Source organism: Algoriphagus aquaeductus, assembly GCF_003253485.1.
Taxonomy (GTDB): domain Bacteria; phylum Bacteroidota; class Bacteroidia; order Cytophagales; family Cyclobacteriaceae; genus Algoriphagus; species Algoriphagus aquaeductus.
The window spans coordinates 57,672-115,342 of sequence record NZ_QKTX01000012.1 but is presented as its reverse complement, the minus strand read 5'-3'; the positions used below and the strand labels follow the sequence as shown (position 1 = coordinate 115,342).

Below are 57,671 nucleotides of genomic sequence, written 5' to 3'. Positions count from 1 at the left end.
AGATTGGGGTGATAAATACTTTGCATGGTGTCCGGGTTGACCTCCTCCAGAGAAATTCCTCCGGCGGTGACAAACTCTTCCTTGAAGGTAGTCTTCCCTTTGACTTCCAAAATATAGCAAAAAAGGTTTTGTACTAAGCGGTTTAGGCTCTTTTTTGGAAGATTTCCGAAGAGCTGCCCCTCTTCAATCCCGGATTTTCCGCAAAAATGCTCCCACAATCTTGACGGAACTTCAAAAAGTGGATGATTGTATATTTTTCGATTTGGATGGGATTGGGAATAATTCAGGATTTGATTCAGGTAATTACCCTCTCCCAATTCGGCATTCCAATTGATTTGCGCTTTGGCCTGGTACTGATGATCAAAAAGCCATTGAGCACCGAAAGCAGACAATTTTAAAACGGCGGGACCACTGATTCCCCAATGGGTAATCAATACTGGTCCTTGATAGGTCAGTTTGGTCCCTTCAATTTTTACCTGAGCATTGGGCATCGAAATCCCCATCAGTTCACGGATTGATTCATTTGGAGCATTGAAAGTAAAAAGCGAAGGAATAGGCTTTACTATTTTATGATTCAGGGACTTGAGAAATCCGTAAGAATCCAAATTGGGATGACCTCCTGCCGCTACGATTACCTTGTCAAAGAAAAAATGACCCTTTTCACTGATCAAGTCAAATCCATCTCCATGTTGCTTGATATCTTTAATTCCTGTAGAACGGATCTGCTTTACATCTAGCTTATCCGCTTCACTTACAAGCGCATGGATGATGGTTTGGGAGTCATCGGTAATCGGAAAAACCCTTCCATCTGATTCGATTTTTAAGGATACGCCCCGGGATTCAAACCATTTGAAAGTATCCGAAATGGAAAAATGACGGAAAGCTTTTTTAAGGAACTTTTCTCCTCGGGGATAATTTTTTATCAACTTGGAAATTTCCATTGGCTGATGCGTGACATTGCATCTCCCCCCACCTGAAATTCGGACTTTTGAAAGGATTTTGGGTGACTTTTCAAAAATCGTTACTTCATTGCCCGGACCACTGGCATGGATTGCGGCAAAAAAGCCTGCCGCTCCCCCACCTATTATTGCGATTTTCAAAGACGTATTTTCAATTGGTTTAATACAAGCTACGATTACCTTTTTCTACCTGAAAAAGATCCCAAAATTCCTCTTGCCAACTCTCGGAACAAAGTCCTGCCCAATTGACGGACCATGGTATTTTTGCTCAATTCCTCAATCAATGATTCATCCTGTTTGGTACGGGTTGTCGTTTTTGGAGGAGAGCTTGGAGTTGGGGTATTTTCCTGTTGCCGTTGGATATCCATCATTTTTCGCTCCAGGATTTCAAATGCGCTATCGTGATCTAAATCCATATTATACTTTTTGGCCAGATCAGAGGTGGCAACCAAACGGTCGATTTCTCCCTCTGTAAGAATATCCATGCGGGTAATCGGAGCTCTCACCAAGGTATGGGCAAGAGGAGTAGGAATCCCCTTTTCATTCAAGGCAGTGACTAAAGCCTCTCCAATCCCCATGGAAGTTAGGACTTCTGATGTTTTGTAAAAAGGCGAATCCGGATAGTTTTCCGCGGTTTTGGTGATTGCTTTTCGGTCTTTGGCTGTAAAAGCTCTTAGTGCATGCTGGACTTTCAGACCAAGCTGACCAAGAACACTGTCCGGGACATCCGTCGGTGTCTGGGTACAGAAATATACGCCAACCCCTTTGGACCTAATGAGTTTGATAATCGCCTCAATCTTTTCCAGAAGGTCTTTGGAAGCATTGGAGAAGACCAAATGTGCCTCATCAATAAACAAGCAGAGTTTGGGCTGATCTGCATCTCCCTGCTCAGGAAAAGTTTCATAAATCTCTGATAGCAAACTTAACATAAACGTGGAAAACATCTTGGGCTTGCTTTGAATGTCGGTAAGCCGAATCACCGAGATCACCCCTTTGCCTTCCTTGGTCCGGACGAAATCATCCACATCAAACGATAACTCTCCAAAAAAACGATCTGCCCCCTGTTGTTCCAATTCAATGATTTTACGCATGATTGTATTGACAGAAGCCGAAGAGACTTGGCCAAATTCTTTTTCAATAGCAGATTTGCCTTCATTGGTAATGTATTGAAGGACCCGTTTGAAATCTTTCAAATCAATCAGTGGCAAGTGATGCAAATCACAATACCTAAAAATCAATGCCACAACCCCTCTTTGGGTATCATTCAACTCCAAAATCTGAGAAATCAACACCGGGCCAAATTCAGAAACGGTCGCCTTTAGCCTAACTCCTTTTTCGTTGGAAATGGACATCAACTCTACCGGAAGCCCCTGAGGATTGAAATCAACCCCAATAGTTGCTGATCTTTTGAGTATAAAGTCTGAAGCTTCGCCTGACATCGCCAATCCAGAAAGATCTCCCTTCAGATCCATCAATACGGAAGGGATTCCCTTCAAAGAAAGCTGTTCGGCAATCACCTGTAAAGTTTTGGTTTTTCCGGTTCCGGTAGCACCGGCTATCAAGCCATGCCGATTTAGGGTTTTCAGGGGAATTTTGATCTGAGCGCCTTCTAAGGGTGCTCCGTCCAAAATTCCGGTTCCCAAGATGATGTAGTCTTTTTTAAACTGTTGGCCTAGAGCCAAATGGTTTTTGAAATCTTCGATTTTGTTCATTTTGAAAAAGCTTTGAGGCTCAAACTACAAAAAAACCTTGAGTTGCCTCAAGGTTTATAAATTTTAGCAATAGCCTGAAATCAATACGTTACCATGGGTTCCAGAGCCTTTGCTTGGGCAATAAAGTCTTCCACTTTGGACAGGGGGGGCACCACTCGGGTCAGTCCTTTTTCTTCTTGGGTTTTGGTCAGAGCAGCATGAAGGTTTTCTGGATTTCTGGTTCTCAATTCCTTGACTGTATCTACTCCAGCGGCCTTGAGTAACTCGGCAAACTGGCTGGCTACTCCGTTAATTCTGAACAAATCAGCCATATTGACCCAATCTAAAATTCGACCTTCATCGATACCTGATGCCTCAGCGATTGCTTTTCGACCCGAACGGGTCGCACCCTTTTCCAATAGCCCTTCTACGGTGCTGATACCGGCATTTGCAAGTTTACCTTGATACACTTCACCGATTCCTTCGATCATTGTGATTGATTTTCCCATAATTCGTTTTTTAAGTTAAGTTGTTTAGTGTGAGTAAAAATCGAGATAGGTTAATTTTTGAAAGCGGTATAAATTTACTGAAAAGGAAGGAAATAAATGGGTGCGTTTTCATTTTTTTGAATCCGCATACAATATTTAACTTGAAGGAATCAAAACTTGTAAGTTAATTGCTGAACAAAAGTGTTTTCCAGTGCACGCACATTTCTTAGCCAAACCCACCTTCGCCCTTCTCTTTCTTCTCTTTTCATTCCAAGCCTTCTCACAGGTAAACTTGGGTCAAACCGACCGTTGGATGAAAGGTGCTCTTGCTGCCATGGAGCGAAAAGATTACCAGACTGCAAATTCGATTTTTCGTAACCTGATAGATTCTGGTCTTCCGCTTCCGGATGAAATGCCTTATTACTTTTCAGAAACCCTGTTTGAGCTTGGGCAATTTGACAATAGCAATAATTTCCTCAACAAATACCTGGAGCTGACCGGCTTTAATGGACAGAATTATCAGGGAGCTTCACAACTCAAAGAGAAACTCAAAGAACCACTTGCAAAGATTCAATCTTGTCAACTTTGCGACAGAAGAGGCTACAGATTTCATTCCTGCTTTACATGTGAAGGGAAAAAGCAAATCGAACAAACCTGCTCGTATTGCAAATCTAAAGGAATCGTAGGATGCAGTAGATGTGGTGCCACCGGAATGATAAAAAAAGTCAATGTCTTCAACATTGTGGAATTTTTCGAATGTGAGCGATGTGCTGGAAAGGGAAGACTAACCTGCCCGGAATGCGAAGGAAGCGGAAAGGAAATCAGCGAATGTAAAACGTGCAATGGTTCGGGAAAGCTCCCCTCTGATGCTCTCTGTGATCACCTTCCTCACGAACATGATTCAAATCCCAAAAATTAAAACCATCCCTTACCAATAAAAACTGCCTCAACACAGAAGTAATTTTCTGAATTGAGGCAGATTTTATTTTCAGATTCAGGAAGCGTAGATCCCTACACTTTGAATTATCATTTACAATATTTTGCCAAGGACTCAGCCGCTCCAGGATAGTCAAGTACCGAAGCAAGCTTGAAATCTTCGCAAGCCTGTTTCTTTCTTTCCAATGCCACTTTTAGCATTCCCCTGTTGTAATAAGCCTGTCCGAAATCTTTATCAATCTGTATGGCGCGTCCATAAGCCTTGAGCGCATCCTCAGGCATACCCAACTGATGCAGCGCTCTTCCTTTCAAAAAGGACGCCATAGCGGGAGCCCCTGAAATTTCCTCAGCTTTGGTGGCATAGAGCAAGGCACTCGCATAATTTTTCTGCTCCAGTTGAATCGCCGATAAACTCAACAATACCTGAAAGTTGTTTGGATCTTGAGAAAGTGCAGCTTCAAAGTCCGATTGAGCTTCAGCCAACATCCCAAGCTCCTGATATGATCTGCCCCTGCCAAAAAGCAGCTTGACATCTGAGGGTTTATTTTTCAGGTTATCAGAATACTTCTGGGCAGCCAATTCGTATTGGCCCTTCTCAAAATATCGATCGGCTGGATTTGACTTCTGTTCAGAACAGGCGAATAAAGTACCTGCGATAACAGGTACTAGAATCACTTTACTTAAGATTTTCATTGTTTAATTGTTTTACAACAGTCACCTGAAATCTTGATCGATTCTGAAGTTTTCATTTTCCAGCGATTCGAAAGCTTTTGGTGAGCTGAATTAGACTGCTACATTGTTTTCTCTGAGCGCGTCATTGAGGGATGTTTTAAGATCCGTGGAAGCCTTTCGCTGACCGATGATCAAGGCACAGGGAACTTGGAAAGTCCCTGAAGGAAAGTTTTTGGAAATGGACCCTGGTATGACCACGGAGCGAGGTGGCACGTATCCTTTATATTCTACAGGTTCAGAACCTGTCACGTCGATAATTTTTGAACTCGCAGTGAGCGTAACTCCCGCTCCGATTACGGCTTCCTTTCCTATTCTAACTCCCTCTACGATGATGGCGCGGCTGCCGATAAAGGCTCCGTCTTCTACAATCACCGGGGCAGCCTGAACAGGTTCCAATACTCCTCCTATTCCTACACCTCCACTCAAATGAACGTTTTTGCCGATCTGCGCACAAGATCCGACGGTAGCCCAGGTATCAACCATCGTGCCACTGTCCACATAGGCTCCGATATTAACATAACTTGGCATCATCACCACTCCGCTTGCCAGATAGGCTCCATAGCGGGCCACTGCATGAGGAACTACTCTCACGCCTTGCTTGGCATAGTTGGTTTTCAGAGCCATCTTATCGTGAAATTCAAACGGTCCAACTTCTATGGTCTGCATCTTCTGGATGGGGAAATAAAGGATCACCGCCTTCTTCACCCAATCGTTGACTTTCCAATTTCCATCTTCGGTAGGTTCAGCCACTCTCAACCGACCGGCATCCAAATCTGCGATAATGGTCTTGATGGCGATTTCGGTTTCTTTTTCTTTGAGCAATTCCCTGTTTTCCCAGGCGTTCTCAATGATCGTTTTGAGTTCCATTAGATTTATTTAGTTTCGTTTATGAGTCTTGATGGGGCCAATTTGATTCCTGTGGTAATCGCTTCAACGTTGAAGCCCATTAAGGATGTTCGTGTCTTTCAAAAGCTGGCCCTTTCGCTGGGCGAAACAAATAAATACAGCCTAAACATCATAGGTTTTTCTTCGGAAAAGCCCGAATTCGACTCCAAAATCCGATTCTTTTCTTCTATGAGCCATTTCAGAGCCAAGTGGGACCGGATATGGGCCCAGTTTAGGTTTGTCTGGAGATTGATTCAAATCAAGCCCAAACTTTTGATATGCTGCACCTATGAATACCTTCCCCTAGCCTCCCTCTTAAAGCCCTTAATTGGTTACAGGTTCGTGTTTGATGTCCAGGAAAATTATCAGCGAAACCTGGATTTAAACCCGAGTCTTTCGGTTAGAAAAAAAAAGCTGATCGGTTGGCTAATCCGAAAAGCTGAACAGGTTCCGGGCATTGATTTATTCCTTCTTGCGGAAAAGTGCTACCAAACCGAAATGCCGATGAAACGTCCCTTTCTGATATTGGAAAACAAGTATCAAGGGAATATTCGAGCGGTCAGGAATATTAGACTTGACCCAAGTTTACCGATTCATTTCTGCATTACAGGCACTCTTTCCCCTTCCTTTGGCACATGGGAAGGTTTGACTTGGTTTCAAAAACTTCTCGAAGCCTATCCTCATTTCCAGCTGACCATAATCGGGCATTGTCCCATCCCAGCTTATCAAAGGCAACTCCATCAGGAAGCCGCTAAATATGACCAAATCCATTTGGTGATTTCGGATCTGCCGATCCCGCACGATCAAATCCAAGAAGTCTTGAGAAGCGCTCAAGCGGCAATCCTACCCTATCAAATCCAGCCCGCAATCCGGGAAAAAATGCCCACCAAGCTCTTTGAATGTGCCGCTTTGGGCATTCCTGTGCTGATGACTCCCAACCCGAAATGGGAAAAATTTTACCATAATTTCACCGGAGGCTTCTCGGTCGATTTCCAGCAGACTGATCAAGCTTTAGCCACTTTTCAACAGTTTTTGAGCCTAACCTACTTTTCCACACCGGTACCTGAATCGGTATTGTGGAAAACTGAAAAGCTTCATTTTCAAGAAGCTATCCAAAATCTCCTGTCTTAAAACCTTTTGATTTTTCCTTCCCAAGTGGAAAAGTGTGAAAACTTATCCACCACTCCCCTATTTTTTACACTCAAATCCGGAAAATGGAAACTCGGGTTTCTCATCTCTTGGTGATCATTTTAACCAAAGATCAATTTTATATTCTACTGAAATAGTGATAGTTAATCCATTTTATGATGTAGTCTAAATTTATTTTTAGCCAAACCTAAATTTGAAAACACAGTTATTTTTGGGTTTTCCACAGGTGATTTAGCTTTTATGAAATTTATTTTTAGATATATCTAATTTAATTTTTATATTTGACTCATAATTTTGAGCTAGCTATGGATTTGACAGTTGCAGAAGAGAATTACCTGAAAGCGATCTATCACCTCTCCGATGGAGGAAAAAAAAGTGTATCCACCAATGACATCGCGGCGGAGATCAACACCAAGCCTGCTTCGGTAAGTGACATGCTCCGAAAACTGGGAGAAAAAGAAGTGATCGAATACCGAAAATATTATGGTCTCCAAATCACAGAAACGGGAAAGCGCTATGCCTTACAGACGATCCGAAAGCACCGACTATGGGAAGTCTTTTTGGTGGAAAAACTCAACTTTGCCTGGGACGAAGTACACGAAGTAGCGGAGCAGCTCGAGCACATCCAATCTCCTTTATTAATCCAGCGTCTGGATGCCTATCTCAACTTTCCGAAGTTTGATCCCCACGGCGATCCCATTCCCGATGAATTTGGGGATGTAAGGTCTAGACCCAGGGTCCAGCTCAATGAAATGGATGTGGACCAAACTGGGCAAATTGTAGCGGTTAAGGACAGTTCTGCTGCTTTTCTCCGCTATTTGGATAAAGTGGGTGCCTACATCGGTGCTCGGATCAAAGTGTTGGACAAAGTCGAATTTGACGGTTCACTGGAAATCCTGGTCGATCAGAAAAAGACACTTTTCATGTCCAAAGATGTAGCAAGCAATATTCTGGTACTCCAGTCATGAGCAGAGCATTGACATTTTTTCTATTCGTTTTACTTCTCTTCGGAGCCTGTAAACCTGCATCGGATACCCAGAGAGAAAAACCCCTAATCGTCGCCACTACCAGTATTTTGGCTGATGGCATCCAAAATCTGGTGGGTGAAAAAGCAGAAGTCATCGCGCTGATGCCCGCAGGAGTTGACCCACATTTATACAAGGCTTCCGTCCGGGATCTTGATCTTTTGACCAGTGCGGACTTGGTGGTTTACCACGGATTGTACCTCGAAGGCAAGATGACGGAGATTTTTGAAAAGTTGACTCTCAGACAAAATCTGATCGATGCCTCCGATGGAATTCCCCAAACTGACCTGATTCGATCAGGACCCGAAGCTCATAGTGTGGATCCCCACATCTGGTTTGATATTAACCTTTGGTCAAAAGCCTTAACCCATGCGAGCAAAGAACTTATCCAATGGAAACCTGAATGGAAGTCAATCATTGAATCCAATTCAGAAGTGTACTTTCAGAAATTGAAAAACCTTGAACAAGAGACCAGAACCAAAGTCAATGAATTGAAGTCAAAAAATCAGGTGTTGGTTACCGCACACGATGCCTTCGCTTATTTTGGAAAAGCTTATGGTCTAGAAGTGTACTCACTTCAGGGACTCTCCACCTTGAGCGAACCCGGACTTCGGGATTTGACCGAGTTGATCCAGATTATCCAGGAGCATCAGGTTAAGGCCATTTTCGCCGAACAGACCATTTCTCCCAAGGCACTCAAGGCTGTGGCTAACGGAGCTGCTGAAAAAAATCAACTTGTTCAGTTGGCCGGTCCGCTCTACACCGACAGCCTTGATGCCCCCGACACTCCTGCGGGAACCTACCTGGGGATGTTTTCTACCAACCTCAATATCATATACCAAAACCTATTGCCATGATCACCCAAGTAGAAAATCCAGTGTTGGAAATCCATGACCTTACGGTCAGCTATGATCAAAATCCGGTACTTTGGAATGTGGACTTGAGCCTTCCCTCCGGAAAGCTTGTGGGAATCCTTGGTCCCAACGGCGCTGGAAAATCCACCCTGATCAAATCCATCATGGGGCTGATTCCTCCCACTTCGGGTTATGTAAGGATTTTTGATAAACCTCTGAATGATGTCCGGGCACGAATCAGCTACGTGCCACAGCGGGAGTCGGTAGACTGGAATTTTCCCGCTTCGGTGCTGGATGTGGTCATGATGGGGACCTATGGGAAATTGGGTCTTTTTCGCAGACCCGGAAAAAAGGAAAAAGACCTCGCCATGCAATGCCTGGAACAAGTGGGAATGACCGGATTTCTAAAAAGGCAGATTTCCGAACTGTCCGGTGGTCAGCAACAGCGGGTATTTATAGCCAGGGCATTGGCCCAGCAAGCAGACTTATACCTCATGGACGAACCCTTTGCGGGAGTAGACATGGCCACCGAAACGGCCATTTTCCAATTGCTAAAGGAAATGGCTGATTCCGGCAAAACGGTCTTGGTCGTACATCATGACATTCACTCTGCGATGAACTTCTTCGATTGGGTGATCATGCTCAACCTGCACCTCGTGGCTTCGGGTCCAAAGGAATTGGTGATTACGGAGGATTTGCTCCGTAAGACTTATGGCGGAAAATTGAACCTGCTTACCAAAGTCACTGATCTGATCAGAAACAAAGACTTTAACCCGCTCAAAAGCTAGTATGGAGGACTTTCTCTACTTCTTCACTTTTCAGGATCCTTCCATCACCTGGGTGGTATTGGGCATTACCCTCTTGGGAATCGGTTCGGCTTATGTCGGCACCTTTTCTTTTCTGGATAAAAAAGCGCTTTTGGGTGATGCCATTTCCCACGCGGTATTACCGGGAATCTGTTTGGGGTTCATTTTGGCGGGAGAAAAGAACCCCGTCTACATTGTTACAGGCGCATTCCTTTCTGGAGCATTAGCCACGTTTCTGAGTTCTTGGCTAAGGAAAAACACCAAGTTGAGCGAGGACACCATCATTGCCACCATCCTTTCGGTGTTTTTCGGTGTTGGAATCGTGATGCTGACAGGTCTACAGAAGTCCGGCAATCCTGAGATCGCCGGCCTGAACTCCTTTATTTTTGGAAACGCCATCGGCATTTCCGAATCTGACCTGATGATCTACGGAGGATTATCCCTGACCATAATTATGGTATTGACACTTTTTCTGAAGGAATTTCGGCTGATGGTCTTTGATCCGGAATATGGGAAAGCAATTGGTTTTCCGATGGAGGCGATTCGCTTTCTATTCAATGTCCTGATGATTCTTGCGGTGGTCATAGGGATACAGGCGATAGGCGTGGTCTTGATGGCCGCTTTGCTGATTACTCCAGGTGCTGCGGCGAGATTCTGGACCGACCGACTCCATCCGCTTTTGATTTTGGCGGCATCCTTTTCGATTGTCTCGGGAATATTGGGCACCTATATTTCCTTCGTGATTCCTCAGATGCCCACCGGTCCCTGGGTGGTGGTATTTCTTTCCCTGATAGCCTTGCTTTCCTTTATGTTTTCTCCGAAAAGTGGAATCATTTTCCGATACTTTTCCAGAAAAAACTACCTGAGAAAAACGCATAAAGACCACTTGATGAAAGCGCTCTACAAAGCCAGGGAAGAAAACAAAGAAGGACTGTCCATAGAGGAAATCTATGAGCTCTACCCCTATCAAAAAGTGCAAATAAACCAATCAATCAAAGATTTACTTAAAGAAGGCTTTATCATTAAAAATCAATTATTTATAAGTCTTACATCCAAAGGAACTTCGGATGCCATGCGTATCGTCCGTCTGCATCGATTGTGGGAACTCTACCTCAATGAGTCCATGAATATCGCTCCTGATCACGTCCATGAATCAGCCGAACAAATGGAGCATTTGCTTACTCCGGAACTGGAGGCTATGCTCGAGAAGCGGCTCAACTTTCCTACACTCGATCCCCATCAGGAAACTATCCCCCGAGAAAAACCATGACCTTTGACAGCAACGCTTTTCTGATCATTTTCACCGGCGCCCTCATCGCAATTTCCTGTGGATTTTTGGGGGTCTTTATGATGCTTCGAAAAATGTCCATGACCGGAGATGCTATTTCACATGCCGTTCTGCCGGGAATCGTGATTGGCTTCTTTGTATCCGGAAGTCAGCGGAGCCTTGAAGTAATTATGGGAGCGGGATTGCTCGGGATTTTGGCAACCTTGATGATTGAGGGCTTGCGCAAAAAAGCCAAAGTTCAGCTCGATGCCTCTATCGGGATCACTTTTACCCTGCTTTTTGCCATCGGAATTATTCTGATCAATCTGTTTGCTTATAAGGTAGATTTGGATCAGGAATGTGTGCTCTATGGAGAGATTGCCTACCTGCCGATTGACCTTTGGGTTACAAAAAGTGGGCTGAATTTAGGACCCAGAATTACCTGGTTGGCAGGATTGAATTTCTTCTTTGTAATAGGATTTATCTACCTGTTATTTAAAGAGTTGATCCTGACTAGCTTCGATGAAAGCTTTAGCTCTGTGATTGGGATCAATGCCAAGGGAGTCAATCTCGCTTTGATGAGTATGGTTTCCTACACTACGGTCAGCAGCTTCGAGTCCGTGGGGGCGATTTTGGTGGTGGCACTCTTGGTGGTTCCGCCGGCGACTGCTTTCCTATGGACCAAAAGTCTGATGCCCTTACTTCAACTTACCGCCGCACTTGGCATTTTAATTGCGATTTTAGGTTATTATCTTGCCTACTGGATCGACAGTTCGATAGCAGGAATGATGGTTACTGTTGCCGGAATCTTCTTTCTGTTGAGCGCCATCATAAAAGGCAAAAAACCAAGTTGGCTGCAAGGAACTTACAAGGCTGCCAAGCCGTTAGGAATTTGATTAATGATAAAAATGAAATACCTCCTACTTCTAGTTTTCAGCTTCTTTTTGAGTCTTTCCTTAAAAGCTCAAGATGAGATTCAATGGATGAAGTTTGAAGAGGCCATTGCAGCCAATACCAAACAGCCAAAAATGATTTTGGTCGATGTCTACACGGATTGGTGTGGTTGGTGTAAGAAAATGGACAAAGAGACTTTCACCGACCCTAAAGTGGTCGCCCATCTCAAGCAAAACTTTTACACGGTCAAACTGAACGCTGAAAACACGCAGCGAAAATTTGAATTCATGGGAAAAACCTACACTGAAGCCGAAATGGCGGCAGCCATGCGGGTTCGGTCTTATCCCAATTTTGTGGTGATCGAACCTGGACTTCAAAACATCGCTCAACTCCCCGGCTATCGCCCCGCGGACGCATTTTTGGCAGGATTGAACGAATTGGTCGAAAAAGCTTTCCGAGTCAAACCATGAGTTTTAATCTCGCAGAACGCGAAGATACCATCATCGCTCTAGCTACTCCACAGGGAGTCGGCGCTATTGCCGTCATTCGTCTTTCCGGAAAAAATGCCATCAAAGCCACAAATGAGGTCTTTTTTGGAAAAAACTTGGAAGAAGTTCCTACCCATACCATTCATTTTGGTACTATCCGGGATGGAGAAAAAATCATCGATGAAGTTTTAGTCTCCGTTTTTAAAGCTCCGAAATCCTTTACCAAAGAAAATGTAGTGGAAATTTCGACGCACGGTTCCTCCTACATCATCAATCAGGTGCTCAAGCTCTTTGTACGCAAAGGTATCCGCCTAGCCAAGCCCGGAGAATTTACCCAACGTGCCTTCTTAAATGGACAATTTGATCTCGCCCAAGCAGAGGCCGTGGCCGATTTAATCCATGCAGACTCCGAAACCAGCCACCAAGCCGCACTGAATCAGATGCGTGGCGGTTTTTCCTCTGAGATCCAAGAACTGAGAAATCAACTGATCCACTTTGCCTCCATGATTGAGTTGGAACTCGACTTTGTGGAGGAAGATGTAGAGTTTGCCAGTCGGGATGATTTGAGAACATTGGTAGAGCGGATTCTGAGAATCGTCGAGGAACTCATCTTGAGTTTCGACTTGGGCAACGTGATTAAAAACGGGGTTCCCACGGTCATCGCCGGCAAGCCAAATGCCGGAAAATCCACGCTTCTCAATGCCCTACTCAATGAGGAAAAAGCGATCGTTTCGGATATCGCAGGTACCACCCGCGATTTTATCGAAGATGAGATCAGCATCGGCGGAGTCATCTTCCGATTTATCGATACGGCCGGTTTGCGGGAAACCACTGATACCATCGAGGCCATAGGCGTAAGTCGGACTCAAGAGAAAATGAAGACCGCTTCCCTGATTCTGTACCTCTTTGACCTGAGTGATACCGACCTGGTAGAGATCAATCGGGACATCAACAAACTGGAAAACTTGGGCGTGCCTTTTCTGAAAGTAGCGAATAAGACGGATAAGGCTAAGGAGAATATTATCAGTGAGTTAAAGGAAAAACATCCGGATACCATTTTTATCTCGGCAGGCAAAAAAGAGAATCTGGAAGGGCTCAAAGCCCGCATTCTTGAACTCGTCAACCTGGATAAATTCCGGACCGGAAACACCATTGTGACCAACGTGCGCCACTATGATAGCCTGACCAAAACCAGAGAATCTTTGCTGGATGTCCTATCCGGTTTGGATCAGGAAGTGACTAATGATTTTCTGGCGATGGATATCCGAAGATCTCTGCACTATCTCGGAGAGATTACCGGGCAAGTGACCACCGATGATTTGCTGGCGAATATTTTTAGTAAGTTTTGTATCGGGAAATAGCTTCTTAAATTGACAATATGAAGAGTCCAAAAAGAACTAAAAAATCGAAGGCACGAAAAACTACTGCTTATTTGACCAAGCGGGATTTAGTCCGTGTAGCTTCCGCTGCGGTAAAAAAAGCTTCAGATGCCTCGATGGAAATCGCTGGATATGTGGTCAAAGCGGAAAATGGGTGGATTGTACGTGAGAATTCAGATGGTTCGGTAATTCAGCTTGAGAAATTGAAAGACTATTCAAAATCCAGAAAACTTGTCCTCGACTAAATCAAATCTTAGACTTAGAGTCTTTGCAGGGCCAAATGGATCTGGAAAAAGCACAATCATCAATGCTGTTCGAGATCACAAGGTTCGCAAGACACAGGTACAAAATTTAACCTAACCAATCAGATTATTCTTTTTCTCTTTTTAAAAACCAAGACAAATACCGTCTTAATTTTTCAATCACCGCTAAAAATCGATTGCCTTTTTAGTCAAAAAAATTGCATCTTGTTGAAAGATTTTTTCCAGCAAGCTGATTTCTAATGACCGAAAAGTACCTTAAACCCAAACAAGCATTAAATCCAGCATTCCGAAAAGTAAAGCCCAACCGGATTGCTATTGAGAGTTTTAAATCGAACCTGGTTCAACTACTCGATCGGATCAATGATTCCGAACCCGAGGAGTTTCACAAAAATCTGGTTATCGACTTTTTAAAGAAAACTTATTACGAGCCAAGCCACTTCATCAACATCAAGGGAAAAAATGATTTGGTAATTCATTTGGGAGATAGTGCCAAATCCAATGTCGGAGTGATCATTGAAGCTAAAAAGCCTACCAATAAGGGTGAGATGATCTCTATTTCAAATCTAAATTATAAAGCACTTCAAGAGCTTATTCTTTATTATTTACGTGAGCGAATCACACATAAAAATCTGGAAATAAAGCACTTGGTTGTAACCAATATTCATGAGTGGTTTATTTTTGAAGCCCAAATTTTCGACCGTCTTTTTGCTCAAAACAAAGCATTGGTAAAGCAATTTGAAGACTTCGAAGCAAAAAGATTGTCAGAAATAAAGACTGACTTTTTCTACAAAAACATCGCTGAACCTGCCATCGAAAAGGTAAAAGACCAGATACCGTTCACCTACTTTGATTTCCGGGACTATGAAAAACCACTGCGAAATACAGACAAAAGCGATGATATCAAGCTGATTGCCCTTTTCAAGCTTCTCTCACCAGAGCATTTGCTGAAGCTTCCCTTTGCCAACGACAGCAATAGCCTGGACAGACGGTTTTACAGCGAACTGCTGCACATCATAGGACTTGACGAAACGAACGATGGCGGAAAAAAAGTCATCGGAAGAAGTAAGGTTGGGGCGCGGAATGTGGGTTCCATTTTGGAAAGTACGATTACCGAGCTGGACAGCTTGGACAAAATCAGCAGACTGAAAAAGCCAAGCCAGTTTGGCACCAGCCATGAAGAGCGGCTTTTCAATGTTGGCTTGGAGCTTTCGATTACTTGGATCAATAGAATCCTGTTTCTCAAGCTTTTGGAAGCCCAATTGATCAATTATCATAAGGGAGACCGCTCCTATTCATTTCTGAATCGGGATAAAATCAAAAATTATGACGACCTCAATAGCCTATTTTTTAAAGTCTTAGCCAGAAAGTACCAAGACCGATCAGAAGAAATCAACCAGATTTTTGGAAATGTTCCTTACCTGAACAGTTCGCTTTTTGAGCCAACGGATATGGAACACGACACTTTGTTCATCTCCAATCTCCAAGATGAAAAATCCATCCCGATTATCGGAAGCACGGTTTTGAAGAATGATCAGGGGAAAAAGCGGACCGGAAGTCTTCCCGCTCTGGAATACCTCTTGGAGTTTCTGAATGCCTACGATTTCAGTTCGGAAGGTTCAGAGGACATTCAAGAGGAAAATAAGACCTTGATCAATGCTTCCGTGCTTGGTCTCATCTTTGAGAAAATCAATGGCTACAAAGATGGATCCGTGTTCACGCCCGGATTTATCACCATGTATATGTCTGCAAAGACGATTCGGAAAACAATCGTCCAAAAATTCAATCAGGCCAAAGGGTGGAACTGCCAAACTTTTGAAGAACTGAAGGAAGACCTACAGGAGGAAATCAGATCCGGAAATAGAAAAGAAGTCAGAAGAATAGCCAATGAGATCATCAATAGCCTGAAAATCGTGGATCCCGCGGTCGGGTCCGGACATTTTCTGGTTTCGGTATTGAATGAATTGATTGCCATCAAGAGTGAGCTTAAAATTTTGGTGGATTCCAATTATGACCCGATCAGTAGCCATGTCGTCGAAGTGATCAATGATGAATTGATCATTGCTGACTTGGAAGGTAATCTGTTTGAATACAATTACTTAAGCAAAGAAAGCCAACGCATCCAGGAAACGCTTTTTCACGAAAAGCAGACCATCATCGAGAACTGTCTTTTCGGGGTAGATATCAATCCCAACTCCGTCAAAATCTGTCGGTTGAGGCTTTGGATTGAGCTTTTGAAATCGGCGTATTATAGAATAGCAACCCTCCAAGGGTTCGAAACCCTTGGAGGGTTTCAAGGTCGAGAGCTGGAAACCTTGCCCAATATCGACATCAACATCAAAGTCGGCAATTCCCTAGTTTCCCGCTTTGCATTGGATTCCGACCTCAAGTCTGCGCTTAAAGGCTCATGGAAGATTGAAGACTACAAAACGGCAGTTTCCACCTACCGCAATGCAAAGAGCAAGGACGAAAAACGGGCGATGGAAGCCCTGATCGCACAGATCAAAACCAACTTCCGATCCGAGATCTCCAAAAACGATCCCAAGATTCTCCGGAGGGCAAAACTCGGAGGGGAACTTTACAACTTGACGAGTCAGACTGGACTTTTCGAGGAATCGGCAAAAGAGAAGAAAATCCGCCTGGCCAAAGTGGAAAAAGTCACTGCGGAACTCAACATGCTGGATACCCAAATCGAGGAAATTAGATCTAATCAGATCTATGAAAATGCCTTTGAATGGAGGTTTGAATTTCCAGAAGTGCTCAATGATGAAGGCGATTTTGTAGGATTTGATGTGGTGATCGGCAATCCTCCTTATATCAGAATTCAAGAGCTTCAAAAAAATTCCCCTGAATTTGTGGAGCATTTAAACAAATCTTACGAGTCAACTGGAAAAGGAAATTATGATATCTATATACCATTTATAGAACTTGGATATAAAATTCTTTCAAAAAAAGGTTCGTTAGCATATATTAATCCTCATAAATTTCTGAATGCAAACTATGGGGCTGAAATAAGAGGATTTTTAAAGAGTACTCAATTCCTTGAAAAGATTATTCATTTTGGTTCAAATCAGGTTTTTGAAGACGCTACAACATATACCGGGATATTTTTTATGTTGAAAGAACCTAACGAAAAAATCTCATTTTATGAATGTGAGGTTCCATCCTCAATTTTGGAAATAAATGAAATGAAATTTAGTGAAGTAGATATTTCATCTCTTAGTAAGGAAAATTGGGTTTTCTTAAAGAATGAGGAAAGTCTTCTACTACAAAGAATAAAACAATCTGAAAATACACTAGAAACACTAACCGAAAGGATTTTCCAAGGGTTAAAGACTAGTGCAGATAAAGTATTTATAGTCAAAAAAATAAGTGAATTAGAGAAAACTTTTATCGTTTTTTCAGAACAGTTAGATAAAGAAATTGAGCTTGAAAAAGCACTTCTATTTCCACTAATCAAAGGAGGAAACAGCAGAGCATATACCCTTTCCGAACCTGAATTATTGATTTTGTTTCCTTACGAGAATGGAAATTTGATTCCGTTTGAGTTGCTTAAGAAAGAAGCCCCCCTTACAGCCCAATATCTAAACACAAATAAAAGTATTTTGGAAGAAAGGGAAAGTGGAAAATTTAAAGTTGAAAAATGGTTTCAATTTGGGAGGAATCAAGCCATTGAGATAATTCAAACCAGAAAAATTTTCACACCTGATATTGCACCTGCCTCTCGTTTTGCACTAGACCAGACAGGAAAATACATGTTTACAGGTGGTGCTAGTGGAGGATATGGAATTATTCCAAAACCCGAGATTTCATTCTATTTCCTTCTAGGAATTTTAAATTCGAAAATAGCCAACTGGTACATCAAACTGACATCTACTCAAATGAGAGGAGGATGGTATAGTTTTGAATCAAGATATATCAAAAGTATCCCATTCCCTTCTATTTTGTCAAGTAATGAACTTGAAAAAGCGGTTGAAGAACTTATCTTTCAAAATGGAGAAAATGAAGAATTAAAAGAGCTAATTGACCGATTGGTATACAATTTATATGGCTTAAGTGAGGAAGAGATTGGGATAGTGGAAGAGGGTGATAAATGAGTGCAGAGAAAATAAAAATCCTCCAAGCTATAAACAAAAATGTCCACAGTAAAAAGTGGAATTGTATGTCCATTGGCTGTAATAATGACGCAATAAAATCTCATCTATTACAAAAAAATGGAACACTAAGTTTAATTTCTTTAAACTCACATGTGGTTGAACTTGTCGAAAACGACTACTTTAAAATATACAATGGAGAAAGAACTCTTGTTTTCAAAAAAAATAGTCTTAACAAAGTAATGTGTCATCCTTTGTTTTGTAACAGACATGACACTTCGATTTTCAGAACTATTGAAGTTGGGGAAATAGATTTTCACAATCATGAAACACAAAGGCTTTTTTTATATAGGTCGCTTTGTGGTGAATTATGGAAAAAGAAAAGAAATTTAGAATTCTATCAGAGAATGGAAAAATCAAATCGACTGAGAATTCTACTTTCAAGTCAAGAAAAGGAAATGCTTCAGCAAAACATAGAATCTCATGCTTTGGGGATTTCAGATTTAATTTATTATAAAGAAAAAATTGAAAACGCCGAGTTATCATCAAATTCTTTTACTTTTAAAACATTTGAAGTCCCTTTTTTGGAAGTTTGTGGGGCTGGCGTATTTTCTCCCATTTCAAGTACAGAATCCTATGATCAAGCAGAACCATTCCCTATTGTTTTAATTAGTTTAATTCCATACAAAAAATCATTGTTTATCATATTAGGTAAATCCAATGAATACACTAATAATTGGATTGAAAGTTATTTTAAAAGTTGGAATGAAAGTTACCCACAAAAATATCAACAACTAATATCAGATTTAATTGCAACCAGAATCGAATCTTGGGCTATATCACTAAACTTATTCGAAAGTTGGAAACCAGAAAAGCTAGGAGAAATTGAAGGATATTGGAACATTAATAGGTACAACTTATATACATCTCAAAAATTTTATGTAAACATGTTTGATTAAAATGCCCCGCATGCTCCCCATCTCCTTAATCATCCTCGGCGGAATTTTATTGGTTTCCGGAATTGTACTTTTGGTTAAATCCAAGTCAATTAGGAACGAATCCTTGACTCAAGCCATTGCAGCGGTAAAAGCCGATGGTGTGTTGACTCCAAAAGAAGAAAAGCTAATCCGCGAAATTGCCATCAGTGAAGGAAAAGATGCCGAACTCGCCATCCGTCAGATCAAAAGTGAACTGGAAGAATCGGAAGAAGACTCTGAGACGGAATTGATCGATGTAAACCAAAAAGCAGGATTGGATTTCGAAAAGTTTGTGGTGCAGAAGTTTGACAAGAAATTTTTCAAAATACGGAATTGGGCAGGCGACAAGTTTGTAGATGGTCGATATGCCGATACCACTACACAGCCGGATATTCAGCTATCGCTGATTCTTCGAGGTCAGTCCTACCCTCTTGCTGTAGAATGCAAGTGGAGATCTGAATCCAAAGGTGACTATATCCGCTTCGCCAATGAGGGACAATTGGAGCGATACAAGGCCTTTGCTGCAAAAGAGAATCAACCGGTTTTCATTGTCTTGGGTATTGGAGGGAAAGCTTCAGATCCGGCCGCATTGTACATTTTGCCAGTTCAGGAATTGACCAAACCTTACATTTCTAAAGATCGAATTGGCAAATACAAAAAGAAAATCGATGCCGATTTCTTTTTTGACCAAGAGACGAATAGATTAAGGTAGGCAAAAGAGGAAATGAACAACCAGATTGAGATATAGCTAATGGTAAGTCGGAAATTCCGACATACCATTCCCAAGAAATAGGAATTAACCACTAGGAGATTAGGTCATTAAAAAAGTCTAGCCAATTCAATCAATATTATTCCATTTTTTGTAATTTTGTTTCATATTTCAAAATATTTTAATGGAGTGAGAATCGTTACTTTCAAACGGATACAGGAGTTTTCTGAAAAGCATGCGGACGCTGAAACTCCGCTTCGCTTCTGGTATTCGGTAACTAGCAAAAAAGACTGGGAATCTCTAAATGATATCAAAAAAGACTTTAATTCAGTCGATTACGTAGGAAATCATCGATTTGTCTTCAATATAAAGGGAAACTCCTATCGGCTGGTTGCGATCATTTCATTTAATGCAAAGAAGGTTTATATCCGATTTATTGGCACCCATTCCGAATACGACAAAATAAAAGACATTCAAACTATCTGAGTATGATCAAATCTGAAAAAGAATACAAAGCTATTCTGGAAAGAATAGAAGAATTGCTTGCAGATTCAGAGAACATCGAGAATTCTGAATCAAAAGGTTTTGTGGAACTTAACCTGCTCTCAGATCTCGTTGCAGATTATGAAGAAAGCCATTTCCCAATTTCTCCTCCAACCCTATCCGAAGCGATAAAATTGAGAATGAATGAGCGTGGATTGACGCAAAAAGCACTTTCCGAGTTTTTGGGAGTCAGCACTTCTCGAATCAGCGAATACCTGAATGGCAAAAGTGAACCCACTTTGAAAATCGCTCGGGAAATCAGCCGGAAACTGGATATTGAAGCATCAATTGTACTCGGAGTATAGGATTTAAAAAAAGAGGATAGCTTTTAACTCATTCCAACTATCAAGGAATCCTTGGAGGTTGAATAGAAATTGTAAAATGAACAACAATCAAATCGAAATATCAAGGAAGGGACGGTCAGACTCAAATCGAGGTCAAGTTTGAAAAAGATACTGTTTGGCTAAATAGAAATCAAATTGCCTCCCTCTTTGGAAGAGATGTCAAAACTATCGGCAAACACATCAACAATGTTTTTAATGAAGGAGAATTGGTGAAGGAAATGGTTGTCGCAAAATTTGCGACAACCACTTTGGTTCATAGAGATCATGAAACCCTATATTTTGACCTTTATTCAAACAATAAATCCTCAATGTGAAATTTCCACCATTGGGAGATAGTATCGCGTATGCCTAAGTTTACCAGTCTTTTTTAGAGCTCCAAGGGCTACCATTTCCGCCAGATCTCTGGTGGCAGTAGCGGGAGAAGTTTTACTGATACGAATGTAATTCTCGGCACTCAGTCCACCTTTGAAACCTTCTGGTCCTTCACGAAACAACCGCAGCGCGACTTTGGACTGACGCTCATTCAGCTTAGTCCGGAATTCTTCAAAGTAGCGAGCCTTTTCCACAATAAATAGAATCAATTTCTGCACATTGATTTGGGCTTTCAACACCTCTTCAGAAAAATAAACCAACCAATCTGTCACCTCCAACGAGCTATTGGCACGCTCTAAAGCATGATAATATGCCTTTTTATTTCGCTCTATGGTACTGGAAAGTGAGGTAATCAAGGGGTGTTTGGCTCCCATAGCCAAGGCTTTTTCTGCAATGGCTCGTCCGATTCGACCATTTCCATCTTCAAAAGGGTGAATTAATTCAAAATACAGGTGCGCCAATCCGGCATGAACCAATGTGGGCATTCCTTCGCTAAAAGCTCGATTGAACCAAATAAGACAATTTTCCATCTCTTTTGGCACCCTATGAGAAGGCGGAGCCTCATAGAAAACTTGAGTCGAATCTAACCTCCCCGATACAATCTGCATCGGATCTACATGAACTCGATACCCTCCGACAATTACCAAATCAATCCTTCCGTTCATCATCATTTGATGCCAGGAGAATAGGCGCTCTTGGTCAAGAGGCTCACGGTAACTCTTGTAGAGATCCACCATCATTCGGGAAACACCCGTTTCTTTGGGACCAGGCCTTCTTCCATCAGTCTGCAATCCCAGCTGACCACGAATAGATGATTGAACAGAATCTCTATCTAATATCTCCCCTTCAATTTTCGAGGTATCCAACGCTTCGCTGCTCAAAATACTAACCTTTAGTTCATCCGCATCCTCAGACGACACCGAACTAAGCGAACCTAAAATCAAACCCGTATTTCGATGAAATTCGCGTTCTAAATGAACGAATGCCGCAGGGTCAAATGTGAAGTTTGGCCAATCCGCTCTCTCCCAAATCCATTGCATGAGCTATTGAGATTATTCCTATAGATCAATAATACGAAATAAATGAGTTATAGAATGGCCTTCTATCCCTCACTGTAAAAGATTTGGCTAAAAATTATATCCAAAAGCATATAAAGATCAATAAAACCTAATCTTTATACGCAAAAGCATATAAACCAACTCTTTTTTCTACATTTATATGTAAATACATATAGAATGAATCAACTAGCCGAATTTGTAAAAACCAGAAGGAAGCAAATAGGACTGACTCAGGAAGAATTTGCCGACAAAGCCGGGGTCGCACTTACCGTAATCCGGAAAATCGAACAGGGAAAGGAAAATCTTAACCTATCCAAGGTAAATCATGTATTGAGCATGTTTGGTCATGTATTGGCACCCATTGATGCAAAAGATCCGAATAGGTACAGTAAAATACTCCTATGAATTGGCAAATTCTTGTTGTAAAATGACCAGAATTAGTCCAAACACCAAGTATTTGAAATGACAAAAAAAAAATCGATTTTTTATTGCGAAAAAAAAGTCCATCTTAGATATGTACCGTATTTGTACCGATTTTTTCCATAAACCTTATTAACAATAGGTTACACTTTCTGTATCGGGAAGTAAAAGTAAAACACTAATCTATTCTTAGTACCCTGAATTTCTGAAATAAGGATTGTTGCAAAATTTGCAAAAGTCAAAAAGCCAAAAGATTTGGAGGACGAAAATCGATACTGATCTCTGGATTTGACCAAGAGTCGAATACGCTAAGGTAATCGAACTAGGAAATGAACAACCAAATCTAGATTTATCTAAGAAAGGACGGGAAGACTCCAATCGAAGTAAAGTTTGAGCAGGAACCGGTTTGACTTTCGCAAGATCAAATGGTGTGCCTATCCCAGCAAAAACCTCAGCTTGTATATCAACAACTGCTTTCAAGAATGATAATTAGACAAAGTGGCAACGGTCAAGGATTCCTTGACAGTTAAGCAGGATGAACAACTAAAGGCTTGATAAGAAAAACCAATCTCCACTCACCATGGATTTGACAGGATAAAGCCCTGACTTTCAAAAATTACTCACACTACACATCATTAAACTTTTTCCTGCCTTCATTTCACACTCAATAATTTGGCTTTTCTATCATAAAATTTGAATAATGTGTTGTAATTGTAATTTTTTCAAAATATTATTTTGATTTTAGCTTTCATTATCCTAGTTTTCAGTGGTTTATGTGGAGCACCTTCAAGTTTTACTGGTTCTCTGCCAAGTTTTAGACAATCGCTAAACTGATCTATGAAAATCGGACTTCTAGGCGGCACCTCGCTGGCCAAAACCTTGGGTAAAAAATATATCGATGCAGGGATCGATGTAGTATTTGGAGTCAGACATGATTTTGACACCGAACAAACCGAATGGAAAATGCTCAATCGGCTCCATCATCGGATTTGTCCGTTTGAATCGGCCATCATCCAATCTGAAATTATTCTGATCTGCGCCGATACCTCCGCTTTACCGGAAATCTGCCTGGCACTGAAAAATGCAGAAACCGAAGGTAAATTGATCATTGACTGTACCAATGCACAATACGATAAAAAATTAGCCATTTCGAATACCAAACTGATCAAAAAAAATGCCCCAAAAGCCCATCTTTTTAAAGCTTTCAACAACCTGGGGATAGACTATCCTCATTCGGACAGTTTTGGAATCATCAAGGAAACCTACTATTGCGGGGATAATATCCCTGAAAAAATCCGAGTCAAGCGACTGATCGAGTTGATCGGCTTCAAAGCTGTGGATGCAGGTTTAATAGAAAACGCACCACTTTTGGAAGCATTTTACCATCTCAGCAAAGAAATTTCCTGGAACAGAAAAGATCAATCCAACTTTCATTTCAAGTTGGTTGCCAGTTAAATCCGGTATTTTTTGAGTCATCCGAAAGGTGGGGGAATCCCACCTTTTTTATTTTTTGGGAAAAATGTCAACCATTTCAACGAATCAGACCTTTTTTTCACCCCTCTTATTTTTCACTTTATTTACCTCATTTTCAAACCAATAAAACCTTGATCGATCGGATGTCCTACTTTTTTTTTCTGTATATGGGCGAAGTATGTACTATCTTTAAGGGCTTTAAAAGCTCAACCCCAAATCATCAATTACTTCCGGCAGGTTTTGAAAACCGCCTTATCCAAACCGAAACACAAGAATGAATGTACTGGTCATTGACATAGGAGGATCCAATATCAAACTATTAGCCACAGGTCAACCTGAACGAATCAAGATACCTTCAGGAAGTGACTTTAGACCTGAAGAGTTGGTTCCTTTGGTCAAAGAGGCAGCAAGGGAATGGAAGTATGACGTCATATCCATTGGATTTCCCGGAGTGGTAAAGCATGGCAAAATTGCCGCCGACCCTGTCAATATGGGAAATGGATGGAAAGGGTTTGATTTCGACAAGGCATTTGGATGTCCTGTAAGAATTATCAATGATGCAGTCATGCAGGCATTGGGAAGCTATGAGGGCGGTAAATTGCTCTTCATGGGTTTTGGTACAGGACTGGGTACCGCCATGGTCTTTGAAGATCTTCTACTTCCCCTTGAAGGAGGTCACTTGCCTTTTAAAATGGGCACATTTGAAACCCATGTCGGAAATGCAGCTCTGAAAAAACTCGGAAAAAAGAAATGGATGGAACATGTCTATCAGACTATCGCACATTTTAGACACTGCTTTCAGCCCGATGAGATTGTTTTAGGAGGGGGCAATTCCAAGCTTTTGGAAGATATCCCGGCGGACTGCCGACTAGGCTCCAACAAAAATGCCTTTACCGGAGGATTTAGACTTTGGGACAAATCCTACAAAATTTAATTCCTGCTATTCCATAAACCTAATCGACTGTCAATTTCCAAACTTGACAGGACTCAACCAATTCTCAAAGCTTTATGGCTCAAGTAAAATCAGATGCCTTGGTGTTTTATGGTGCAACCGGGGATCTAGCCTATAAAAAAATATTCCCCGCCCTTCATATGATGGTCAAGCGGGGAAATCTCAATTCTCCCATCATTGGAGTGGCAAGGGGAGATTATGATTTGGAAAAACTTCGTGCACGGGCCAAAGAAAGCGTTCAAAAGTATGGTAAGTATGATGAAGAGTCCTTTGCTAAATTCTGTGAGCTTTTGAAGTTTGTCGGTGGAGACTACACCGATACCCAGACCTTCCAACGAATCAGGGAGGCCTTGGGATCAGCTAAAAACCCAACGCACTACTTAGCTATCCCTCCTGTCCTTTTCCCCAAAATTGTCGAGCAATTGGATCTTTCGGGCTGTGCCAAAGGGGCGAGGGTAATTGTCGAAAAACCGTTCGGAACCGATTTTGAATCTGCCAGAGCACTGAACAAAGTGCTCCTTTCCAAATTTTCAGAAAGTGCCATCTATCGAATCGACCACTATCTGGGCAAAAGACCGGTCAACAATCTGGTCTTCTTTCGTTTTGTCAACTCTTTGCTCGAACCCGTTTGGAACAAAGATCATATCGAATCCATGCAAATCACCATGGCGGAGGATTTTGGGATCCAAAGCAGAGGGGCATTTTACGATGTGACCGGAGCTATCCGTGATGTGATTCAAAACCACCTGTTCCAAATCCTTTGCAACCTGACCATGGAGCCGCCCAAAGCCCTCGACAGTGAATCGATCCGGGATGAAAAAGTACGGGTGCTCAAAGCCATAACTCCGCTCAGAGGTCAAGACGTAGTAAAAGGCCAATACGCCGGTTACCTGAATGAAAAAGCCGTTAAGCCGGATTCCAAAACAGAAACTTTTTCGGCGATGAGGCTCCATATTGACTCTCCGAGATGGGAAGGTGTTCCTTTCTTTATCAGGGCAGGTAAAAACCTCCCGGTCACATGCACGGAAATCTTGGTTCGATTCAAGCACCTTCCTTCGGCCTATTCATCCATTGCTACCCAGCCCAATCATATCCGATTCAGAATTAGCCCAGACGTCACTGTTGCCTTTGGCATGCTGATTATGGCACAAGGAGAAGATATGGCTTCTGTTCTTTCCGAAGTTCAAGGCAATCCCACTCCTTTTCCAAACGAGAAAGATGCTTATGAGCGGGTACTCACCGATGCCATGGCCGGAGATCCCACTCATTTTGCCAGACAGGACTATGTAGAAGAAGCTTGGAAAATAGTCGACGATTACTTAAAATCGGATGTACCTGTCTACACCTATGAACCGGGTACATGGGGTCCTGAAAATGTAGACGAATTGATTCTTCCTCCCGGTGGTTGGAACAATCCGGTCGTGGTTAAAAAGTGAAAAATGAAAACAGAAATCTATTCAACTGCTGAGGAAGTCGCGGCTCAAGCGGCAAAATACATTGAAGAAAAAATCAGGGCTGGAATATTGGAGAAGGGGCAATTTTCCTTGGCTATCAGTGGGGGGCGTACCCCTTGGGAGATGATGAAAATCCTCGTGAAAGCCAAACTTAGATGGGAGAAGGTCAATATTTTTCAGGTAGATGAACGGGAAGCTCCTGATGGACATCCAGACCGTAACCTCACCCAGCTTTTCCAAAGCCTGGAAGGGTCGGGAATTCTTACGAGGGTAAATATCTTTCCCATGCATACGGTAGCAGATGACCTGTCTGCTGAAACAGAAGAATACTCCAAAATCATTCATCAAGTCACCGGAGAAGGAATTTTGGATTTGGTCCATCTGGGATTGGGATCTGACGGACATACCGCCTCATTAATTCCCGGAGATCCTGTTTGCGAGGTCACCGACCGGGATATCGCATTGACTGAGCAGCCCTATCAAGGACGAAAGCGAATAACGATGACCTATCCATTAATCAATCGGGCAAAGGAAATTGTATGGATCGTCACCGGGAAAGAAAAGGCCGAAATGCTGAAACGGCTTCAAAATCAGGATCCGGGCATTCCTGCCGGAAGAATCAACCCTGCCAATTCCCTGATTCTTGCAGATGAAGCTGCAAGTCAATCCAATTGAAGAAATTTAAGCCTGATTCTGTCAGGCTTTTTTTGGGTATTCTACCCCATTCCAATCCCTTTTTTTAATCTGGATTATGCATTAGAATTCGTAGCGAGAGCTCAAAATGCAAGAAAATCAGTCACTTTGGAGATCGAGGCGTAGCACCGCTACGGTGAGAGCGAAAAGTGAAGTGAAACGACTGATTTTAACGTATTTTGAGGTCGTAGTAGATTTTCTAATGCATATTTCAGGTTTAACTTCCAAAAATTTGTACCCCATGCTCCGCCTATTCACCCAAGCTCATCAAAATCCTTCAAAAACAGCAATAATTGACTCCTATGGGACCTATTCCTATCAGGATCTATCCTTCAAAAGTGATCAGGTTGCCTTTCATCTATTGTCAGGAAAAACTGATCTTCTCCAAACCCGGGTCGCCTTCATGGTTTCTCCGGGAATTGACTATGCAGCCATCCAATGGGGAATATGGAAAGCCGGAGGTATCGCGGTTCCGCTTTGCATCACCTATCCCCTTCCTTCGCTCAGCTACGTGATAGAAGATACTCAGGCCGAATTCGTCATCGCAGGCCCCGAATATGAAGCCATTCTTCGTGATTATGCCATCGGAAAAAATCTCCGGTGGTTGACTTTGGCAGAGTTGAAGCAACCTATAAGTGAGAAGCTTCTTCCTGATTTTTCCACAGACAGGGGAGCTATGATTCTATATACTTCGGGCACGACCAGTCTTCCCAAGGGAGTTCTTACCACCCATGCCAATATTGAATCCCAAGTCAGCACGTTAATCGATGCATGGGAATGGTCGGCTGAGGATTATACGCTTTGTCTACTCCCTTTGCATCATGTACATGGCATCATAAATGTCCTGTCCTGTGCACTTTGGGCCGGAGCCACGGTCCATTTTCTGCATCCATTTGATGCCAGGCAGGTTTTCGAGATTTTCCTTCAGGGAAAAGTCAATGTATTTATGGCCGTACCCACCATTTACTTTAAGCTGATATCCGAATTTGAATCCCGTTCAGAACTCGAAAAAGTTCAACTTCATGAATCCATGAAACGCTTTCGGTTGATGGTTTCGGGTTCAGCAGCATTGCCCGTTTCGGTCATGGAATCCTGGCAAAAGATTTCCGGACATTACCTGCTCGAGCGCTATGGCATGACCGAAATCGGCATGGCCATCAGCAATCCCTATGATGGACAACGCAGGGCAGGATATATCGGGAAACCTCTTCCTGGAGTGTCGGCAAGATTGGTCGATGAACAAAATCAGGAAGTAGCCGCAGGTCAGCCCGGAGAAATTCAGATCAAAGGCGCCTCGGTATTCAAAGAGTATTGGGGAAAACCGGAAGCGACGGCAAAGACCTTTACAGAAGACGGTTGGTTTAAAACTGGCGACATAGCGGTGATTGAGGACAGTTACTTCCGAATTTTGGGAAGAGACTCGGTCGATATCATCAAATCCGGTGGTTATAAGATTTCTGCCTTGGAGATTGAAGAAATACTCAGAAAGCATCCCATGATCAAAGATTGCGCTGTCGTGGGAATGCCTGAAGAGGAATGGGGAGAATTGGTAGTGGCAGGGATCATTCCTTTTGGAGAAATCGATACCAAAGCACTCAATCATTGGATGAGAGAACAAATGCCAGCCTACAAAACCCCTAGAAAGTACCTCATTTTAGAGGAACTTCCCCGAAATGCCATGGGCAAAGTCGTGAAAAACGACCTCAAAAAACTCTTTGCTTAACTCCCTGTCGACCCTTAAACCCAACTCAAACCATGATCAAAGGCCTTGCTTTATTGTCTTTCGCCTTCCTCTTGGGGATGTGGACAGGCGAACTTTTAGGTTCTTTTTTGGGTATCGAAGCCAATGTGGGAGGAGTTGGTTTTGCGATGATCTTTTTGATTTTTCTGAAGGAGGGATTTGTGCAAAAAGGATGGTGGAAACCGGAATTGGAATTTGGAATCGAATTTTGGAACAGACTTTACATCCCTGTAGTCATTGCGATGGCCGCCAGTCTTAATGTAAAATCTGCCCTTTCTTCGGGAATTTTAGCCATTTTAGCCGGTACTATCCCGGTATTTTTAGCTTTTTGGGTATTTAAGATCCTGGTCAAATCCGTAAAGCCCAGCTAAGATGGAAGCGCTTCTCAAGCTGATCGATAAAAACGGATTGATCGTCGCTTTTCTCCTGGTCGGTCTTCTGACTTGGGCAACCGATGTTTTTTCCAAAAGAGTGCTTTCTTCCAAAATCCCGGGGTCAGCGATCGCTATTTTCATGGCTTTGGTGTTCGGGTACTTGGGCGGATGGATCGCTGAAGGTGAAAAAGGACTGGCCGATTTGAAGCTTTTCCAAGGACTTTCGTTGTTGGGGGGATCCATGTTTCGGGATTTTGCCATCGTATCCACAGCCATAGGCGCTAACTTTTTCCTGATTCGAAAAAGTGGGCTTTTGGGGCTGATTTCCCTGGTATTGGGCATCAGTGTCTTTTTTATAGGTGGGGTGGTATTGGCTTGGTTGATGGGTTTTAGGGATGCTGTGAGCCTGTGTACCATCGGAGCAGGGGCTTGTACCTATATTGTAGGTCCTGTCACAGGGGGAGCCCTGGGCGCCAGTTCGGAAGTGATCGCCCTGAGTATAGGCGCCGGAGTGGTCAAGACCATCGCGGTGACCATCTTCACTCCCATCCTGGCCAAAAAAATCGGCTTGGATTCGCCGGGAGCAGCCATGGCTTTCGGAGGAATCATGGGAACCTCCAGCGGGGTAGCAGCAGGACTCGCTGCCACCGATCCTAAACTGGTCCCTTATGGCGCGGTTACCGCAACCTTTTACACAGGTTTGGGTTGTTTGGTGTGTCCTTCTCTGTTTTATTTGATACTCAACTGGCTGGTAGCTTAAGCTAATACCATCCAAACCCTCAAACTCATCATGCAAAAACTTCTTTATTCAGGACTTCTCGCTTTGATTTTCTCGTGTTCTGCGCCTCAGGAGCATGCCAAAGAAAAGTCTGTACCCGTGGCACCCAGAATTGAAATAGCAGAAATTGAAGCCGGAATCAAGTCTTTTATTGACCAAACCACTGCTGAAAACGGTGGCTTTTTCCCGGTTAAAGATGAAAATCATGACCTCAAAATGAAGCTGGTAAGGGTTCATACCGAATATCTTTCCAACCTGGGGCCCGACAGCCACTTTGCCTGTGTGGATCTGGTAGATGAAAAAGGAGATGTCTATGATGTGGATTTTTTCATGGAAGGAAAACCGGGGGCTATGACCGTCACACAGACTACCGTGCACAAACTCAACGGAAAGCCCTTTTACAGTTGGAAACAAAAAGCAGACAAAACCTGGTACAGAATGCCACTCGAACAATCAGACAATAACCTTCTCGGCGTCATTGAAGGAAAAGACAAGTTTGAATTCTATTACACAGTGACAATTCCTGAGTTGAAGGAAAAAGCTAAAATCTGGATTCCCATCGCACTTTCTGATGATTTCCAGGAAGTGCAGGTCTTAGACATGAAAGTGCCCGGCAAATCCAGCCAGCTCTTGGACCAAGTCAATCGGAACAAAGTACTTTATCTCGAACTTAATCCGGAAGACAGCGGAAAGTCCATCGAGATTTCCTATGCTGTAAAACGAAGAGAAAAAACTCCTTATGAAGCCCCAACCCCTGATCCCAAAGTCGATTTGGTCTCCAACAAGCTGATGCCAATCGGGGGACGTTTTGAGCAAATTGCCAAAGAAACCTTAGGTCTAAAAATCAATGATTCTCACTTGGTTCAAGCCAGAGCCTTGTACGATTACATCATCGACAACATGCGCTACATGAAGTTCGGGGATTTTGGCCGGGGAGACTCCAACTATGCCTGTGATTCCAAGACTGGGAATTGCTCTGAATTCCACTCCTTCTTTATATCACTTGCAAGGTCGGTGGGTATTCCTGCTCGGTTTGCGATTGGTGCATCGATACCATCCGATCGAAATGAGGGAGGAATCGACGGTTACCACTGCTGGGCGGAATTTTATGCCGATGGAAAATGGTGGCCTGTGGATATCAGCGAGGCGAATAAATACACGGCCCTGGCTACTTATTACTTTGGCCGACATCCAGCCAACCGAATCGAATTTACCAGAGGCAGGGACTTGGCGCTTAGTCCAGGTCCATCCGATGGGCCGATCAATTTCTTGGCCTATCCTTATCTGGAAATTAATGGCAAAGAAGTTAAGGCTCCTACCACCTTTACTTTCCAAAGGAAATCCTAAAAAATTGAGCAAAAAAAGAGGCCCGATCAAACAGATCGGGCCTCTTTTTTATTCCTTACTTACTGTGCAGCTGTGGTGTCACCTGCTGTGCTGTCAGCCGCGGGATGCTCACCCCCACTTGGGTGTTCGCCTTCAGTTGGATGCTCTGCTTGCTCAGTGGTCTCTTCAGCAGCTTCTTCTTTTTTACCTCCGCAAGACGTAAATAGGGTTGCAGAAAGAAATCCTACAATCATCAGGCTGGCAATAGTGAATCGTAATTTTTTCATAATTGGATAAGGTTGTAAGGTTAACAATTCGAAATTTAAGTCTTTTAGAACAAATCAAGCCATGATTTAACCGGTAATTTTCTATTGAGACATTCTGAGCTTAATGATAAGCGAAGAAATCAACGTGAGTCCGCCGATTGAAACCACCGCATAATCCACCCCAAACCTGTCTGCAATTACTCCGGATAATACCGCGCCGACGGCATAGCCCATATCCCGCCAAAAGCGGAATGTCCCTAAACTTTCGGCACGCTGTACTGGGTGACTGGAGGCGGCAATTGCTGCCATAAAAGTGGGGTAAACTACGGCCGTGCCAAGTCCCAACAGCACGGACAAACCCACAAAAGATTCAAAGGAGTGGACCCAAATCAATCCCATAATCGCAAGCCCCTGAATCAGCATTCCCCAAAAAAGCATTCCCTTGTGAGAAAGATGATCCGCCATTTTACCAGTAAAAAGCTGTCCCATCCCCCATAGAATGGGATAAACCGAGGCGATTTTCCCTATTTCTTCCAAACCAAATCCTCTGGAAATCAAAAGTACCGGCAACAACCCCCAGATCATCCCATCATTGAGATTATTGACCAATCCAGCCTGGGTCACCGAACTGAGGGATTTATCGACCCAAGTGGTATTCCAAAATACACCTCTGATCTCAACTATATCCCTTTCCTCTGCTTCTTGTTTGACAAAGGCATGTGTATCCCTGACCAAAAAGGAAAAAAGAAGTCCCAAAATTCCCATTCCTCCCATCACCCAAAAGGGTACGGGACGAATACCAAATCGGGCGGTGAGATAAGCACTGCCCACTGCTGCCAATCCTACTGCTAAATACCCTGCAAATTCATTTAGGCCCATGGCCAATCCACGGTTTTTATCCCCCACCAGGTCGATTTTCATCACCACGGTACTGCTCCAAGTCAACCCTTGACTGATTCCAAGTAGGATGTTGGCAAAAATGATCCAAGACCAGACCTCAGCATAATTCAAAATCACCGGAACAGGCAGCACCAGTATCCATCCCAAAATCAATAGATTTCGCCGACCAAATCGGTTGGCAAATCTGCCTGTGAAATAATTGGTAAAAGCTTTGCTGACTCCAAAGGCAGCGATAAACCCCAACATGGCTGCATGGGACTCCAAGCCAAATACTTCAGTGGCAAAATCCGGAAAAATTGATCGCTCCATTCCGATCATCCCGCCAACAAAGGCATTGATGAAGACTAAAAGTGAAAATTGCTTCCAGTTTTGCCTGAGTCCAAGTTGAGCGTCCATAAATGACCGATTTATCTCTCAAAGGTCCGGTGCTCAGACTCGGAAAGCTTTTACAAATGTTAAAAAAGGAATTCACCGCGCAGAGTTTAAATGGAGTAATCAGTGGTCAGTGTTCAGTGATCATAAACAGGAAACTGTGACTGAATACTGCGAGTACCGACTTATCACTTGTTCTCTGTCCCTTCGCGGTGAATCAAAAAAGCGTTAGCTTTTCCTTTGCGCACTTGAAAAAGGTCTGTAGAAACCTAAAAAGCTTAAGTTCTCAAAAATGCCTTATCCTAGTTCCCTTTTTCCTTTGTGATCTCCGTGGTAAAAAATTCCTTCGCGCCCACTACGCCGCGGTGAAAAATCACTTCTTCTGTCCTCGGATTCGACTCAAACTCACCTGCGTAATTCCCAAAAACGAAGCCACATGCTTCAACGAAATCTTATGAATCAGTTCGGGTTTTTCCTCAATCAGCTTTTCATACCGCTCCTGAGCCGTTAAAAACTGTATATTTTCCAATCGCTTAAGCGTCTCTACATAAGCCTGTTGAATCAATTTTCGGAAAAGACGCTCTAACTCATGGTGCTGTTCAAAGAGTCGGAAAAGAGGTTCGGCAGGAATACTCACCACCAGAGAATCTTCCAATACCTGTATGGCCTTTTTGCTCGGACTTTGGGTAAAAAGACTTTCTGCACGGATAATCAGTTCATTAGGGAAGGCAAAATACTCCGTCACTTCTACCCCATCTTTGAGGTAATAAATCCTTCCCACTCCCGAAATCATAAAATAAATGGTCTTGCAGGTCGCACCGATGGCTTGGATTTCTTGATTTTTTTCAAATTTCCTGATCGAACACAGTCCTTCCAAAGCCTGAACCGAATCCTCGCTCAATTTTTGAATTTGATCAAAATAAGTGATCAGGGTCTTCAGTTCAGGATTGGAATTCATGATGAATGACTTTTTCTAAATCTCAATTATTCAACTTTACCGGCAAAAGAGTACCTGCTTTAATCTCATCCGAAGACCTGGTCAAAAGCGTGTCTCCTTCCTGAAGTTCTCCGAAAATCTCCTTCCCATCCTTCATCTGGATTCCTTCCCGTACATCCACCCATTCGGTTTGTCCATTTCGGATTCGGATTACAAACTTCCCTTCCAAAGTGGTTGTCACTGCGGAATTTGGCACTTTGAAGGTGCTTTCTGCCCGGCCCAGATTCAGATTGGCAGTGGCGTACATGCCGGATTTAATGGCTCCCGAGCGGTTGTCAAACTCGTATTCCCAAAGTTCGGTGCGGGTGGTTCGGTCGATCGCACCTGATTTGCGGCTGAGTTTGGCCGAAAAGGTTTGATTCACCAACGCATCTGTACTGAAATTCAGGGAATCTCCGCCGGGAAGACTGGAAACATAGGCTTCAGGGATGTGAATCCGCACCCGGATTTTGTCAGGATTTTCAACCGTCAGGATACCTTCTGGATTTCCAGCTTGCACATAGTCACCCACATCGACTTTTCTTTTGGTTACAATCCCGTCAAATGGAGCCCGGATTCCCAGATAGGATTGGTATTGTCCCGAAGCCTGAGAATTGGCCTTGGCTGCCAACCAGGCCGAGCTGTCGGCCAAAAACTGATTTTTGGCACTGATCAATTCCGATTCGGCAACGGCCCCTTGCTCCTGAGCCGCTATTTTGATTCGCTGATACCGATCCCGACTGGATTCGTAGCGAGCCGCCACTTCCTGGAATCCAGCGCCAGCCTGAGCTGCACGGGCATTCACTTCAGGAGCTTCGAGTTGGACTAGGAGTTGTCCCTTTTTCACCTGATCTCCGATATCCACCAACACGCGCTGCACATAGCCTTCCACTTTGGGATGGATTTCGGCAGATTCATAGGGCAACAGCTCAACCGGAAGCTGGAGTGTATTGGATACGGCTTGTTTCTTTAGGATAAAAGCCGATTTGGTGTCCGAAACGGCTTGGCCTTCTGTCGCTTTTTCCCCACAGGAAAAAAGGCCAAATGCCAAAAGAAGAGCCGGGATGGTTTGATATATTTTCATGGATGTTCTGATTTTTAGTTTTGGATAAAATAGGTAGAGTCCTGGTCTTCAGGATTGAGGGATACGCTTTGGTAAGCGGTTTTTCCAACCAAAGCCCGATAAATTAATGGAAGGAAAACCAGGGTGCTGACCATGGAAAGGATCAAGCCTCCGATCACCGCCACGCCCAAAGGCGCCACCTGATCACCTCCCTCACCAAATCCCAAGGCCATTGGGGTCATCCCCGCAATCATGGCAAAACTGGTCATCAGAATCGGTCGGAGACGATTTCCTGCAGCGGAGAAATAGGCTTTGGAATCCCCCCTTTTCCGCAAATCCTCTGCATTGGTCACATAGAGAATCGCGTTGGCAACGGCCACTCCGACCGCCATAATCGTCCCCATGTAGGATTGGATATTCAATGTATGCCCGGTCAAAAGCAAGAATCCAACAGAACCAGCCAACACCGCAGGAAGAATGGAAACCGTGGCCAAAGAAATCTTAAACGATTGGAAACTCGCCGCCAGCATCAAAAAAATCACCAGCACGGCGATCCCCAAGCCCAACTGCAATTCGCCCAAGGTCTGCTCCAGCAGTTCACTTTGCCCGCGCTTCAAGATCCGAACTCCAGCCGGAAGTTCGCCCAAGTCTGCAATGGCTTCATCAAGACCTTTGACCGCAGCTCCCAAATCCTGATCGTGGATATTGGCCGTAAGCGTGATAAATCGTTCCTGATTCAATCGGTCATATTGGGCCGGAGATTTGGTTCGCTCCCAGGTGGCCACATCCCTGAGGAAGACTTTTCGCTCAGGACTGTTAAACACCGGAACCAGGGCAATTTCATTCGGAGAATTCACCCGATATTGTGGGTATTCGACCTGTACCTGATAAGCCACACCTGAAGCCGGATCCCTCCAATAGTTAGGTTGGGTAAATCGGCTAGAAGAAGTTGCTGTCACCAAAGAATTGGAAATCTGCTGCACCGTCAATCCCAACTGCCCGGCTTTCACCCGGTCAATATCCACTTTCAATCCCGGATAATCCAAGGGCGTGGCAATGGTCACATCCCGGAAATATGGTTTTTGATTTAGGTTGGCTTTGAGTTTTTCGGCGATTTCGGAGGAAAGCTTAAAATCCTTGCTCAACACCGCCACCTCGATGGGATTGGTTGAGCCTAAGTTCATCACCTGATCGACCAAGTCACCCGGTTCAAAGGAAAGTGTCGCTTCCGGAAATTCAGATTGAAAGCGCTCCCGGAGCTTTTCCTTGAAATCTTCTATGCCCATTCCGGCATCTTTGGCCAAGTTGATCCGAGTCAGAGATTCATGAGGTCCCGAGGTCCAGAGATGAATCAAGTTGACCGGAAAACTGGAAGGTTGTGTTCCGACAAAGGCAGAGGAAATCTCGATGTTTCCTTTGCCGACGATTTCTTCAGTGAGCTTGAGCATGGCTTGAGTAGCTTCTTCCGTTCGCTCGACACGGGTTCCGGTCGGAAGTCGTAATCTAACCGCCGCCTGTCCAGCATCGACTTTGGGAAAAATATCCAGTCCGATGGTTGAGAAGCCCAATCCCAAAATCAGCAATGCACCGGCGAAATAGCCCAGCAAAGCCAGTTTGGAATTGCTGTCTACCTTTTTCAGAGAGGAATCATACCGCTTTTTGAAACGGGAAAACCGACCTTCCTCTTTCTCAGGATCCAAATGCTTCATCATCCAAACGGCCATTACCGGCACGAATGTCATCGAAAGCAAAAACGAAGCGATCATCGCAAATCCCACAGCCAATGACATCGGTAGGAACATTCCTTTGGGAACACCTGTCATAAACAAGGCCGGGGCAAAAACGGCCAGAATACTAAAGAGGATCAATAATTTCGGATTCACGATTTCTTTACAGCCATCCAAGATTGCCAAGGCTTTCGGCTTGCCCATTTCCAGATGGCGGTGGATATTTTCAATCGTCACCGTGGCCTCATCCACCAAAATCCCAACGGCCAGGGCCAATCCACCTAATGTCATAATGTTTATAGTCTGACCGATCAGATTCAGTACAATCACACTGCTCAGCAAGGCAATCGGAATGGTCATCACCACAATCAAGGCCCCTCTTCGATCTCCCAAAAAGGCCAAGACCATCAATCCGGTCAGGATTGCTCCCAGGCCGCCTTCGAAAAGCACATTCTTCAGGGAGTTGATCACATAGCCGCTTTGGTCAAATTCATAGGATACCTTAATGTCTTCAGGTACCGAGGCTTGCATATCGGGAAGTGCTTTTTTGACGTTTTGCACCACTTCCCAAGTGGAAGCATCGGCACGTTTGGTCACCGGAATGTATACCGATCGGGCTCCGTTGACTAGGGCATACCCTGTGGTCACATCCGAACCGATCTCCACATTGGCGATGTCACGGAGATAAACTGCAGCCCCTTGTCCCAACTGGAGCGGAATCTCTCCAAACTCCTGCACGTCTTCGATGACCGTATTTTGTGGAGTGATCAAGGTCTCGTCTCCCACTCGGATATTTCCCGCCGGGGAAATCAAATTGGAAGAAGCCAAAGCTTGGACGATCTCATCCGGGGAAGAATTATAGCGCTGAACCCGCTCAGGATCGATCTTGATGATGACCGTTTTGGCACTTCCTCCAAAAGGCGGAGGCGCAGAAACACCCGGTAGGGTGGAAAACATCGGACGAACTTTAAACAGGGCCAAGTCAGAGATTTCTCCAAGCGTTCGGCTTTCGGAGGAAAAAACCAACTGCCCGACCGGTACCGAACCTGCATCAAATCGGGTGATAAATGGAGGTACTGTTCCCGGAGGCATAAAGGCCCGGCTTCGGTTCACATAGCCCACCACTTCCGCTGCGGCCTGACTCATGTCTGTACCTTCGTGAAAAATGATCTTGATCAGGGCATTGCCCTGCACCGACTTGGATTCTACGGATTTGACACCGGTCACATAGAGAAAGTGATACTCGTAGTAGTTGGTCACAAAGGACTCCATCTGCTCTGGAGAAAGTCCTCCATACGGCTGAGCCACATAGATCGTGGGCAAACCGAAGGTGGGGAAAATGTCCACCTTCATGCTTCGGATCGCCAAAAACGAGAAGAAAACGATGGCTAAGACCGCCACCATGACGGTAATGGGTTTGGAAAGTGCTCCTTCGATTAGCTTCATTTTATTGGTCGATTTGGGTTAAAAAAAGATCCATATTTCCCAGAGTTGCGGCTTGAAGCAAAAGGGACTTCCAGGTATTCAGATAGGCTGATTTGAGCTTGGCTTCTGCAAAAAACAGCTCGTTTTGCGTTTGGATCAGTTCTGAATAATCCACCAAACCGGCATTGTAGCGGGTCTGAATGGCTTTGAAGGCAGCTTCAGATGCTTCCAGTTCCAAAGGCACTTCTTTGGCCAATTCGAGATTGGCTAGAAACTCATTTTGTGCCCGGGCTTCTCGAGACTGAAGCGAAATTTGGGTTTGACGAAGCTGGCTTTCGGCAGCTTTTACCACAGCTTCCTGCTGGGTTTTGAGGATTTTCTGACGGCTTAGATCCAGAATTGGAAATACTAGTTGCGCCCCAAAACCATAATTGTAGCGGCTGAAACTCCAGCCATCGGCTTTATTGACGACACCATTGAAGTCAATTCCCGAACCCCTGGCATAGGTCGTTCCCCAAAATTCCAGTTTGGGAGTCCAGGCTCGTTTGAGTTGAGACAAAGTTGATTGGGAGGAACTTAGCTCCGATTGAGCCATTTTCAGCAAAGGGTTGGAGGAGCTGGAAAAGTCCATTTGGGGAGCTGGAAGCTTTTTACTGAAAACCGAATTCTCCGGGACTTGGATTTCTTCGGAACTGACCAAGAGTTCGGCCAGTTGGATTTTTTGGGATTCAAAAAGACTTTGAAGCTGAATCAGTTCACTTTTGGCGCGGGAAAGCTCTCCCCGAAAACGCACCGAATCCACTCCGGGACGGATTCCTGAGATCACCAGGCTTCTTACCTGACGTAAATTGAACTCCGTTCGCTCAATGTTTTTTTGGTAGGCTTGAACCAGTTCCTGAGTAGCCAAAAGGTCCAAATAGGTCTTTCCCACTTCGTATTGAACTTTCAGAATTTCATTTTCTACCCCCGCCAGTTCCTTTTCCAAAAGGGCAGATTTGGAATCCGTAGCAGCATCGCGCTGACCAAAGGTGAAAGGAGTCCAGCGAATCAGCAAACTTGCCGCAGTTCCGGGAACCATCACATTGAAATTTTCCATCGAAGGTGGTCCCGAAATGGGTATCAACTGCCCGGGTAGGTTCATCCCGGTGATGTTGTTGTAGGTGGCGAGATTGGCCTGATAGGCTGCATCGAGGGATGGCAACAGCGTGTTTTTCTCGAGTGCCAATTGGGCTTCGGCTTGGGAGGCTTTTGCCTTTTGAAGCAGAATAGCCGGGTAGTTAGCCTCGGCCTGCCGCATCAGTTCGGGAAGACTCTGCCCTCGAGCCAAGCCAGATCCGAGGAGCAAGCATCCCAGAATCAAGGAGAAGATCGGTTTAAATAGGATTTTGATTATCATTTGGTTTGGTTAATTAAGGTTTAAATCCAGCCAGCTCCCAAGGCAATGGCAATGAGAAACAGAAGGATGGCAATAAAGCGTTGCAAAAAGGTAAGCGTCACTTTTTTGAGAAGTTTATTTCCAAGATAGGCACCAAGAATGGCTGATCCAGTGGCAATTAGGACAAGAGGTATATTTTCCACCAATCCGGCATCCAAAAACCGGCTGGCATAGACCGTCAATCTGGAAAAATCGATCAAGGCTCCGAGCACCACCGAAGTTCCGATGAAGGCTTCTTTGCTGAGACCGGCTTTGATTAAAAAGGCCGATCGAAGGGCTCCTTGATGTCCGGAAAGCCCACCAAAAAATCCACTTAAAACTCCCCCAAAAGGCAAATATTTTTGATCAATCCTGATTCGCTCCAAATAGGGTATCAAGTCCATCAGGGCAAATACCATCAACAAAACAGCGATGGTCAGTTTAACAGGTGTGATCTGGAAAACACTTTCTCCCAGGCTGTACTCCAAAAGAGGCCTCGAATCAGAAATTTGAAGCAACAACCAAGCACCCAAGGCAGCCGCAACGATAGCCGGCAGCCCGAATCGGAGCAACACGGTTCGGTCTGCGTCTTTTCCGACCAGAAACAGCTTGAAGATATTATTGAAAAAGTGAACCACGCCAGTCAATGCAATCGCCAGGTCCACCGGGAAAAACAGAATGAAAACCGGAGCCAAAATCGTCCCCAGTCCAAACCCCGAAAAGAAGGTCAGGATAGCCGTGAGAAAAGCCGCTAGGGAGATGATCAGGATTTCCATTTAGCCGGAGTTTTTGCTTAGGTTTTGATCTACGGACCAATAGCCTCCGCCTTTGATTAAAAGAAAAATACTTCCTAAAAGCATGGACCAGTCAGTTCTGCTTCCATGCATCATTTCCCAAAAACCCTGATTGGCTAGAACCTCGGATTTGGTGGTAGCAATTGCCACCAGCATGATGATAATCAGCGGGATGCTTGCCAATCGGGTGTACAATCCCAACAGAATCAGGGCTCCGCAGAGAATTTCAAAAGCACCAACGAAGCTTCCCAAAAATTCCGGCGAAGGTAAACCTATCTTATCAAATCTACCCGCACCTCGGATCGCTGGAAAAAGAAACTTCTGAACCCCTTCCGATAAAAATACAGCACCCACAATCAGGCGAATAAGAATAGTCGTTTTCGATGGGTCAGTTTGAGTGATTTTTTTAATCATAATTCAATTAGTTGTAATCAATATGATGCCCCTGGTTGGTTTTTCTCCTTCAAATGGAATTGAAAATATTGACATGACATGAGTACATAATCGAAGCATGCCAGCCTTCGAAAAAGGGTTGGAATACTTGAGATAGATCGCAATAATAGAAGTCAACTTATTTCCAATGAGAATGAAAAAGCTTTACTTTAGCAATTTAAAGCATCAAAAAGCCATGCTTCTGGTAGAAAAAAATAGAAAAATGGTACTATTGAAAATATTGACTACGAAACTGAAGCGGAGTTAGTCCATTATGTTTTTTGAAAAATTTCGTGAAATACGAGGCATCGTTGAAGGCCAGACGATCCGCAATTTCATTCATGCTGAGATCTGTGTGAAGGATGTACCGCTTGGCCTCCAGACTGAGCTGATTGGCCAGATGTTCCCCTGCACTTTTGTTGGAATATTTTCGGCAGACAGCATTCAGATTTTGAGGAGTGGTATTCAATAAGGACGCAAAATCAGCGACCAAGTGGTATTCGGGGCATTTTTCTCCCAGCAACTTTTGAAACTTTCTAAAAAGCGAATCTTCTTGCTTCGGCCCTTCTTCATTAAGTTGGGAAAGTTGTAAGATTCGGGCAAAAACCGATCTCAAGTAGCCGGAAATCACATCTTTTGACAAGGCTCCTGGGTTTTCATTTTCCTTTCTCATTTCCTCAAAAAGAGTCACCAAGGTCAAATGATCGGCCAGGGAAATGCGGGTGATGGTATCCAGGTTCCGGATCAGATTCAAAATCGGTGCTTCCAATACCGGATCAAAAAACTCTTCCTTAAACAGCAATACGTAACCTTTGGGTATAGCCGTAAACTGCCAGCAATGGACCTGATTGGGTTTCAAAAAGTACAGTTCAGGTGCCTGAATTGGAAACGTATCCATTTCCACCTGATGAAATCCCTCTCCTTCGGCAATGCAAATCAGTTCGAAATAGCCGTCGTGCTTATGAGGCTTGGTCCGTTTGATGATTTCCTTGAAGCGCGAGACTTTAAAAGTAAATTCCGAACCGAGTTTGTCTTTGATCGCAATACTCATGATTGATTAGTTTTCGAATCCGAAGCTGAGAATTTCCTTCAGTTTCTTGTTGTAAATTTATTCAGGTGGCATTTATTTGACCCGGATTTTGCATTAGGGTCCGAATTGATGGAAAAAAATGCAAGCAACCGCTCATTTGAGGGTTGATTCAAGGCACCGCTCTGGTGAATGAGTTAAATGCAGCGAAGCGATTGATTTCATCGCCGCGGCGGATTGTCCCGTAATTAGGAATTCTAAGCCTTATTCCGGGTTTAAAAAAATCCTCAACCATAAATTCTTATTTTCGCTTCAAACTGGTTGATTTCCATCTTTACTATTCATCGAAATGATTCTCGTTGCAGACCTCAATTTCAATCTTCCATGGCAAAATCCGGTGCTGATTTTTTCTTCCATCCTGTTCATTATTCTCTTTGCTCCGATTCTCCTGAATAAGCTCAAGATTCCTCAAATCATCGGTTTGATTATCGCCGGCGCGGTAATCGGTCCCTATGGAATCAATCTGTTGCAGCGGGACAGCAGTGTGGTGCTTTTTGGTACGGTGGGCCTTTTGTATATTATGTTTTTGGCTGGATTGGAGATAGACCTAGCTGACTTTAAGAAAAACAGTAAAAAAAGCCTGATTTTCGGGATGTACACCTTTTTGATTCCGATGACCTTGGGCACCTTAGCGGGTCTCTATGTACTTGAGTTTTCTCTCAATACCTCCATACTCCTGGCATCCATGTTTGCCTCCCACACACTCATAGCTTACCCAATTATCAGTAAAATGGGGGTGACCAAAAATAAGGCGGTCAATATAACTGTTGGTGGAACCATGATCACAGACACCCTCGCCCTGTTGGTTTTGGCAGTGATCGTCGGTATGAGCAAGGGAGAAATCAACTCACAGTTTTGGATTCGATTGGTTATTTCCTTTTCGATTTTTGCATCATTGGTTTGGTTTGTTTTTCCCGTGTTGGGAAGGTGGTTTTTTACCAAGTTTGAGGACAATATATCCCAATACATTTTTGTGTTGGGCATGGTCTTTCTAGCGGCATTTTTGGCCGAAGCTGCGGGCATAGAAGCTATCATTGGAGCATTTTTGGCCGGTTTGGCACTCAATCGTCTGATTCCTCATACCTCGGCGCTGATGAACAGAATCGAGTTTGTGGGCAATGCCTTGTTCATTCCTTTTTTTCTGATCGGTGTGGGGATGCTGATCAATTTTCGGGTATTTTTTGAAGGATGGGAAACTATCCTCGTAGCCATAGTCATGACCGCAGTGGCGACACTTTCCAAATTTCTTGCTGCTTGGCTTTCTCAGAGGACATTCAATTTTTCCAGTGCACAACGGGATATAATTTTTGGTCTGAGCAATGCCCAGGCAGCAGCGACCTTGGCTGCGGTATTGGTAGGCTACAACATCATTTTGGGAACAGATGAGACCGGAGAACCTATCCGCTTACTCAGCGAGAGTGTCTTGAACGGTACCATATTGATGATTCTGGTCACTTGTACTCACGCTTCATTTGTGGCACAAAAAGGAGCCTCAGTTTTGGCATTGGAGGAAAATACTGAGGATGAGGGGACCGAGGAAACTAAAACAGAAAAAATCCTGATTCCGATCAACTATCCGGAGAACATCGAAGAATTGATCAATTTGGGGACCACCATCAAAGCCAAAAAGTCCAAAAACTCCCTCTTGGCGCTGAATATCGTGCCTTCTGACTCGCAGGATGCCACCAAGGAAAAGGCCGCGAGAAAGCTCCTGGAGAAAGCTTCCGTCATTGCAGCGGGATCCGACAATCACCTGACCGAACTGATCCGATATGATTCGGACATCGTCAATGGAATCACCAATGTAGTCAAGGAAAACAAGGCTACGGATTTGGTCATGGGACTACACAAACAGCATGGCATATCGGATTCTTTTCTGGGAAAGCTTACAGAGGGAATCCTGAAAAACTGCAACATCACTACATTTATTTACAAGAATGTACAGCCTATCAATACCATCAGCCAATATTTGATTGTCATTCCTGAAAATGCGGAAAAAGAAATCGGCTTTGCATTCTGGTTGTTGAGAATCTGGAATATAGGGGTGAATACCGGGGCAAAATTGGTTTTCTACGGAACCAATGATACCCTTGACTATATCCGTCAGGTCCAAAAAATGCAGGAAATCTCGGTAAGCTATGTACCATTTGCTGATTGGGATGATTTTTTGATTATTTCCCGAGATCTTAAAAGCAATGATGCCTTGGTCGTGGTTCTAAGCCGGAAAAATGGAAAATCCTTTGATCCAATCATGAAAAAACTGCCAAAGTATCTCAACAATTATTTTCAATCCAACAATTACCTGCTCATCTATCCCATGCAGGAGGGCTTTGACCATCCTGAAAATTCAGATCCGCTGGATTCTACCTCACTCAACCCCACTGATCAGTTTATTTCTTTCAAAACAACTATTTCCAGATTATTCGGTAAAAAGTAAAAGATCATGGAAAAATCCGTTTTGTATATCAAAAATATGGTTTGTCCCCGGTGCATTGAAGCGGTGAACAAAACCTTTGCTGAGTTGGGAATACCGACTCTGGCAGTAGAACTGGGAAAAGTGACTCCTCAAAATCCAGTCTCGGAAGAGGAAAAAAAGTTGCTGGAACGAAGCCTTTCCATCCAAGGATTTGAGCTGCTGGAGGATTCTAAATCTGCTTTGATTTCACGAATCAAAACCTTGCTGATAGACCGAATTCACTACCAACAAGATCCACCAAATTTGAATGTTTCTGATTTTTTGACTGCCCAAATTCATTATGACTACTCTTACTTGAGCCGACTTTTTTCTTCGGTAGAAAGCATGACAATCGAACGCTTTTACACACTCCAGAAAATAGAAAAAGTAAAAGAATTGCTTTTCTATGGGGAAATGAGCCTTTCAGAAATTGCCTTTCGCATGGGGTATAGCAGTGTCGCTTATCTAAGTGCACAATTCAAAAAAGAAACCGGACTGACCCCAAGAGAATTCAAAAGCTCGGGAAAATCCAAAAGGAAAAGTTTGGATGAAATTTAAATCCCAGCTTTTTTAGAAACAGTTTTTTTTTGAAAACCTTCAATCAACCACTTTTTGAATTAAATCATAAAGGTTTTAATCCTTCGCTCATCAGGCTTCCGACCCAATAGTCGATGAATTTTTGAATGATAGTTCAATTGCCGACAATCATAAACCGATTTCTTCCTTATCTTAATCACCGGATAAAATCAAAAATGGAGTATGAAAACTTTTACGCTAGCTTTTTTCCTTGTTGTTTTTGCTTTGGGAATAAACCATCCTTCGGTTTCTCAGCAAAAGACCATCTTAATCAACAATGTGGAGATTTTCAACGGCAAAGATCCGAACACCATCAAGGGTAATGTCCTGATCGAAGGAAATACGATCAAAAAAATCTCCTCCTCTCCCATTCCTACCAACAAGAGCGCCAATGTGCAAATCATCGATGGAAAAGGGAAATTCCTGATGCCGGGCCTGATCGATGCCCACTACCATGCGATGTTTTCCAATCTTTCGCAAATCGCGCTATTGACCGGAAATATCGGCTTTGTCAATCTGGTAGCCGGTAAGAATGCCGAAGCACTTTTGATGAAGGGATTCACGAGTATCCGGGATTTGGGAGGGCCTGTTTTCGGATTGAAACAAGCCATCGATGCAGGGGTGGTCTCCGGTCCAAGAATCTGGCCTTCAGGTGCATTTATATCGCAGACTGGAGGTCATGGGGATTTTCGGCTTCCCAATGATGTACCTTCAGATGCTTCCAATGGACTCAGCTATGCCGAGCGGATCAACGCTGCTGCTATTGCAGACAGTCCCGATGCCGTCCGGCTCAAAGCCCGCGAGCAACTCATGCTAGGTGCAAGCCAAATCAAATTGATGGCCGGTGGAGGTGTGTCTTCCATCTATGATCCGCTGGATGTAACCCAGTACACCGAAGCGGAAATCCGTGCCGCGGTAGAAGCTGCAGAAAACTGGGGGACCTATGTCACTGTTCACGCATACACTCCAAGAGCGATCCAACAGGCAATTCGAGCCGGGGTCAAATGCATTGATCACGGACAGCTGATAGACGAGGAGACTGTAAAAATGATGGTGGATAATAACGTGTATTGGAGTTTGCAGCCTTTTATTGATGAAGGAGACAAGGGCGTATTAAGCCCGGAAAGTAGAGCCAAGCAACTTGAAATGTATCAGGGTACAGACCTTGCATTTGAATTGGCAAAAAAATATAAAATTAAAATTGCCTATGGAACAGACGTGCTTTTTGATGCTCAAAAAGCCGCTCAACCTGGAGTACAATTGCTGAAAATGAAGCGCTGGTTTTCGAATGTCGAAATCCTTCAAATGGCAACCGGAAACAATGGGGAACTCTTGGCATTGTCAGGAAAAAGAAGTCCTTACACGGGTAAATTGGGAGTGATTGAAGAAGGAGCTTTGGCAGATATCCTATTGATCGATGGCAACCTGATCCAAAATTTAGAATTAATCAATGAACCCGAGAAAAACATCCTGATGGTGATGAAGGATGGGAAAATCTTTAAAAACATTTCTCCATAACATCCACCATCATTTTATTTCATATCAACTAAATTGGATTCTAAATGTGGTTCCTACGTGAGGTTTGCTTTGGACAGTAATCTTCCCTCCCATGGATTCAATTTGCGTTTTTACGATATATAAACCGACTCCTTTGGCCTCTGGATGATCATGAAACACTTTATTCATTCCAAAAATCTTATCGCCATTTCTTTCGAGGTCGATTCCAAGGCCATTATCACTGATTTCCAAAAAGGCATTTCCATCTTCAAACCCTGATTTTAGGTTAATATGTGGTCTTCTTTCAGGGTCTCTATACTTGATTGCATTGGATAGAAGATTGAGAAAAACACTTTCCATATAAGATTTGGAAAACTGAATGGATTGTAGATTTGAAAAGTCCTCTATCAATTCCGCATCTGATTCGAGAATTTTCCCTGTTAGTGCCAATTTTGTTTTTTCAAAAATCTCCTCAAAAAATACCTCTTCTAAATTCTGCCCTTGGTCTTCTTGGACTCTCAAGACCTCCAAAGCCTCCTCCATACTTTGGGAGAGTGACTGAACTACCCCTAAGATCAAGGACCAATACTCATTTCTTTGCTCGGGATTGGACTCCTCTTGATAATATCCCAACAGCGTCTCAATAGAGTACACCGGCGTACGAAGATTATGAGATACAACATGAGCGAAATTCAGCAACTGATGATTTCTTCCTTCCAGCTTTTTAAGTAGCTCGCGGAGCTTCAATCTTGAATCAGCCAATTGAGAAATATCTGTGGCAATCCCTATGAATCCCAGATTTTTACCTTCGGGTGAAGTGATGGGTGAAATATTTAGCTGAACTGGAATCCTCTTTCCGGATTTAGTAAGGTAGGTCCATTCATCGGAGTAGACTTTTCCAAGGATAGGGAGCGAAGTGAATAGCTCTTTACCTGTTATTGTCTTCCCTAGCTCCTCCGACATCTTTTTCATGCGCGTCTCCACCTCTATATTATCATGAAAAATCAGCGGCTTTGCTTTCTCAATAAGCTCTTCAGGGGTGTATCCCAACATTCTTTCGGCTCCTTTGGAAAAATGCCTGATTAACCCATTTTTATCGGTAGAGACTATACAGGCTTCAGCAGTATCTAAAATAGCGTGAAGCTCCTGATTCCTTATCAAAACCAACTTTTCCAAATTCTGATTATTCAGCTTCAAATCTTCTTCAGCCTTTCGACGCTTTATATCAGAATAGTTGAGCCAAGAAGCGGCATCCCAAACCACCCAAAGACCTAAAAGCAAGAAGGAAAGGGCAAATAATACAATTCCAAATTCTACCTGTATGAGATCGTACCGATGAAGCTCAATCCGCAACCCCGCAAGAATCACGAGGACAAGAACTAACCTTGGGGTAAATCTTCTGGCCATTTTACTCCCAATCTGACTTCCGGTCAGAAGCCCAGTGATTCCGAGGTTTGGATTTTGGAGCGAGATTATTTGAGAATACAAAAACCAACTAAATGCTGTAATTGGTGAAATCCCTGTCAGAAAAGATAACCTGTAAAAATCAGGTACACGCAACATATACCCTAAAAGGGCAATGAAACACAAGAGCGTGATGCCATGAATTAAAATCTGACCCCATTCTTTTCTTGAGGATTTGGATTGCAAAATGAAATAACCCACTGAAAAAAAGACAAATATCAGCGAAGTCATACCCGGCATTCGGCCAGGAAATGGAACCTGATTCTGTCTGCCAAGTACATCTTGGAATAAGAGCTCGTCAATTCCAAATGAAAACCCTGTGACATCTTGAATAAGAGAAAGAAATGAAACACCGAAAATCAGCGAAACCAATCCGAAGCGCAGACCCTGTTGAGCCTCTCGGATCCAAAAATGACAGATAATAGCAGCCAATACTAACAGGACAACGGAATTAAATTTTAAGCCCGGGACATCTTGAAAAATTTGATTCAAATACGGGAATTCAAAAAGTCGGGTCGCAAATAAAAGAAGACTCAAACCGAGAAAGATGAATGTACTAAGGATTAAAATTTTTTGGTAAGGCTTGGTTTCTTTAATATCCATGAAAAATCAGGGAGTAATGGGTTGAATAAAGGGTTAAAAGGATTGCCAAAAGACCAGTTTCACAAGAATATTGTGATGAAACATGGGGTTTGGGTAGAATTAAGCTTGATTTCTTTTTTAAGCTTCTCTAGGTCATTTTAGCTTCAATTTGTTAGGAGACACTCAATGTTTGATATACCATAAACCGATCCAACGGTCAAAGCGTAGAATGAACTATATAATTAAACGGAATAAACAGAAATCGGCTGATTTGGACAAAATCAGTCGCCAAGGTCAAGGAAAGATTACTTCTTTTTAAACTAATAAAGCAAAGGGGACAATCCTGTAAGATTCAAATGAGGGTCATCAAGTGATTTAAAAATGGCTCTTTTTTAAAAGAAATCCAAATAAGCATGAGAAATAGCCTGTAGATGGATGATCGTTAATTAGGGAAAGGTGATGTTTACCTTAAATTTCGATTTTATCTCGATTGGTTATGATTTGTCTGAAGAAGGACTAAACCAAAATCTTATAATTTTTTCGCAAAATCCTGTAAAACTTTCCGGCAAAGGACCTCTCATCTTTGTAGCGTAATCATTTCACAAAATGGAAAGCGCTACGACAACACCACAAAAAATACATAAACAGACTTTTCCCGTCACGGGCATGACCTGTGCCGCCTGCGCTTCGAGTGTGGAGACCATTCTCCAATACACCGATGGGGTCCATGCTGCCTCGGTCAACTTTGCGACCAATACCGTCCAAGTCGAATGGGATGATCGCCTAACTCCCGAAGGCATCAATGCTGCCCTTCAGGATGTGGGATATGGAATCATCATCAGCGAAAAAGCGGTTATCGAAACTGTTCAGGAAGAACAAGCCAAGAAATACCAGGAGGTAAAAGCCCGGACCATCGGAGCCGGATTATTGACCTTACCCGTATTTGTTTTGGGGATGTTTTTTATGGATTGGGAAGCAGGCCGATGGATCAGCATGGCGCTGAGTATTCCGGTGCTGTTTTACTTTGGTCGTCATTTCTATGTCAATGCCTGGAAACAAGCCCGTCACCGCAAAGCCAATATGGACACCTTGGTGGCCTTGAGTACGGGTATCGCCTTTCTCTTTTCTGCATTCAACACCTTCTTTCCGGAATTTTGGCATGCCCAGGGAATCCACCCGCATGTCTACTATGAAGCAGCCACGGTGATCGTGGTGTTTATTTCCTTTGGAAAAATGCTCGAAGAACGGGCCAAATCCCAAACCGGAACTGCCCTCAAAAAACTGATCGGCCTTCAGCCCAAAACCTTGACCCTCATCCAAAACGGTCAAACCCAGGAAATCAAAATCGAAGAGGTCCAGCTTGGAGACCGCATCCTGATCAAACCCGGAGAAAAAATCCCGGTAGACGGAATAGTGGAAGCTGGCTCCAGCTACATTGATGAAAGTATGATCAGCGGGGAACCCGTGCCAGTGGAGAAAAAAGCCGGCGATAAGGTCTTTGCCGGAACAATCAATCAAAAAGGAAGCTTGGAGATCCTGGCTGAAAAAGTGGGAGCTGCTACCCTGCTTTCCCAAATCATACAGCGTGTCCAAGAAGCTCAGGGAAGCAAAGCGCCAGTACAGAAACTCGTGGATAAGATTGCCGGGATTTTTGTTCCTGTAGTTATCGGGATAGCGTTGGTTACCTTTTCGGTTTGGATGCTTTTAGGAGGAGAAAATGCCTTTTCGCATGCCTTATTGGCAGCAGTTTCAGTCTTGGTGATTGCCTGTCCATGTGCCTTGGGGTTGGCTACTCCTACAGCGATTATGGTGGGTGTAGGCAAAGGCGCCGAAAACCAAATTTTGATTCGTGATGCTGAAAGCCTTGAACTCGGTCACAAGGTCAATGCGATTATCCTGGATAAAACGGGGACGATTACAGCGGGGAAACCGACTGTGGTTAGTTTGCAGTGGTCAGTGGACAGTGAGCAGTCGTCATTGCGCCTGCCCGCAGCGGCGGGAGCGTCTCTTGAACGAAGCAATCTCTCAATTGAAAACACATCTCCCCCTTCAGGGGGCTGGGGGGTAGAAATACTCCTTTCTCTAGAATCCAAATCCGAGCATCCCCTAGCTGAGGCGGTGGTCAAATTCTTGAAGGAAAAAGGGATTCAATCGGTCGAATTAGAAAGCTTCGAGAGCATCACTGCCAGAGGAGTAAAAGGTAAATTTGAAGGCAAAACCTACTTTGTGGGCAATGTAAAACTGCTGAGCGAAAACGGGATTTCTATTCCTACCGAACTTGAATCAGAAGCTAAATCATGGAGCGAAAAAGCACAAACGGTGATTTGGTTTGCGGATGAAGAAAATGCGCTGGCTATTTTGGGTATTCAAGATCAGATTAAACCAAGTTCAAAATTAGCCATTGCCAAGCTCCAGAATTCAGGGGTGGAAGTCTATATGCTAACCGGAGACAATCCCCAAACCGCCAAAGCTGTAGCTGAGGAAGTAGGGATTGACCACTTCAAAGCCGAGGTGATACCTTCCGACAAATCAGACTTTGTCAAATCCCTTCAGGAAAAAGGCAAAGTGGTTGCCATGGTAGGCGACGGCATCAATGACTCAGAAGCCTTGGCCCAAGCCGATGTCAGCATTGCCATGGGACATGGTTCGGATATCGCGATGGACGTAGCCAAAATCACCCTGATTACGTCAGATCTGGAAAAAATCCCCCAGGCATTCCGCTTGTCTCACTTGACCGTCAATGGAGTGAAACAAAACCTCTTTTGGGCATTTATCTATAATGTGATCGGAATTCCGATTGCTGCGGGAGTGCTTTATCCGATCAATGGCTTTCTCCTCGATCCCATGATCGCCGGTGCCGCGATGGCCTTTAGCTCGGTTTCTGTAGTGATGAATAGCCTGAGATTGAAAAATTTGAAGATTTGAAGATTTAAAAATTATGGCACAAGAATTCGGAATTCTGTTCTTAGGTCTTGTGTCTTGCGTCTAATATCTAACTTTCTATAACATGAAAACTCTAAAATTCAAAACCAACATCCAGTGTTCCAACTGTCTCGCCAAAGTCACTCCCAAGCTCAATGAGCAAAGCGGAATCGATTCTTGGAACGTAGATCTTGCAGATCCTGATCGAACCCTTACCGTAGAAACAGAAAATCTGGAACCCGAAGACATCAAAAAGGCGGTGTTGAAAGCTGGATTTATTGCGAATCCATTATAAATCTGTCATGCCTACGGCATTTTACGGATCCCAATCCCCATTTTTCTACCAAGCTTTAGTGCCTAACGGCACAAATCCCGTTTGAAAATTTGGTGGATGAGATTTAAAAAATTGGATGTAATTTCTTCCAGCTCGGGTCCCGCAAGGGACCATAGCTCGGTAGCAAAATGAATTCAATTGATGATTTGCTAGTCCCGTAGGGACGATACCTATTCAGGTTCTTTGAAGATATATACCGGATTATATTCGATTTCGAGTTTATCGAGTATTTTCTTATACTCTTCAAGAAAGTTCGATTTCCTGTGATGTTCCTTCTGTTGCAGGATATAATTTACCACTTTGGGCACATCAGATTTGGTATAGGAAAAGGCTCCGTATCCCTCCTGCCAAGCAAACTTGGATTTAGTGAGCTTTTCTTCATTAATCCATTTCGAAGTAGATGCTTTCAGCAATTGCATTAATTCACTTAAGGATTGATTAGGGCGAAATCCAAACAAAATATGAACATGATCAGGCATACCATTTATAGCTAAAACTTTATGACCATGATTTTGAATAATCGCGATCATGTAATCAAATAACCTAGATTCCCAATCTGGAGATATCAACCCCATTCTGAATTTAACAGCAATGACAACTTGGAGGTGGATTTGAGTAAAAGTATTTGCCATAAGTCTAAAAATTTGAATCCCAACAATGAAATGAAATTAAACAAGAAAGCCTATCAAATCAACTATTGAACTTCCCAAACAAAATTCCGTACTTTTGACTCAATGAAAACATTGATTTCCATATCGCTTGCCTTTTTCGTGCTCTTCTCTACCATCGGGATGGCGAAGACCACGCATTTTTGCATGGGCCATGCGATGAAGTCGGAAATTGGTTTTGGTGAAAAGCATCTCGACTGCGGTATGGCCATGGATATGGACCACAGCGAAAATGAGGAAGACAATCAAAAAGACCCCAAATCCTGCTGCGAAAACATCACCGAACACCTTCAGGTCGATGAGGATGTTCAGCTAAAGAAATTTGAAATCAAGCTTGACCTCAACTTTGCCCTAGCACTGGTTCAGGTTTTTATTTTTGGAATTGATTCTTCCCTTCAGGAAAATCCGGAACTTCCCAACTACTCCTCTCCCCCGCCAACTGAGGACCTTCAAGTCCTTTACGAAACCTATTTAATCTAAACCCAAGGTTTGGGCAAATCGCTTTTGCCCGCAGTAAACCCTTTTGCCAAAAGGCAAAGGGATACATATTCTGTATTAAAACCTTGGAATTATGATTAACCGAATCCTCAAGTATTTTCTTGAAAACAAACTGGTTACGGTACTTTTCCTCCTGCTGATTATCGGTTGGGGCATCGTCACCGCACCGTTCAACTGGAATGTGGGATTTCTCCCCCGAGATCCCGTGCCTGTTGACGCCATCCCCGATATCGGGGAAAATCAACAAATCGTCTTTACCGAATGGATGGGCCGGTCTCCTCAGGATGTGGAGGACCAAATCACCTATCCCCTCACCACCTCCCTGCTCGGACTTCCTGGAGTAAAAAGTGTTCGTTCCAGTTCTGCGTTCGGCTTTTCCAGTATTTATATCATTTTCGAAGAGGACATCGAGTTTTACTGGAGCCGTTCCCGTGTTCTGGAAAAACTCAATTCCCTTCCAGCCGGACTTTTGCCGGAAGGCGTCCAACCCAAACTCGGCCCGGATGCCACGGCCTTGGGACAAGTCTATTGGTACACCTTGGAAGGTCGGGATGAAAACGGAAATCCAACCGGTGGCTGGGATCTGCACGAACTCCGAACTATCCAGGATTACTACGTCCGCTATGCCTTGACCGCAGTGGAAGGCGTGGCTGAAGTGGCTTCTGTAGGCGGTTATGTGAAGGAATACCAAGTCGATGTGGATCCTGCAGCGCTCAAAGCGCATGGTGTTACGCTGATGGATGTGATGGAGGCCGTTCGAAAATCCAACTTGGACGTGTCTGCCAATACCATCGAGGTTAATCGAGTGGATTACTTTATCCGAGGCTTGGGATATGTGGAGGAACTTTCTGACCTGGACAAAGCCGTAGTCAAAGTCACCAATAATGTTCCCATCCGCATTCAGGATATAGGCAAGGTCAATATTGGTCCCCAAACCCGAAACATGTCCGGCATCCTCGACAAGAGCGGGGCTGAGGCCGTTGGCGGAGTGGTCATTGCCCGCTATGGAGATAATCCCCTGAAAGTAATCGAAGGAGTAAAAGCGGAGATCGAAAAACTTTCTCAGGGTCTTCCCGCCAAAACCCTGGGCGACGGAACAGTTTCGAAAGTCACTTTGGTCCCATTCTATGACCGAACAGGCCTAATCTATGAAACCTTAGGCACGCTTTACGAAGCGATCAACCTTCAAATTTTAGTCACCATCCTGGTAATCATCGTGATGGTGTACAATCTCAGGGCTTCCCTCCTGATTTCGGCTTTGCTTCCGATGGCGGTGCTGATGTGTTTTATTTTCATGAAGTACTTTGGAGTAGACGCCAATATCGTGGCATTATCCGGGATTGCAATTGCGATCGGAACTATGGTGGATTTAGGTATTATTCTCAATGAAAATGTCCTCCGACATCTGGAAATGGCACCCAAAGGCCAATCCAACCTCAAGACCGTTTACTTGGCTTCGGCTGAGGTTTCGGGAGCCATATTGACGGCTGTCAGCACCACGATTATCAGCTTTTTACCAGTCTTTACCCTACAAGCAGCCGAAGGAAAGCTCTTTGGTCCACTAGCCTACACCAAGACTTTTGCGCTGATATCAGCGGTAATTTTCACCTTGTTGATTATGCCCGCGTTTTCCCATTGGGTATTCAGCATGAAATCAGCCAAGGGAAAAATCGGTCGATTCCTGAATTATGGATTGGTGATTTTGGGTCCGATCGTAGCCTTCACGCTTTGGTCTTGGGCGGGTTGGTTACTGTTTAGCTATGGCTTAGTTCACACGCTTGCTTTCCATTTTCCTGAGAAAGTTGAAAAGCGTAAAAGCTTACTCATCATTGCCGTCACATTGGTTTTTGTGGCCTGGCTACTGACTCAGCAATGGATGCCTTTGGGTGTTTCGGTCAGTATCCTAACCAACTTTATCTTCATAGCCTTGCTTTTGGGGCTGGTTTTGGGAGGATTTGCCGGATTTATCAAAGTCTATCCCCGCATCCTGAATTGGTGTTTGGCGAATAAGGGCACTTTCCTGCTCTTTCCACTGGTTGTCATTCTACTTGGCGCTAGTGTTTGGTTAGGTTTCGGTCGAGTCTTCGGAATAATCCCCAAAGCCTTCGACGCCGTGGGCGTAAACATCCGTACCACCGGTGTATGGTCTGGATTGACACATACTTTTCCGGGTTTGGGAAAGGAATTTATGCCATCGCTCAATGAGGGTTCTTTCCTGTTGATGCCGACGACCATGCCGCATTCGGGGATGCAGGAAAACAAAGAAGTCCTTCAAAAGCTCGATATGCTGGTGACTGCGATTCCTGAAGTCGATATGGTGGTAGGAAAAGCGGGACGGGCAGAAACCGCAATCGACCCTGCCCCGATTTCCATGTTTGAAAATACGATCAACTACAAGTCGGAATACGCCACAGATATCAATGGCAACCGACTTCGCTTCAAGGTTTCGGATGGAAAGTATGAGTTAAAGGATGGTTCCTTTTACGATCCTGCGACCATGACTCCCAATCAGATCAAGGTTTCCGACTTGATCGAAGATGAGGACGGGGAATATTTCCGTCAGTGGAGAGCTCATATCCGCACCCCGGATGATATCTGGAATGAGATCCTCAGTGTGATCAATCTCCCCGGAGTGACTTCATCACCCAAACTTCAGCCTATCGAAACGCGCCTTGTGATGCTACAGACCGGCATGCGGGCCCCAATGGGCATCAAAGTATATGGTCCAGATTTACAGACTATTGAATCCTTTGGCTTAGCGTTGGAAAAGTACCTGAAAGAGGTGCCATCTGTGAAAAAAGAAGCGGTCTTTGCCGATCGGATTGTAGGTAAACCTTATCTCGAACTCGATATCGACCGGGAGCAAATCTCCCGCTATGGCATGAATGTGGTCGACGTGCAGGACTTCATCGAGACAGCGATTGGTGGGATGAAACTCAGTACGACCGTGGAGGGCCGGGAGCGTTTTCCAATTCGGGTACGCTATGCACGGGAATTCCGAGACGATCCGGATGCGATCAAAAACCTTCAAATCCCAACTCCCATGGGTAATTACATTCCCTTGGGTCAGGTGGCCAACATCACCTACCGTCCCGGACCAGATATGATTCGAGGCGAAAACAGCTTCTTGGTGGGTTATGTGTTGCTGGACAAAATGCCGGGATTTGCTGAAGTAACGGTGGTCGAAGATGCCAAGCGTTACCTGCAGGAAAAGATGGATTCGGGAGAATTGAAGGTCCCTAATGGCGTTCGATTTGAGTTTTCGGGATCTTATGAAAACCAAATCCGAGCTGAGCAACGCCTAGCCATCGTGGTTCCCTTGTGTTTGATTCTGATCTTCCTGATTCTCTATTTCCAGTTCAAAGCTGTCTCCACTACCCTGTTTGTCTTTACAGGGATAGCCATGGCTTTCTCGGGCGGATTCCTGATGATTTGGTTTTATGGACAAGACTGGTTTATGGACTTCAGTCTCTTTGGAACCAATTTCCGCGACTTGTTCCAGATGAAAGTGTATAACCTCAGTGTGGCAGTTTGGGTGGGCTTTATTGCCTTGTTCGGCATAGCCACGGATGACGGAGTGGTGGTTGCTTCCTATTTAGACCAAAGCTTCAAGGAAAACAAGCCATCGACCGTACAGGAAATTCGAGCTGCGGTGTTGGAAGCCGGAAAACGCAGAGTCTTGCCTTGTATGATGACAACCGCAACCACCCTGTTGGCCTTGCTGCCAATATTCACATCCACTGGTCGGGGTTCGGATATCATGATTCCGATGGCGATTCCTTCTTTGGGCGGAATGATCCTGGAAGTAACGACGGTATTTATTGTGCCTACCCTGTATTGCTGGTGGGCCGAACGAAAATTGAAACACAATTCGGAGGTTTTCGCCGATGAATCAAACGCATAAGGTCATGGAAAACAAGACACTAGTTAATTTGAGATTTCAGATTTCGGATTTCGGATTTCGGGGTTCCTTATTCGATATTCGAAATTTGGAGTTCAAGGTTCGGACGGTTATCCTACTACTTACCACTCACCTTTTACTGCTTACAAATGAGGCCAAAGCCCAATCCCTCGACGACTACCTCATCCAAGCTGCTGAAAACAACCCCGGACTGAAGGCTTCCTATGCGCGCTACCAAGCCATGGCGGAGCGGGTGAATCAGCCGAGTTTGGCAGATCCGGAACTTCAGGTGGGTTTTTTTCTCGAACCCATGGAGCGATTTATGGGCAATCAGACGGCGGATTTCCGCTTGATGCAGATGTTCCCTTGGTTTGGAATGATCGGAACACAAAAGGAAGAAGCCAATCAGATGGCCAAAGCACAGTATCAGCTTTTCTTGGAGGAAAAAAATCAGTTGCTACTTCTGGTCAAATCCACTTGGTATGAGCAGATTCGTTTAAAGGAAGAAATCAAAATCGCTCAGGAAAACCTCGAATACCTCAAAAAATACGAGGAACTGGCGCTGATTCGCTTTCAAGCAGGTACCTCTGCACCAAGCTCAGCTCCTTCCCAATCTATGCCGCAGCCCACTGTGAATTCTACCTCGGCTGGAAGTTCAAGCGGAATGGGTGGCATGGGAGGAAATACCTCAAGCGCCATGAATAGCCCGAGTTCCATGAATTCTGAGATGAGTGCTGCTCCGATGGGAAGTTCCACTACAGGAATGAGTGCCGTGCTACAGATCCGAATGCAAATCCGGGAATTGGAGAACTCCATTGAGCAGCTTCAGGCCAATCAGGAACCACTTCAGATTAAATTTAATCAGCTGCTTAATCGGGAAATCCGGGCGGAAATCAATCTCCCGGAACAATTAGAAAAACCCGTGTTGAGCTTGGAAAAACAGGAAATTCTGGACAGCATCCGCCAAAACAACCCCATGCTCGCCATGTATCAGGCCGAAATCGGAGCCTACGAACAACAAGCCAAAATGGCCAAACTCGAAGGAAAACCCATGCTGGGTGCTGGAGTCAATTACATGACCTTTGCGCCAAGACCTGAAAACGGCATGCAGATGGGAGGAGAGAATATGGTCATGCCTATGGTCAGTTTGACCCTTCCGATCTACCGAAAGAAAATCAATTCCAAAATCAAGGAGAC

At 43.9% G+C, this 57,671-nt stretch carries 49 protein-coding genes (2 of these 49 cut by a window edge); 32 read left to right on the top strand and 17 right to left on the bottom strand.

What is annotated here, in order from left to right; all coding sequences use genetic code 11:
• The 3 genes from CLV31_RS15925 to CLV31_RS15915 form a co-directional block, all read right to left on the bottom strand.
• Positions 1–1,100: the 5' portion of a BaiN/RdsA family NAD(P)/FAD-dependent oxidoreductase gene (locus CLV31_RS15925; protein WP_111393902.1), read on the bottom strand. It extends 106 nt beyond the left edge of the window; only the first 1,100 of its 1,206 coding nucleotides appear in the window; its start codon is at positions 1,098–1,100; its stop codon lies off the left edge, out of view.
• A gap of 35 nt (positions 1,101–1,135) precedes the next feature.
• Entirely contained in the window at positions 1,136–2,671 is a 1,536-nt protein-coding gene (locus tag CLV31_RS15920) for a helicase HerA-like domain-containing protein (RefSeq protein ID WP_111393901.1), read from the bottom strand.
• An 80-nt stretch (positions 2,672–2,751) separates the two neighbouring features.
• Positions 2,752–3,159 carry a DUF4332 domain-containing protein gene (locus CLV31_RS15915; protein WP_111393900.1) on the bottom strand — a complete coding sequence of 136 codons (408 nt, stop codon included), beginning with the start codon at positions 3,157–3,159 and terminating at the stop codon, positions 2,752–2,754.
• A gap of 292 nt (positions 3,160–3,451) precedes the next feature.
• Between CLV31_RS15915 and CLV31_RS15910 the strand changes: the two genes are divergently transcribed.
• Positions 3,452–4,057 (top strand): molecular chaperone DnaJ, encoded by a 606-nt coding sequence (locus tag CLV31_RS15910; RefSeq protein ID WP_245943420.1) that lies wholly within the window; start codon positions 3,452–3,454, stop codon positions 4,055–4,057.
• A gap of 107 nt (positions 4,058–4,164) precedes the next feature.
• On the opposite strand, the gene CLV31_RS15905 is transcribed toward CLV31_RS15910, so the two are convergent.
• Together CLV31_RS15905 and CLV31_RS15900 are read right to left on the bottom strand one after the other, a co-directional pair.
• Positions 4,165–4,767 carry a tetratricopeptide repeat protein gene (locus CLV31_RS15905; RefSeq protein WP_111393898.1) on the bottom strand — a complete coding sequence of 201 codons (603 nt, stop codon included), beginning with the start codon at positions 4,765–4,767 and terminating at the stop codon, positions 4,165–4,167.
• A gap of 90 nt (positions 4,768–4,857) precedes the next feature.
• Entirely contained in the window at positions 4,858–5,673 is an 816-nt protein-coding gene (locus CLV31_RS15900) for a 2,3,4,5-tetrahydropyridine-2,6-dicarboxylate N-succinyltransferase (RefSeq protein ID WP_111393897.1), read from the bottom strand.
• Positions 5,674–5,880: 207 nt separating this feature from the next.
• On the opposite strand from CLV31_RS15900, the gene CLV31_RS15895 reads away from it, so the two are divergent.
• The 14 genes from CLV31_RS15895 (at position 5,881) to CLV31_RS15830 (ending at position 20,441) form a co-directional block, all read left to right on the top strand.
• The gene (locus CLV31_RS15895) at positions 5,881–6,822 is read left to right on the top strand and encodes a glycosyltransferase (RefSeq protein ID WP_181452652.1); all 942 of its coding nucleotides are present in this window, start codon (positions 5,881–5,883) and stop codon (positions 6,820–6,822) included.
• A 323-nt stretch (positions 6,823–7,145) separates the two neighbouring features.
• Positions 7,146–7,808 (top strand): metal-dependent transcriptional regulator, encoded by a 663-nt coding sequence (locus CLV31_RS15890; RefSeq protein WP_111393895.1) that lies wholly within the window; start codon positions 7,146–7,148, stop codon positions 7,806–7,808.
• Positions 7,805–8,722 (top strand): metal ABC transporter solute-binding protein, Zn/Mn family, encoded by a 918-nt coding sequence (locus tag CLV31_RS15885; RefSeq protein WP_111393894.1) that lies wholly within the window; start codon positions 7,805–7,807, stop codon positions 8,720–8,722. Before CLV31_RS15890 ends, CLV31_RS15885 begins: the two co-directional genes overlap by 4 nt.
• Positions 8,719–9,507 (top strand): metal ABC transporter ATP-binding protein, encoded by a 789-nt coding sequence (locus CLV31_RS15880; protein WP_111393893.1) that lies wholly within the window; start codon positions 8,719–8,721, stop codon positions 9,505–9,507. Before CLV31_RS15885 ends, CLV31_RS15880 begins: the two co-directional genes overlap by 4 nt.
• Position 9,508: 1 nt before the next feature.
• Entirely contained in the window at positions 9,509–10,795 is a 1,287-nt protein-coding gene (locus tag CLV31_RS15875) for a metal ABC transporter permease (RefSeq protein WP_111393892.1), read from the top strand.
• On the top strand, positions 10,792–11,688 hold the full coding sequence (locus tag CLV31_RS15870; RefSeq protein WP_111393891.1) for a metal ABC transporter permease: 897 nt from the start codon (positions 10,792–10,794) through the stop codon (positions 11,686–11,688). The genes CLV31_RS15875 and CLV31_RS15870 overlap by 4 nt, the downstream gene beginning before the upstream one ends.
• A gap of 12 nt (positions 11,689–11,700) precedes the next feature.
• Positions 11,701–12,156, top strand: a complete 456-nt coding sequence (locus CLV31_RS15865) for a thioredoxin family protein (protein WP_111393890.1) — start codon at positions 11,701–11,703, stop codon at positions 12,154–12,156.
• Positions 12,153–13,535 (top strand): tRNA uridine-5-carboxymethylaminomethyl(34) synthesis GTPase MnmE, encoded by a 1,383-nt coding sequence (mnmE, locus tag CLV31_RS15860; protein WP_111393889.1) that lies wholly within the window; start codon positions 12,153–12,155, stop codon positions 13,533–13,535. Before CLV31_RS15865 ends, mnmE begins: the two co-directional genes overlap by 4 nt.
• Positions 13,536–13,552: 17 nt before the next feature.
• Entirely contained in the window at positions 13,553–13,798 is a 246-nt protein-coding gene (locus CLV31_RS15855; protein ID WP_111393888.1) for a hypothetical protein, read from the top strand.
• A 257-nt stretch (positions 13,799–14,055) separates the two neighbouring features.
• Positions 14,056–17,910 carry a DUF7149 domain-containing protein gene (locus tag CLV31_RS15850; protein WP_111393887.1) on the top strand — a complete coding sequence of 1,285 codons (3,855 nt, stop codon included), beginning with the start codon at positions 14,056–14,058 and terminating at the stop codon, positions 17,908–17,910.
• Positions 17,907–18,866: a hypothetical protein gene (locus CLV31_RS15845; protein WP_111393886.1), complete on the top strand. Its 960-nt coding sequence runs from the start codon at positions 17,907–17,909 to the stop codon at positions 18,864–18,866. The genes CLV31_RS15850 and CLV31_RS15845 overlap by 4 nt, the downstream gene beginning before the upstream one ends.
• Before the next feature lie 10 nt (positions 18,867–18,876).
• Positions 18,877–19,596, top strand: coding sequence for a hypothetical protein (locus CLV31_RS15840; RefSeq protein ID WP_111393929.1), 720 nt, complete (start codon positions 18,877–18,879; stop codon positions 19,594–19,596).
• Between the two features lie 186 nt (positions 19,597–19,782).
• On the top strand, positions 19,783–20,079 hold the full coding sequence (locus CLV31_RS15835; protein WP_111393928.1) for a type II toxin-antitoxin system HigB family toxin: 297 nt from the start codon (positions 19,783–19,785) through the stop codon (positions 20,077–20,079).
• A gap of 2 nt (positions 20,080–20,081) precedes the next feature.
• Complete coding sequence (locus tag CLV31_RS15830; RefSeq protein WP_111393885.1) at positions 20,082–20,441, top strand: helix-turn-helix domain-containing protein; 360 nt, start codon at positions 20,082–20,084, stop codon at positions 20,439–20,441.
• 344 nt (positions 20,442–20,785) lie between these two features.
• Here CLV31_RS15830 and CLV31_RS15820 read toward each other — a convergent pair whose 3' ends face one another.
• Positions 20,786–21,892 (bottom strand): Fic family protein, encoded by a 1,107-nt coding sequence (locus CLV31_RS15820; protein ID WP_111393883.1) that lies wholly within the window; start codon positions 21,890–21,892, stop codon positions 20,786–20,788.
• A 195-nt stretch (positions 21,893–22,087) separates the two neighbouring features.
• On the opposite strand from CLV31_RS15820, the gene CLV31_RS15815 reads away from it, so the two are divergent.
• From CLV31_RS15815 to CLV31_RS15775, 9 genes are all read left to right on the top strand, one after another.
• Positions 22,088–22,315 carry a helix-turn-helix transcriptional regulator gene (locus CLV31_RS15815; protein ID WP_111393882.1) on the top strand — a complete coding sequence of 76 codons (228 nt, stop codon included), beginning with the start codon at positions 22,088–22,090 and terminating at the stop codon, positions 22,313–22,315.
• A gap of 852 nt (positions 22,316–23,167) precedes the next feature.
• Entirely contained in the window at positions 23,168–23,785 is a 618-nt protein-coding gene (locus CLV31_RS15810) for an NADPH-dependent F420 reductase (protein WP_111393881.1), read from the top strand.
• A gap of 292 nt (positions 23,786–24,077) precedes the next feature.
• Positions 24,078–24,737, top strand: coding sequence for an ROK family protein (locus CLV31_RS15805; protein WP_111393880.1), 660 nt, complete (start codon positions 24,078–24,080; stop codon positions 24,735–24,737).
• A 74-nt stretch (positions 24,738–24,811) separates the two neighbouring features.
• Positions 24,812–26,191: a glucose-6-phosphate dehydrogenase gene (gene zwf / locus CLV31_RS15800; RefSeq protein ID WP_111393879.1), complete on the top strand. Its 1,380-nt coding sequence runs from the start codon at positions 24,812–24,814 to the stop codon at positions 26,189–26,191.
• 3 nt (positions 26,192–26,194) lie between these two features.
• Positions 26,195–26,884 carry a 6-phosphogluconolactonase gene (gene pgl, locus CLV31_RS15795; protein WP_111393878.1) on the top strand — a complete coding sequence of 230 codons (690 nt, stop codon included), beginning with the start codon at positions 26,195–26,197 and terminating at the stop codon, positions 26,882–26,884.
• Between the two features lie 259 nt (positions 26,885–27,143).
• Complete coding sequence (locus CLV31_RS15790) at positions 27,144–28,625, top strand: acyl-CoA synthetase (protein WP_111393927.1); 1,482 nt, start codon at positions 27,144–27,146, stop codon at positions 28,623–28,625.
• A 32-nt stretch (positions 28,626–28,657) separates the two neighbouring features.
• Complete coding sequence (locus tag CLV31_RS15785; RefSeq protein WP_111393877.1) at positions 28,658–29,014, top strand: malonate transporter subunit MadL; 357 nt, start codon at positions 28,658–28,660, stop codon at positions 29,012–29,014.
• Between the two features lies 1 nt (position 29,015).
• Positions 29,016–29,777, top strand: coding sequence for a malonate transporter subunit MadM (gene madM / locus CLV31_RS15780; RefSeq protein ID WP_111393876.1), 762 nt, complete (start codon positions 29,016–29,018; stop codon positions 29,775–29,777).
• A 30-nt stretch (positions 29,778–29,807) separates the two neighbouring features.
• Complete coding sequence (locus tag CLV31_RS15775; RefSeq protein WP_111393875.1) at positions 29,808–31,142, top strand: transglutaminase-like domain-containing protein; 1,335 nt, start codon at positions 29,808–29,810, stop codon at positions 31,140–31,142.
• 59 nt (positions 31,143–31,201) lie between these two features.
• On the opposite strand, the gene CLV31_RS15770 is transcribed toward CLV31_RS15775, so the two are convergent.
• From CLV31_RS15770 to CLV31_RS15730, 9 genes are all read right to left on the bottom strand, one after another.
• Complete coding sequence (locus tag CLV31_RS15770; RefSeq protein ID WP_111393874.1) at positions 31,202–31,408, bottom strand: hypothetical protein; 207 nt, start codon at positions 31,406–31,408, stop codon at positions 31,202–31,204.
• 81 nt (positions 31,409–31,489) lie between these two features.
• Entirely contained in the window at positions 31,490–32,683 is a 1,194-nt protein-coding gene (locus CLV31_RS15765) for an MFS transporter (RefSeq protein ID WP_111393873.1), read from the bottom strand.
• Between the two features lie 349 nt (positions 32,684–33,032).
• Positions 33,033–33,617: a Crp/Fnr family transcriptional regulator gene (locus CLV31_RS15760; RefSeq protein WP_111393872.1), complete on the bottom strand. Its 585-nt coding sequence runs from the start codon at positions 33,615–33,617 to the stop codon at positions 33,033–33,035.
• Positions 33,618–33,639: 22 nt separating this feature from the next.
• Positions 33,640–34,719 (bottom strand): efflux RND transporter periplasmic adaptor subunit, encoded by a 1,080-nt coding sequence (locus tag CLV31_RS15755; RefSeq protein ID WP_111393871.1) that lies wholly within the window; start codon positions 34,717–34,719, stop codon positions 33,640–33,642.
• Positions 34,720–34,733: 14 nt separating this feature from the next.
• The gene (locus tag CLV31_RS15750; protein WP_111393870.1) at positions 34,734–37,871 is read right to left on the bottom strand and encodes an efflux RND transporter permease subunit; all 3,138 of its coding nucleotides are present in this window, start codon (positions 37,869–37,871) and stop codon (positions 34,734–34,736) included.
• A 1-nt stretch (position 37,872) separates the two neighbouring features.
• Positions 37,873–39,246, bottom strand: coding sequence for a TolC family protein (locus CLV31_RS15745; protein WP_111393869.1), 1,374 nt, complete (start codon positions 39,244–39,246; stop codon positions 37,873–37,875).
• A gap of 20 nt (positions 39,247–39,266) precedes the next feature.
• A complete protein-coding gene (locus CLV31_RS15740) occupies positions 39,267–40,040 on the bottom strand; it encodes a sulfite exporter TauE/SafE family protein (protein ID WP_111393868.1) in 774 nt (257 codons plus the stop codon).
• The gene (locus CLV31_RS15735; protein WP_111393867.1) at positions 40,041–40,472 is read right to left on the bottom strand and encodes a DoxX family protein; all 432 of its coding nucleotides are present in this window, start codon (positions 40,470–40,472) and stop codon (positions 40,041–40,043) included.
• Positions 40,473–40,719: 247 nt separating this feature from the next.
• Complete coding sequence (locus CLV31_RS15730; protein WP_111393866.1) at positions 40,720–41,541, bottom strand: helix-turn-helix domain-containing protein; 822 nt, start codon at positions 41,539–41,541, stop codon at positions 40,720–40,722.
• Positions 41,542–41,866: 325 nt separating this feature from the next.
• Between CLV31_RS15730 and CLV31_RS15725 the strand changes: the two genes are divergently transcribed.
• From CLV31_RS15725 to CLV31_RS15715, 3 genes are all read left to right on the top strand, one after another.
• The gene (locus CLV31_RS15725) at positions 41,867–44,014 is read left to right on the top strand and encodes a cation:proton antiporter (protein ID WP_111393865.1); all 2,148 of its coding nucleotides are present in this window, start codon (positions 41,867–41,869) and stop codon (positions 44,012–44,014) included.
• 6 nt (positions 44,015–44,020) lie between these two features.
• Positions 44,021–44,590, top strand: a complete 570-nt coding sequence (locus CLV31_RS15720) for a helix-turn-helix domain-containing protein (protein WP_111393864.1) — start codon at positions 44,021–44,023, stop codon at positions 44,588–44,590.
• Positions 44,591–44,791: 201 nt separating this feature from the next.
• Positions 44,792–46,126: a metal-dependent hydrolase family protein gene (locus CLV31_RS15715; RefSeq protein ID WP_111393863.1), complete on the top strand. Its 1,335-nt coding sequence runs from the start codon at positions 44,792–44,794 to the stop codon at positions 46,124–46,126.
• Between the two features lie 24 nt (positions 46,127–46,150).
• Here the strand turns inward: CLV31_RS15715 and CLV31_RS15710 are convergent, their stop codons facing one another.
• Positions 46,151–48,061, bottom strand: a complete 1,911-nt coding sequence (locus CLV31_RS15710) for a sensor histidine kinase (protein WP_181452651.1) — start codon at positions 48,059–48,061, stop codon at positions 46,151–46,153.
• Between the two features lie 696 nt (positions 48,062–48,757).
• Between CLV31_RS15710 and CLV31_RS15705 the strand changes: the two genes are divergently transcribed.
• Both CLV31_RS15705 and CLV31_RS15700 read left to right on the top strand, forming a co-directional pair.
• The gene (locus CLV31_RS15705; RefSeq protein ID WP_111393861.1) at positions 48,758–51,076 is read left to right on the top strand and encodes a heavy metal translocating P-type ATPase; all 2,319 of its coding nucleotides are present in this window, start codon (positions 48,758–48,760) and stop codon (positions 51,074–51,076) included.
• 82 nt (positions 51,077–51,158) lie between these two features.
• Positions 51,159–51,368: a heavy-metal-associated domain-containing protein gene (locus tag CLV31_RS15700; RefSeq protein WP_111393860.1), complete on the top strand. Its 210-nt coding sequence runs from the start codon at positions 51,159–51,161 to the stop codon at positions 51,366–51,368.
• A gap of 209 nt (positions 51,369–51,577) precedes the next feature.
• Here the strand turns inward: CLV31_RS15700 and tnpA are convergent, their stop codons facing one another.
• Complete coding sequence (tnpA, locus tag CLV31_RS15695) at positions 51,578–52,039, bottom strand: IS200/IS605 family transposase (RefSeq protein ID WP_111393859.1); 462 nt, start codon at positions 52,037–52,039, stop codon at positions 51,578–51,580.
• 102 nt (positions 52,040–52,141) lie between these two features.
• Here tnpA and CLV31_RS15690 point away from each other — a divergent pair, with 102 nt between their 5' ends.
• From CLV31_RS15690 to CLV31_RS15680, 3 genes are all read left to right on the top strand, one after another.
• Entirely contained in the window at positions 52,142–52,555 is a 414-nt protein-coding gene (locus tag CLV31_RS15690) for an HYC_CC_PP family protein (RefSeq protein ID WP_146250910.1), read from the top strand.
• Between the two features lie 91 nt (positions 52,556–52,646).
• Positions 52,647–56,477, top strand: coding sequence for an efflux RND transporter permease subunit (locus tag CLV31_RS15685; protein ID WP_111393857.1), 3,831 nt, complete (start codon positions 52,647–52,649; stop codon positions 56,475–56,477).
• Between the two features lie 4 nt (positions 56,478–56,481).
• Positions 56,482–57,671, top strand: the 5' portion of a protein-coding gene (locus CLV31_RS15680) for a TolC family protein (protein WP_181452650.1). The gene runs 325 nt beyond the window's last position; the window shows 1,190 of its 1,515 coding nt (coding positions 1–1,190); it begins with the start codon at positions 56,482–56,484; its stop codon lies off the right edge, out of view.

Coding starts and splice junctions, on each gene's coding strand:
- CLV31_RS15840 (WP_111393929.1), top strand. CDS start 18,877: ATGCTCCCCATCTCCTTAATCATCCTCGGCGGAATTTTATTGGTTTCC.
- pgl (WP_111393878.1), top strand. CDS start 26,195: ATGAAAACAGAAATCTATTCAACTGCTGAGGAAGTCGCGGCTCAAGCG.
- CLV31_RS15750 (WP_111393870.1), bottom strand. CDS start 37,871: ATGAAGCTAATCGAAGGAGCACTTTCCAAACCCATTACCGTCATGGTG.
- CLV31_RS15785 (WP_111393877.1), top strand. CDS start 28,658: ATGATCAAAGGCCTTGCTTTATTGTCTTTCGCCTTCCTCTTGGGGATG.
- madM (WP_111393876.1), top strand. CDS start 29,016: ATGGAAGCGCTTCTCAAGCTGATCGATAAAAACGGATTGATCGTCGCT.
- CLV31_RS15690 (WP_146250910.1), top strand. CDS start 52,142: ATGAAAACATTGATTTCCATATCGCTTGCCTTTTTCGTGCTCTTCTCT.
- CLV31_RS15865 (WP_111393890.1), top strand. CDS start 11,701: ATGAAATACCTCCTACTTCTAGTTTTCAGCTTCTTTTTGAGTCTTTCC.
- CLV31_RS15820 (WP_111393883.1), bottom strand. CDS start 21,892: ATGCAATGGATTTGGGAGAGAGCGGATTGGCCAAACTTCACATTTGAC.
- CLV31_RS15855 (WP_111393888.1), top strand. CDS start 13,553: ATGAAGAGTCCAAAAAGAACTAAAAAATCGAAGGCACGAAAAACTACT.
- CLV31_RS15915 (WP_111393900.1), bottom strand. CDS start 3,159: ATGGGAAAATCAATCACAATGATCGAAGGAATCGGTGAAGTGTATCAA.
- CLV31_RS15705 (WP_111393861.1), top strand. CDS start 48,758: ATGGAAAGCGCTACGACAACACCACAAAAAATACATAAACAGACTTTT.
- CLV31_RS15830 (WP_111393885.1), top strand. CDS start 20,082: ATGATCAAATCTGAAAAAGAATACAAAGCTATTCTGGAAAGAATAGAA.
- CLV31_RS15880 (WP_111393893.1), top strand. CDS start 8,719: ATGATCACCCAAGTAGAAAATCCAGTGTTGGAAATCCATGACCTTACG.
- CLV31_RS15920 (WP_111393901.1), bottom strand. CDS start 2,671: ATGAACAAAATCGAAGATTTCAAAAACCATTTGGCTCTAGGCCAACAG.
- CLV31_RS15815 (WP_111393882.1), top strand. CDS start 22,088: ATGAATCAACTAGCCGAATTTGTAAAAACCAGAAGGAAGCAAATAGGA.
- CLV31_RS15875 (WP_111393892.1), top strand. CDS start 9,509: ATGGAGGACTTTCTCTACTTCTTCACTTTTCAGGATCCTTCCATCACC.
- CLV31_RS15910 (WP_245943420.1), top strand. CDS start 3,452: ATGAAAGGTGCTCTTGCTGCCATGGAGCGAAAAGATTACCAGACTGCA.
- CLV31_RS15730 (WP_111393866.1), bottom strand. CDS start 41,541: ATGAGTATTGCGATCAAAGACAAACTCGGTTCGGAATTTACTTTTAAA.
- CLV31_RS15890 (WP_111393895.1), top strand. CDS start 7,146: ATGGATTTGACAGTTGCAGAAGAGAATTACCTGAAAGCGATCTATCAC.
- CLV31_RS15850 (WP_111393887.1), top strand. CDS start 14,056: ATGACCGAAAAGTACCTTAAACCCAAACAAGCATTAAATCCAGCATTC.
- CLV31_RS15735 (WP_111393867.1), bottom strand. CDS start 40,472: ATGATTAAAAAAATCACTCAAACTGACCCATCGAAAACGACTATTCTT.
- CLV31_RS15700 (WP_111393860.1), top strand. CDS start 51,159: ATGAAAACTCTAAAATTCAAAACCAACATCCAGTGTTCCAACTGTCTC.
- CLV31_RS15715 (WP_111393863.1), top strand. CDS start 44,792: ATGAAAACTTTTACGCTAGCTTTTTTCCTTGTTGTTTTTGCTTTGGGA.
- CLV31_RS15870 (WP_111393891.1), top strand. CDS start 10,792: ATGACCTTTGACAGCAACGCTTTTCTGATCATTTTCACCGGCGCCCTC.
- CLV31_RS15810 (WP_111393881.1), top strand. CDS start 23,168: ATGAAAATCGGACTTCTAGGCGGCACCTCGCTGGCCAAAACCTTGGGT.
- CLV31_RS15885 (WP_111393894.1), top strand. CDS start 7,805: ATGAGCAGAGCATTGACATTTTTTCTATTCGTTTTACTTCTCTTCGGA.
- CLV31_RS15760 (WP_111393872.1), bottom strand. CDS start 33,617: ATGAATTCCAATCCTGAACTGAAGACCCTGATCACTTATTTTGATCAA.
- CLV31_RS15725 (WP_111393865.1), top strand. CDS start 41,867: ATGATTCTCGTTGCAGACCTCAATTTCAATCTTCCATGGCAAAATCCG.
- CLV31_RS15755 (WP_111393871.1), bottom strand. CDS start 34,719: ATGAAAATATATCAAACCATCCCGGCTCTTCTTTTGGCATTTGGCCTT.
- tnpA (WP_111393859.1), bottom strand. CDS start 52,039: ATGGCAAATACTTTTACTCAAATCCACCTCCAAGTTGTCATTGCTGTT.
- CLV31_RS15895 (WP_181452652.1), top strand. CDS start 5,881: ATGAGCCATTTCAGAGCCAAGTGGGACCGGATATGGGCCCAGTTTAGG.
- CLV31_RS15720 (WP_111393864.1), top strand. CDS start 44,021: ATGGAAAAATCCGTTTTGTATATCAAAAATATGGTTTGTCCCCGGTGC.
- CLV31_RS15770 (WP_111393874.1), bottom strand. CDS start 31,408: ATGAAAAAATTACGATTCACTATTGCCAGCCTGATGATTGTAGGATTT.
- CLV31_RS15845 (WP_111393886.1), top strand. CDS start 17,907: ATGAGTGCAGAGAAAATAAAAATCCTCCAAGCTATAAACAAAAATGTC.
- CLV31_RS15790 (WP_111393927.1), top strand. CDS start 27,144: ATGCTCCGCCTATTCACCCAAGCTCATCAAAATCCTTCAAAAACAGCA.
- zwf (WP_111393879.1), top strand. CDS start 24,812: ATGGCTCAAGTAAAATCAGATGCCTTGGTGTTTTATGGTGCAACCGGG.
- CLV31_RS15745 (WP_111393869.1), bottom strand. CDS start 39,246: ATGATAATCAAAATCCTATTTAAACCGATCTTCTCCTTGATTCTGGGA.
- CLV31_RS15685 (WP_111393857.1), top strand. CDS start 52,647: ATGATTAACCGAATCCTCAAGTATTTTCTTGAAAACAAACTGGTTACG.
- CLV31_RS15740 (WP_111393868.1), bottom strand. CDS start 40,040: ATGGAAATCCTGATCATCTCCCTAGCGGCTTTTCTCACGGCTATCCTG.
- CLV31_RS15900 (WP_111393897.1), bottom strand. CDS start 5,673: ATGGAACTCAAAACGATCATTGAGAACGCCTGGGAAAACAGGGAATTG.
- mnmE (WP_111393889.1), top strand. CDS start 12,153: ATGAGTTTTAATCTCGCAGAACGCGAAGATACCATCATCGCTCTAGCT.
- CLV31_RS15765 (WP_111393873.1), bottom strand. CDS start 32,683: ATGGACGCTCAACTTGGACTCAGGCAAAACTGGAAGCAATTTTCACTT.
- CLV31_RS15805 (WP_111393880.1), top strand. CDS start 24,078: ATGAATGTACTGGTCATTGACATAGGAGGATCCAATATCAAACTATTA.
- CLV31_RS15775 (WP_111393875.1), top strand. CDS start 29,808: ATGCAAAAACTTCTTTATTCAGGACTTCTCGCTTTGATTTTCTCGTGT.
- CLV31_RS15905 (WP_111393898.1), bottom strand. CDS start 4,767: ATGAAAATCTTAAGTAAAGTGATTCTAGTACCTGTTATCGCAGGTACT.